Origin of the sequence: Arthrobacter globiformis (assembly GCF_030817195.1) — a bacterium.
In the GTDB taxonomy this organism is placed as follows: Bacteria; Actinomycetota; Actinomycetes; order Actinomycetales; family Micrococcaceae; genus Arthrobacter; species Arthrobacter globiformis_D.
In genome coordinates, this window is record NZ_JAUSYZ010000001.1 from 512,679 (window position 1) to 570,349 (window position 57,671).

The 57,671-nt window shown below is 66.9% G+C and carries 45 protein-coding genes, 5 pseudogenes and 2 riboswitches (2 of these 52 cut by a window edge); of the genes and pseudogenes, 22 read left to right on the forward strand and 28 right to left on the reverse strand.

Annotated elements, in window-relative coordinates:
- Together QF036_RS02400 and QF036_RS02405 are read right to left on the reverse strand one after the other, a co-directional pair.
- Positions 1-342, reverse strand: the 5' end (the start) of a protein-coding gene (locus tag QF036_RS02400; protein ID WP_307098893.1) for a LacI family DNA-binding transcriptional regulator. The gene continues 663 nt to the left of window position 1, outside the view; the window shows 342 of its 1,005 coding nt (coding positions 1-342); its start codon is at positions 340-342; its stop codon lies beyond the left edge, outside the window.
- A gap of 54 nt (positions 343-396) precedes the next feature.
- Positions 397-1,749: an MFS transporter gene (locus tag QF036_RS02405; protein ID WP_307098896.1), complete on the reverse strand. Its 1,353-nt coding sequence runs from the start codon at positions 1,747-1,749 to the stop codon at positions 397-399.
- 204 nt (positions 1,750-1,953) lie between these two features.
- Between QF036_RS02405 and hisD the strand changes: the two genes are divergently transcribed.
- Genes hisD through QF036_RS02420 form a run of 3 tightly spaced genes read left to right on the forward strand, consistent with a single transcriptional unit; the run spans position 1,954 to position 5,056 of the window.
- Positions 1,954-3,300: a histidinol dehydrogenase gene (gene hisD / locus QF036_RS02410; RefSeq protein WP_307098898.1), complete on the forward strand. Its 1,347-nt coding sequence runs from the start codon at positions 1,954-1,956 to the stop codon at positions 3,298-3,300.
- A 10-nt stretch (positions 3,301-3,310) separates the two neighbouring features.
- Entirely contained in the window at positions 3,311-4,057 is a 747-nt protein-coding gene (locus QF036_RS02415) for an SDR family NAD(P)-dependent oxidoreductase (protein ID WP_307098900.1), read from the forward strand.
- Between the two features lie 33 nt (positions 4,058-4,090).
- Positions 4,091-5,056 carry a 3-hydroxyacyl-CoA dehydrogenase family protein gene (locus QF036_RS02420; RefSeq protein ID WP_307098902.1) on the forward strand — a complete coding sequence of 322 codons (966 nt, stop codon included), beginning with the start codon at positions 4,091-4,093 and terminating at the stop codon, positions 5,054-5,056.
- Positions 5,057-5,093: 37 nt separating this feature from the next.
- Here QF036_RS02420 and QF036_RS02425 read toward each other — a convergent pair whose 3' ends face one another.
- The 6 genes from QF036_RS02425 to gcvP form a co-directional block, all read right to left on the reverse strand.
- Complete coding sequence (locus QF036_RS02425; RefSeq protein ID WP_307098904.1) at positions 5,094-5,666, reverse strand: MOSC domain-containing protein; 573 nt, start codon at positions 5,664-5,666, stop codon at positions 5,094-5,096.
- Between the two features lie 38 nt (positions 5,667-5,704).
- Positions 5,705-6,712: a lipoyl synthase gene (gene lipA / locus QF036_RS02430; RefSeq protein ID WP_307098906.1), complete on the reverse strand. Its 1,008-nt coding sequence runs from the start codon at positions 6,710-6,712 to the stop codon at positions 5,705-5,707.
- Between the two features lie 22 nt (positions 6,713-6,734).
- The gene (locus tag QF036_RS02435; RefSeq protein ID WP_307098908.1) at positions 6,735-8,132 is read right to left on the reverse strand and encodes an L-serine ammonia-lyase; all 1,398 of its coding nucleotides are present in this window, start codon (positions 8,130-8,132) and stop codon (positions 6,735-6,737) included.
- Positions 8,133-8,196: 64 nt separating this feature from the next.
- Positions 8,197-8,580: a glycine cleavage system protein GcvH gene (gcvH, locus tag QF036_RS02440; RefSeq protein ID WP_307098910.1), complete on the reverse strand. Its 384-nt coding sequence runs from the start codon at positions 8,578-8,580 to the stop codon at positions 8,197-8,199.
- A 29-nt stretch (positions 8,581-8,609) separates the two neighbouring features.
- Complete coding sequence (gcvT, locus tag QF036_RS02445) at positions 8,610-9,758, reverse strand: glycine cleavage system aminomethyltransferase GcvT (protein WP_307098912.1); 1,149 nt, start codon at positions 9,756-9,758, stop codon at positions 8,610-8,612.
- A gap of 121 nt (positions 9,759-9,879) precedes the next feature.
- A complete protein-coding gene (gene gcvP / locus QF036_RS02450; RefSeq protein WP_307098915.1) occupies positions 9,880-12,744 on the reverse strand; it encodes an aminomethyl-transferring glycine dehydrogenase in 2,865 nt (954 codons plus the stop codon).
- Between the two features lie 149 nt (positions 12,745-12,893).
- A riboswitch (glycine riboswitch) is annotated at positions 12,894-12,994 on the reverse strand.
- A gap of 261 nt (positions 12,995-13,255) precedes the next feature.
- A riboswitch (glycine riboswitch) is annotated at positions 13,256-13,353 on the forward strand.
- Positions 13,354-13,501: 148 nt separating this feature from the next.
- Here gcvP and cycA point away from each other — a divergent pair.
- From cycA to QF036_RS02490, 8 genes and pseudogenes are all read left to right on the forward strand, one after another.
- Positions 13,502-14,993, forward strand: a pseudogene (gene cycA / locus QF036_RS02455) (D-serine/D-alanine/glycine transporter).
- Positions 14,990-15,892: a formyltetrahydrofolate deformylase gene (gene purU, locus QF036_RS02460; RefSeq protein ID WP_307098916.1), complete on the forward strand. Its 903-nt coding sequence runs from the start codon at positions 14,990-14,992 to the stop codon at positions 15,890-15,892. The pseudogene cycA and the gene purU overlap by 4 nt, the downstream one beginning before the upstream one ends.
- A 31-nt stretch (positions 15,893-15,923) precedes the next feature.
- Complete coding sequence (locus tag QF036_RS02465) at positions 15,924-16,733, forward strand: methylenetetrahydrofolate reductase (protein WP_307098918.1); 810 nt, start codon at positions 15,924-15,926, stop codon at positions 16,731-16,733.
- Between the two features lie 202 nt (positions 16,734-16,935).
- Positions 16,936-18,384 (forward strand): GntP family permease, encoded by a 1,449-nt coding sequence (locus QF036_RS02470; RefSeq protein ID WP_307098919.1) that lies wholly within the window; start codon positions 16,936-16,938, stop codon positions 18,382-18,384.
- Positions 18,385-18,439: 55 nt separating this feature from the next.
- Positions 18,440-19,690 carry a CaiB/BaiF CoA transferase family protein gene (locus QF036_RS02475; protein ID WP_307098922.1) on the forward strand — a complete coding sequence of 417 codons (1,251 nt, stop codon included), beginning with the start codon at positions 18,440-18,442 and terminating at the stop codon, positions 19,688-19,690.
- Entirely contained in the window at positions 19,687-20,679 is a 993-nt protein-coding gene (locus QF036_RS02480) for a hydroxymethylglutaryl-CoA lyase (RefSeq protein WP_307098923.1), read from the forward strand. The genes QF036_RS02475 and QF036_RS02480 overlap by 4 nt, the downstream gene beginning before the upstream one ends.
- A 2-nt stretch (positions 20,680-20,681) precedes the next feature.
- Entirely contained in the window at positions 20,682-21,671 is a 990-nt protein-coding gene (locus QF036_RS02485; RefSeq protein WP_307098925.1) for a 2-hydroxyacid dehydrogenase, read from the forward strand.
- Positions 21,668-22,654, forward strand: a complete 987-nt coding sequence (locus QF036_RS02490) for a glycerate kinase (protein ID WP_307098927.1) — start codon at positions 21,668-21,670, stop codon at positions 22,652-22,654. Before QF036_RS02485 ends, QF036_RS02490 begins: the two co-directional genes overlap by 4 nt.
- 67 nt (positions 22,655-22,721) lie before the next feature.
- Here the strand turns inward: QF036_RS02490 and QF036_RS02495 are convergent, their stop codons facing one another.
- A complete protein-coding gene (locus QF036_RS02495; protein ID WP_307098929.1) occupies positions 22,722-23,513 on the reverse strand; it encodes an IclR family transcriptional regulator in 792 nt (263 codons plus the stop codon).
- Between the two features lie 61 nt (positions 23,514-23,574).
- Between QF036_RS02495 and QF036_RS25205 the strand changes: the two are divergent.
- Positions 23,575-23,694 (forward strand): annotated as a pseudogene (locus QF036_RS25205) (alpha/beta fold hydrolase); the annotation flags it as partial.
- 69 nt (positions 23,695-23,763) lie between these two features.
- Here the strand turns inward: QF036_RS25205 and QF036_RS02505 are convergent.
- The 7 genes and pseudogenes from QF036_RS02505 to QF036_RS02535 form a co-directional block, all read right to left on the reverse strand.
- Positions 23,764-25,188 carry an NtaA/DmoA family FMN-dependent monooxygenase gene (locus tag QF036_RS02505; RefSeq protein ID WP_307098932.1) on the reverse strand — a complete coding sequence of 475 codons (1,425 nt, stop codon included), beginning with the start codon at positions 25,186-25,188 and terminating at the stop codon, positions 23,764-23,766.
- A 10-nt stretch (positions 25,189-25,198) separates the two neighbouring features.
- Positions 25,199-26,350, reverse strand: coding sequence for an LLM class flavin-dependent oxidoreductase (locus tag QF036_RS02510; protein WP_307098934.1), 1,152 nt, complete (start codon positions 26,348-26,350; stop codon positions 25,199-25,201).
- Positions 26,347-27,225 (reverse strand): DUF1684 domain-containing protein, encoded by an 879-nt coding sequence (locus QF036_RS02515; protein WP_307098936.1) that lies wholly within the window; start codon positions 27,223-27,225, stop codon positions 26,347-26,349. The genes QF036_RS02510 and QF036_RS02515 overlap by 4 nt, the downstream gene beginning before the upstream one ends.
- Positions 27,203-28,369: pseudogene (locus QF036_RS02520) on the reverse strand (LLM class flavin-dependent oxidoreductase). The gene QF036_RS02515 and the pseudogene QF036_RS02520 overlap by 23 nt, the downstream one beginning before the upstream one ends.
- Positions 28,366-29,388, reverse strand: coding sequence for an ABC transporter substrate-binding protein (locus QF036_RS02525; RefSeq protein ID WP_307098937.1), 1,023 nt, complete (start codon positions 29,386-29,388; stop codon positions 28,366-28,368). Before QF036_RS02525 ends, QF036_RS02520 begins: the two are co-directional and overlap by 4 nt.
- A gap of 9 nt (positions 29,389-29,397) precedes the next feature.
- Positions 29,398-30,222, reverse strand: coding sequence for an amino acid ABC transporter ATP-binding protein (locus QF036_RS02530; RefSeq protein ID WP_307098939.1), 825 nt, complete (start codon positions 30,220-30,222; stop codon positions 29,398-29,400).
- A gap of 5 nt (positions 30,223-30,227) precedes the next feature.
- Positions 30,228-31,286, reverse strand: coding sequence for an amino acid ABC transporter permease (locus QF036_RS02535; RefSeq protein WP_307098942.1), 1,059 nt, complete (start codon positions 31,284-31,286; stop codon positions 30,228-30,230).
- Between the two features lie 246 nt (positions 31,287-31,532).
- Between QF036_RS02535 and QF036_RS25210 the strand changes: the two are divergent.
- Together QF036_RS25210 and QF036_RS02545 are read left to right on the forward strand one after the other, a co-directional pair.
- Positions 31,533-32,054 (forward strand): annotated as a pseudogene (locus QF036_RS25210) (FAD/NAD(P)-binding protein); the annotation flags it as partial.
- A gap of 1,407 nt (positions 32,055-33,461) precedes the next feature.
- Complete coding sequence (locus QF036_RS02545) at positions 33,462-33,986, forward strand: GNAT family N-acetyltransferase (protein WP_307105737.1); 525 nt, start codon at positions 33,462-33,464, stop codon at positions 33,984-33,986.
- Here QF036_RS02545 and QF036_RS02550 read toward each other — a convergent pair.
- The 4 genes from QF036_RS02550 to QF036_RS02565 all read right to left on the reverse strand — a co-directional run bounded on the left by QF036_RS02550 (position 33,935) and on the right by QF036_RS02565 (position 40,571).
- Entirely contained in the window at positions 33,935-35,224 is a 1,290-nt protein-coding gene (locus QF036_RS02550) for an ammonium transporter (protein WP_307098944.1), read from the reverse strand. The two genes, QF036_RS02545 and QF036_RS02550, sit on opposite strands and share 52 nt — an antisense overlap.
- A 124-nt stretch (positions 35,225-35,348) precedes the next feature.
- The gene (locus tag QF036_RS02555) at positions 35,349-36,536 is read right to left on the reverse strand and encodes a hypothetical protein (protein WP_307098946.1); all 1,188 of its coding nucleotides are present in this window, start codon (positions 36,534-36,536) and stop codon (positions 35,349-35,351) included.
- Positions 36,533-38,740 carry a multicopper oxidase family protein gene (locus QF036_RS02560; protein WP_307098948.1) on the reverse strand — a complete coding sequence of 736 codons (2,208 nt, stop codon included), beginning with the start codon at positions 38,738-38,740 and terminating at the stop codon, positions 36,533-36,535. The genes QF036_RS02555 and QF036_RS02560 overlap by 4 nt, the downstream gene beginning before the upstream one ends.
- A 277-nt stretch (positions 38,741-39,017) precedes the next feature.
- Positions 39,018-40,571, reverse strand: coding sequence for an FG-GAP-like repeat-containing protein (locus QF036_RS02565; protein WP_307098950.1), 1,554 nt, complete (start codon positions 40,569-40,571; stop codon positions 39,018-39,020).
- A 144-nt stretch (positions 40,572-40,715) separates the two neighbouring features.
- Between QF036_RS02565 and QF036_RS02570 the strand changes: the two genes are divergently transcribed.
- The 6 genes from QF036_RS02570 (at position 40,716) to QF036_RS02595 (ending at position 47,821) form a co-directional block, all read left to right on the forward strand.
- Complete coding sequence (locus QF036_RS02570) at positions 40,716-41,726, forward strand: LacI family DNA-binding transcriptional regulator (protein ID WP_307098952.1); 1,011 nt, start codon at positions 40,716-40,718, stop codon at positions 41,724-41,726.
- A 105-nt stretch (positions 41,727-41,831) separates the two neighbouring features.
- A complete protein-coding gene (gene araB / locus QF036_RS02575) occupies positions 41,832-43,586 on the forward strand; it encodes a ribulokinase (RefSeq protein WP_307098954.1) in 1,755 nt (584 codons plus the stop codon).
- Entirely contained in the window at positions 43,583-44,293 is a 711-nt protein-coding gene (locus QF036_RS02580; protein ID WP_307098955.1) for an L-ribulose-5-phosphate 4-epimerase, read from the forward strand. Before araB ends, QF036_RS02580 begins: the two co-directional genes overlap by 4 nt.
- Positions 44,294-44,350: 57 nt before the next feature.
- Positions 44,351-45,871: an L-arabinose isomerase gene (gene araA / locus QF036_RS02585; RefSeq protein ID WP_307098957.1), complete on the forward strand. Its 1,521-nt coding sequence runs from the start codon at positions 44,351-44,353 to the stop codon at positions 45,869-45,871.
- A complete protein-coding gene (locus QF036_RS02590; RefSeq protein ID WP_307098959.1) occupies positions 45,868-46,782 on the forward strand; it encodes an aldose 1-epimerase family protein in 915 nt (304 codons plus the stop codon). The genes araA and QF036_RS02590 overlap by 4 nt, the downstream gene beginning before the upstream one ends.
- 13 nt (positions 46,783-46,795) lie before the next feature.
- Entirely contained in the window at positions 46,796-47,821 is a 1,026-nt protein-coding gene (locus QF036_RS02595; RefSeq protein WP_307098961.1) for a LacI family DNA-binding transcriptional regulator, read from the forward strand.
- An 88-nt stretch (positions 47,822-47,909) separates the two neighbouring features.
- Here the strand turns inward: QF036_RS02595 and QF036_RS02600 are convergent, their stop codons facing one another.
- The 4 genes from QF036_RS02600 to chvE form a co-directional block, all read right to left on the reverse strand.
- Positions 47,910-48,119: a hypothetical protein gene (locus tag QF036_RS02600; protein ID WP_307098962.1), complete on the reverse strand. Its 210-nt coding sequence runs from the start codon at positions 48,117-48,119 to the stop codon at positions 47,910-47,912.
- 36 nt (positions 48,120-48,155) lie between these two features.
- Entirely contained in the window at positions 48,156-49,487 is a 1,332-nt protein-coding gene (mmsB, locus tag QF036_RS02605) for a multiple monosaccharide ABC transporter permease (RefSeq protein WP_307098964.1), read from the reverse strand.
- 6 nt (positions 49,488-49,493) lie between these two features.
- Positions 49,494-51,023 carry a multiple monosaccharide ABC transporter ATP-binding protein gene (gene mmsA, locus QF036_RS02610; protein WP_307098966.1) on the reverse strand — a complete coding sequence of 510 codons (1,530 nt, stop codon included), beginning with the start codon at positions 51,021-51,023 and terminating at the stop codon, positions 49,494-49,496.
- 86 nt (positions 51,024-51,109) lie between these two features.
- The gene (gene chvE / locus QF036_RS02615) at positions 51,110-52,234 is read right to left on the reverse strand and encodes a multiple monosaccharide ABC transporter substrate-binding protein (RefSeq protein WP_307098968.1); all 1,125 of its coding nucleotides are present in this window, start codon (positions 52,232-52,234) and stop codon (positions 51,110-51,112) included.
- Positions 52,235-52,597: 363 nt separating this feature from the next.
- On the opposite strand from chvE, the pseudogene QF036_RS02620 reads away from it, so the two are divergent.
- Together QF036_RS02620 and QF036_RS02625 are read left to right on the forward strand one after the other, a co-directional pair.
- Positions 52,598-53,192, forward strand: a pseudogene (locus QF036_RS02620) (TetR/AcrR family transcriptional regulator).
- Positions 53,189-54,124, forward strand: coding sequence for a DMT family transporter (locus QF036_RS02625; protein WP_307098970.1), 936 nt, complete (start codon positions 53,189-53,191; stop codon positions 54,122-54,124). Before QF036_RS02620 ends, QF036_RS02625 begins: the two are co-directional and overlap by 4 nt.
- 52 nt (positions 54,125-54,176) lie before the next feature.
- Here the strand turns inward: QF036_RS02625 and QF036_RS02630 are convergent, their stop codons facing one another.
- The 4 genes from QF036_RS02630 to QF036_RS02645 all read right to left on the reverse strand — a co-directional run.
- Positions 54,177-54,371, reverse strand: a complete 195-nt coding sequence (locus QF036_RS02630) for a hypothetical protein (protein WP_307098972.1) — start codon at positions 54,369-54,371, stop codon at positions 54,177-54,179.
- A 300-nt stretch (positions 54,372-54,671) separates the two neighbouring features.
- The gene (locus tag QF036_RS02635; protein ID WP_307098973.1) at positions 54,672-56,126 is read right to left on the reverse strand and encodes a family 43 glycosylhydrolase; all 1,455 of its coding nucleotides are present in this window, start codon (positions 56,124-56,126) and stop codon (positions 54,672-54,674) included.
- A 61-nt stretch (positions 56,127-56,187) separates the two neighbouring features.
- On the reverse strand, positions 56,188-57,204 hold the full coding sequence (gene yjfF / locus QF036_RS02640) for a galactofuranose ABC transporter, permease protein YjfF (protein ID WP_307098975.1): 1,017 nt from the start codon (positions 57,202-57,204) through the stop codon (positions 56,188-56,190).
- Positions 57,204-57,671: the end of an ABC transporter permease gene (locus QF036_RS02645; RefSeq protein ID WP_307098976.1), read on the reverse strand. 576 nt of this gene lie beyond the right edge of the window; 468 of the gene's 1,044 nt are visible here — the last part of the coding sequence; the start codon falls outside the window, past its right edge — the gene reads right to left on this strand; its stop codon occupies positions 57,204-57,206. The genes yjfF and QF036_RS02645 overlap by 1 nt, the downstream gene beginning before the upstream one ends.

Below are 57,671 nucleotides of genomic sequence, written 5' to 3' on the forward strand. Positions count from 1 at the left end.
GACGGCGTGTTCCCGGATGGCCTTCAGCGCGTCGTGGTGGCTGCCGCCTCCCGCGTTCCAAATGACCACCCGAAAGCCCGCCGTGTCCAGTTCCCGGCTGAGTTCATCGAGAACCTCCGGATAGAACGGATTGGTCAGGTCGGCGACCACGACGCCGATGGTGTTGGTCCGCCTGGTCTTCATGGCCTGTGCACCGGCATGCGGCACATAGCCCAGTGTCTCCATGGCCGCCTGCACCCGCGCACGGGTTGCAGGAGACAGTTTCGCGGAGGAGGACATTACCCGGGAGACCGTAGCCTGTGAGACGCCGGCCAGCTCTGCCACATCACGGCTTGTGACCATCGGTGCGTTCTCCTTGTTTCCTGGCGCGGCTCACGCCGGCGTGTTGATGCCAGCCTACCGGCCAGTTGTGGGGTCGTGCTCGGCGCTCAGGCCGCGCCGCAGGCGCACCCGGGGCGCCGTCTCGGGGGACCAGAGCGCGCCGACGATGGTGATTACCGAGGTGACGATCATGTACAGCGCAACCAGCCAGTACCGGTCAAAGTCCGGGCCGATCAGCGCCGTGGCAATCAGCGGTGCGAAGCCGCCGGCGAAGACCGCGGCCACCTGCGGGCCAACCGACGCTCCGGAGTAGCGGAGCTTGGGCTCGAAGAGTTCGGTGAAGTAGGCCGGTTCCACCGAGTAGCAGAGGTCGCGCCCGACGTTGCAGGTCAGGATGAGGACCAGCAGCACCATCAGGAAGTCGCCCGTCTGCACGGCCCAGAAGAACGGGAAGGCCATCAGGAGCATGGTTCCTGCGCCCGCGATCACGGTGTAACGGCGGCCCCAGCGGTCCGAAACCCAGCCCCAGAAGGGAATCGAGAAGATGCCCAGCCCGGCCATGATCATGGTGGCCAGCAGAATGCTGTTCTTTTCCAGCAGGATTGCCGGGCCGTAGGCCAGCAGGAACGTGGTGTAGATGTAGTAGTTGGCGTTCTCCGCGAACCGCATCATGATGACCTTGAGGATGGTCAGCGGGCGGGTCTTGATGACCTTGACCACCGGTAGCTTCTCGATCTCGCCCTTGCGCTTGATTTCCTCGAAGGCGGGGGATTCGTCCACGTTGCGGCGGATGTAGAAGGACAGCACCACCAGCAGGATGGAAACCAGGAACGGGATGCGCCAGCCCCACGCCATGAAGTCCTGCGGGGAGATCAGACCGCCCATAATGAAGAACGCCCCGTTGGCCAGCAGGGTCCCGGCCGGAACGCCGATCTGCGGCCAGGAGCCGAAGAATCCGCGGCGCTTGGCCGGGGCGTATTCGGTGGCCATGAGGGCAGCCCCGCCCCACTCGCCGCCGACGCCGATGCCCTGGATGATCCGGAGCAAGACCAGGAGGATGGGCGCCGCGATGCCGATGGTGGCAAAGTTCGGCAGGCAGCCGATGAGGAAGGTGCCGGCGCCCATCAGGCCAAGGGTCATCATGAGCATCTTCTTGCGGCCGATGCGGTCGCCGAAGTGGGCAAAGATCACTCCGCCCAAGGGGCGAGCAGCAAAGCCGATGGCATAGGTGCTGAACGAGAGCAGGATGCCGGCGAACGGGCTTACCTGCGGGAAGAACTGGGTGTTGAGGATAATGGCGGCAGCAACGCCGTAGACGTAAAAGTCATACCACTCGATACAGCTGCCAAGCACCGAGGAAACCAGGGCCTTGCGGCGCATCTTCGGATCTATAACCGGCGGTGCTGCTGTTGTCACGGGGGTGCTCATTCAGAGACTCCTTTGTCTTCGTCCGGACAGTGAGCGCAGCCACATCGGCTGCCTCGTGACCAGCAGTGTATACGTATTCAAAAAGAAGACACAAGCCCTTGCTAGCAAAAATGTATACGTATACACTCATCAATCATCCAGTCCTGCGGGTCTGGCCCGGGCGCTCCAAAGGTCGCCCATCAATGAAGATGGAAAGGTACCCTGATGACCGTTACAACAGCACTTACCACCGGCGTGGACTCCACCTTGCTGAAGGAGCCGGCCCGCAACAGCGTGGCCCGGGGGAGCACCCCGGAGGTACGCGCCACCGTGGAATCCGTCATTGCGGACATCCGGGAGCGCGGCGACGAAGCTGTCCGCGAGTACTCCGCCAAGTTCGACAAGCACGCCCCCGAATCCTTCCTGCTGAGCCAGGAACAGCTCGACGAGATCATGGCCCGGGTTCCGGAGCAGGTCATCGAGGACATCAAGTTCGTCCAGCAGCAGGTCCGCGTGATGGCCCAGAAGCAGCTTGAGTCGCTGTCCGACTTTGAGATCGAGACCCTCCCCGGCGTTTTCCTGGGGCAGAAGAACGTTCCCATCCAGGCCGCCGGAGCCTACATCCCCGGCGGGAAGTACCCGCTCCTCGCCAGCGCGCACATGACCATCGTCACCGCCAAGGTGGCCGGCGTCGAGCGCGTGGCGGCGTGCACCCCCCTCATCCAGGGCGAGGTTCCGGACGCCACTGTGGCCGCAATGCACCTGGCCGGCGCCGATGAGATCTACCTGCTGGGCGGCATCCAGGCCGTGGCCGCGCTGGCCATCGGTACCGAGACCATCAAGCCGGTGAATATGCTGGCAGGGCCGGGCAACGCCTTCGTTGCCGAGGCCAAGCGCCAGCTCTTCGGCGAGGTCGGCATCGACCTCTTCGCCGGACCGACCGAAGTCCTGATCGTGGCCGACGAGCACGCCGACCCGTTCATTGTCGCCGTCGACCTTCTCTCCCAGGCCGAGCACGGACCAGACTCCCCGGCCGTCCTGATCACCACGAGCGAGGACCTGGGCCGTAAGGTCATCGAGCACATCGACGCCATCCTCGTGGACATGCCCACCCGCGACTACGCCGGGGCAGCCTGGCGCGACTGGGGTGCCGTGCACGTGGTGGAAACCCTGGACGACGCCTACGCCCTGGCCGATGAGTATGCCTACGAGCACGTCCAGATCCTGACGCAGAACCCCCGCGAAGCACTCGAAAAGATGCACGACTACGGCGCCCTGTTCCTCGGGGAGGGTACCTGCGTCTCCTACGGCGACAAGGTGATCGGCACCAACCACGTGCTGCCCACGCGCGGCGCGGCCCGCTACACCGGCGGCCTCTGGGTCGGGAAGTACCTGCGCACCGTCACCTACCAGGAAGTGACCAACACCGAATCCAGCGCCTTTTTCGGCGAGTTGTGCGGCCGTGCCTCCAGGGTGGAGCGGTTTGAGGGCCACGCCCGGTCCGGAGACGTTCGTGCAGCGAAGTACCGCGGCACGTCGCTGCCCTGGTCGGACCACACCTTCGACAGCTAAGAGGACCTAAGTGCTGAATTTCCGCCTGGACGGCAAAAAGGCACTGGTGACCGGGGCGGGCCGCGGTCTCGGCAAGGCCATCGCTGATGGCCTTGCCGAGTGCGGCGCCACCGTCTACGGAACCAGCCGCGACACCGAAAGTGCCAAGCAGATCAGTGAGCGGTACGGAACCCCGCCCCTGGTCGTGGACGTCACCGACACCACCGGCATCGCCGGGTTCGTCGAATCCCTCCAGCAGGCCAGCGGCGGCATTGACCTGCTGGTCAACAATGCCGGCGTCAATGTGCCCAAGCCTGCCGTGGAGCTCACCGAGGAAGACTGGGACAGTGTCTTCGACACCAACCTCAAGGGCGCCTTCTTCCTGACCACGGCGGTGGCGCGGCGCTGGATGGACTCCGGATCTGCCGGCGCCATCGTCAACATCGCGTCCCAGGCGGGGATCGTGGGAATCGAGGACCGGGCGGCGTACGGCACCAGCAAGGCGGGGATGATCCACCTCACCAAGAGCCTGGCCTTGGAGTGGGCCGCCGCGGGAATCCGGGTAAACGCTATCGCTCCGACGTTCGTCAGGACTGAACTGACCGCGTCCACCCTCAGCAGACCGGACTGGGCGGAAGAACTGCTGTCCCGGATCCCGGCCGGCCGCTTCGGGGAACCTGAAGACATCGCGGGCGGGGTCGCGTTCCTGCTCAGCGACGCGGCGTCGCTCATTACCGGCCACACACTGACTGTCGACGGCGGCTACACGATCCGCTGACCCACATCTTGGCCTCTACATAGGAGCAGCAACATGGAAATCACGCAGACCATCACGGCCACGGCAGTGGTTGGTGCCGGCTACATGGGCGGCGGCATAGCGCAGGTCCTGGCCCTGCACGGGTACAAAGTGGCCCTGGGCGACGTCGACGGCGAGATCGCCGAGCGCGCCCGCGTCCGCCTCGTGGACCAAGCCCGGGACTTCGAAGCCCGGGGGCTGCTGCCTGCCGGCGCCGCTGAAACCATTGCGGCCAACCTTGCCGCTGCCGCCAGCATCGAGGATGCTGTTTCGATGGCAGACTACGTCGCCGAGGCAGTCCCGGAGGACCCGGTCATCAAGGCGGACATCCTCCGCCGCATCTCGTCTACCGCGCCGGCAGCGGCAATCATCGCGTCTAACGCCTCGGCCATTCCAATCGGGGAACTTGCAGCGTCCGTCACCGGCCCCGGGCGTTTCCTCGGTGTGCACTGGATGAATCCCGCGCCCTTCATCCCCGGTGTCGAACTCATTCCGGGACCGCAGACCTCGCCCCAGGTCATGGATCTCGCTGAAGAACTCATCCTGGCCCTCGGCAAGACACCGGCGCGGGTGGCGGACACTCCGGGATTCGTTGCCAACAGGCTGCAGTTCGCGCTGTACAAGGAAGCGGCCCGGATCGTTGAAGAAGGCGTGGCGGCCCCGTCCCAGATTGATGCGGTGGTCAGCAACACGTTCGGATTCCGGCTCGCCCTGTTCGGGCCTTTTGCCATCGGTGACATGGCCGGACTGGACGTCTACGAATCCTCCTACCGGACTCTGGAAAAGGCGTACGGCGAACGGTTTTCCCCGCCCGCGGCGCTGACTGCCGTGGTGGAGGAAGGAAACCTCGGACTGAAAACCGGCCGCGGTTTCCTGGACATCGACCCAGCCAGCAGGGAAAGCCTTGTCGCCTACCGGGACAGTGCCTACGCCCGGCTGTCACGGCTCCGGGCCGAGCTCGGCCAGGCCCCGGGACTGTAATCCGCGCCATGGCCGCAGCGGCAGAGAGTAAGGCAGCCTACGTCAGCCGGCCCGGCCGCAGCACACTCGGAACGCCTGCCAGTTCGGGCTCAAGCGGCACAGGGCTGACCAGCACCGCAGGCCCGCGGTGCAGCACGCCGTCGGAAAGCGCCTGGCAGCGCACGCCGCCGCGCCCCCGCATGGCGGCATGCGCCCCGGGGGCGAGCATGCGGTCCATCCATGCGCACGGGTGGGCGGGCCGTCCGCCTTTGAACCGCACTGCGTCCCCTTGGGATTCCAGGGTGAACTCCCGGCCGAGGAGCGGGGCCAGGTGTGCTCCCCTGACGATCACGTTGCGCCGGGTCAGCAGCGGGTCGAAGGGGCCGGCGTCCAGTTCTGCCGCCATGGCTTCGAGGGCCTCGACGGCGAACAGGGTGACCGCCGCGTCCATGTGCGCAGCCTTGCCGAAGAACCGGTCCCCGACGATGCCTTTACCGGCCACGATCTCCACCCGGTCGGCATCCGCCGTCGGCACATCAGCGGCGCCGTCCCGCGCGCGGCCGAAGTATGCGTGCGACGGCGAAAGGAGCAGATGCAGCACGTCCACGTCGTACCGGTACGTTTCGGTCATGCAATAACGCTATACCCGTGACCAGGCCGGCTCTGGTGTTACTGGTGTGCTGCGAGCAGGGAGCTGGCTTCCTGGCGGGTGGATCCGGAGGATTCGATGTGGGCGAGTTCGGCGGGGATTTCCCAGCCCTTTTTGCGCATCGCGGTCGCCCAGAGCCGGCCGGCCCGGTAGGAGGAACGGACCAGGGGGCCGGACATGACGCCGAGGAAGCCGATCTCCTCGGCCTCGGTGGCGAGGTCCACGAATTCCTGCGGCTTGACCCAGCGGTCCACCGGGAGGTGGCGTTCGGAGGGGCGCAGGTACTGGGTGATGGTGATCAGGTCGCAGCCGGCCTGGTGCAGGTCTTTCAGGGCTTCGGAGATCTCTTCGCGGGTTTCGCCCATGCCCAGGATGAGGTTGGATTTGGTGACCATGCCCAGGTTCCGGCCCTGGGTGATGACGTCCAGGGAGCGTTCGTAGCGGAACGCGGGCCGGATGCGCTTGAAGATCCTTGGCACGGTTTCGACGTTGTGCGCGAACACCTCGGGTTTGGAGTCGCAGATCGCGGCGATGTGCTCGGGTTTGCCGGAGAAGTCCGGGATCAGGAGTTCGACGCCGGTGCCGGGGTTCAGCTCGTGGATTTTGCGGACCGTTTCGGCGTAGAGCCAGACGCCTTCGTCCTCGAGGTCGTCCCGGGCGACGCCGGTGACGGTGGCGTAGCGGAGCTGCATTGCCTGGACGGAGCGGGCGACCTTGGTGGGTTCGAACCTGTCCACCGGGGAGGGTTTGCCGGTGTCGATCTGGCAGAAGTCGCAGCGGCGGGTGCATTCGGAGCCGCCGATCAGGAAGGTGGCTTCCTTGTCTTCCCAGCATTCGAAGATGTTGGGGCAGCCGGCCTCTTCGCAGACGGTGTGCAGGCCTTCCTTCTTGACCAGGTTTTTGAGCTGGACGAATTCCGGGCCCATCTGGACCTTGGCCTTGATCCAGTCCGGCTTGCGTTCCACCGGGGTGGCCGCATTGCGCTGCTCGATCCGCAGCATTTTCCGGCCCTCTGGTGCCAGTGTCATTGTTCTCTCTCCCTAGTACTAATCAGCAGGCCACAACGTTGACGGCGAGGCCGCCCATCGCGGTTTCCTTGTATTTGGAGCTCATGTCCTTGCCGGTCTCGCGCATGGTCACGATGACCTCATCCAGTGAGACCCGGTGCGAGCCGTCGCCCCACAACGCCATCTTGGCCGCATTGATGGCCTTGGCGGCGGCGATCGCGTTGCGCTCGATGCAGGGCACCTGGACCAGCCCGCCGATCGGATCGCACGTCAGGCCCAGGTTGTGTTCCATCGCGATCTCGGCGGCGTTCTCCACCTGCGCCGGCGTGCCGCCCATGACCTCGGCCAAGCCGGCTGCCGCCATCGACGACGCCGAACCCACCTCGCCCTGGCAGCCCACCTCCGCGCCGGAAATGGACGCCTGCTCCTTATAAAGCACCCCGACGGCGCCGGCGGTCAGCAGGAACTTCACCACCACGTCATCGCGGTCCTCCTGGGTTGCCTGGTCCATGCCCGGCGCGAAGTGCAGCGCGTAGTAAAGAACAGCCGGGATGATGCCCGCGGCGCCGTTCGTCGGGGCAGTCACCACACGCCCGCCCGAGGCGTTCTCCTCGTTGACCGCCAGCGCGATCAGGTTCACCCACTCCTGCCAGTACTTGGGGTCCCGGTCCTTGTCCTCCTTGAGGAGGCGTTCGTGCCAGTCGGGGGCACGACGGCGGACCTTCAGCCCGCCGGGCAGCAGCCCCTCCCGCTGGAGGCTGACCTCCACACAGCCTTCCATCACCGAGTAAATATGCAGCAGGCCTTCCCGGATCTCCTCCTCCGACCGCGAGGCACGCTCGTTGACCAGCATGACCTCGCTGATGGACAGGCCCTGGGCGCCGCAGTGCTCCAGCAGTTCCGCGGCGGTCCGGAACGGCAGCGGAAGCTCCTTCTTGGACTCATCGAGCTCCTTCAGGGCCGCATCCTCCTCGCCCTCGCGGACAATGAACCCGCCGCCCACGGAGAAGAACGTCGCCTCGTGAAGCACGTTCCCCTCGGCGTCGGACACCGCGAACGTCATGCCGTTCGTGTGCCGCGGCAGGATGGTCAGCGGCCGCAGGACCATGTCCTTCACCCCGTAGGGCAGGGCGACGGACCCGGCCAGCTGCAGGGTCCCGGTCGCGTCGATCGCAGCCAGCCGCTCCTCGACCTCATCGGGCAGGATCAGCTCGGGATGGAAGCCCTCCAGGCCCAGCAGGATCGCCGTCATGGTTCCGTGGCCGTGCCCTGTCGCCGCGAGGGATCCGTACAGGTCCACCCGCAGCGACGCCACCTGTTCCAGCACGCCGGAGGACGCCAGTTCCTCGGAGAACACCGCCGCAGCCCGCATGGGTCCAACGGTGTGCGAGGACGAAGGGCCAATCCCAATGGAAAACAGGTCAAAGACGCCAACAGCCATGGTCGGTTCCTAACTGGATAGTTGTGGTCGGTTCGGGCTGGGGAGGTGGACTTGCCAGGGGGAGTTACAGCTCGCCGCCGTTTGCTGTTGCGTATTCCTCGGCCGACATCAGCGGGCCCTCTTCGGTGACGGCCACCTTGAACAGCCAGCCGGCGCCGTAGGGGTCGCTGTTGATCAGGGCCGGGTCGGCGACGACGCCGTCGTTGATCTCGGTCACTTCACCCGTGACCGGCGCGTACAGGTCGGAGACGGACTTGGTGGATTCCACCTCGCCGCAGGTTTCGCCTGCCGTGACGGTGGAGCCGACCTCGGGCAGGTCCACGTACACGATGTCGCCCAGGGCATCGGCCGCGACGGCAGAGATCCCGATCCCCACCGGCCCGGCCCCGTCAGCAGCAACCCATTCGTGCTCGGCGGAGTACTTCAGTTCAGAAACAACTTTGCTCATGTGACTTTCCTTTGAGGTTTAAGTGCTGGTTACTTGGAGCGCTTGTAGAACGGCAGTGCCACCACTTCGAAGGGCTCTGCCTTGCCGCGCAGGTCGACGTCCAGGATCGTGCCCGCCTCGGAATGCTCGACGTCGACGTACGCCATCGCGACCGGGTAGCCGAGGGTGGGGGAGGGCTGGCCGGAGGTGACTTCGCCGACCAGCATGCCGTCCTTGAGCACCGGGTAGTGGCCGCGGGCGGCGCGGCGGCCCAGGCCTTTGAGGCCCACGAGCTTTTGGCCGATGGTGGAACCGACGCCGGCTGCCTTGATCGCGGCCAGCGCCTCCTTGCCCACGAAGTCGCTTTCCTTTGCCAGTGACACCACCGGGCCCAGTCCCGCGGCGTAGGCATTGACGTGGCGCGAGAGCTCGTTGCCGTAGAGCGGCATCCCGGCTTCCAGGCGCAGCGAGTCGCGGCAGGCCAGGCCTGCCGGGATGAGCCCATGGGCGGCGCCCGCATCCAGCAGCGCCTGCCACAATCCGGCAGCATCCTCGTTCGGGATGTAGATCTCGAAGCCGTCCTCGCCGGTGTAGCCGGTGCGCGCCAAGAGCAGGGTATGTACAGTGCCGTTGACGGTAAGCCCTACCTCGACGGCGGCGTAGTACTTCAGTTCAGTGACAAGCGTGTGCTGTTCGGTGGGAACCAGGGTCAGCAGGATCGCTTCTGCGGCGGGACCCTGGACGGCGATGAGCGAGGTCTCGGCGGAGGCGTCCGCCACGACGACGTCGAAGTTGGCGGCCCGTTCGGCCAGAGCCGCGGCTACCACCTTGGCGTTGCCGGCGTTGGGGACCACGAGGTATTTGTCGACGCCTTCCTCGGAAGATGGGCGGCGGTACGAAATCAGGTCATCGATGATGCCGCCGTCGGCGTCGCACATCAGTGAGTACTTGGCCTTGCCAACGGCGATTGCGGACAGCTTGCCGGCCAGGGCATAGTCCAGGAAGGCGCCGGCATCCGGGCCGGTCACCCAGACTTCGCCCATGTGGGAGAGGTCGAACAGGCCGGCCGCGTTGCGCACGGCGTGGTGCTCGGCGAGCTCGGAGGTGTACTTGAGGGGCATCTGCCAGCCACCGAAGTCGGTGAAGGACGCGCCGGCCTTCTTGTGCTGGTCGTAGAGCGCGGTGTAGTTCTCGGTCATGTGAAAGTCCTTTCAAGTCCGCTGATCGAGCTTGTCGAGATCCAGGGTTTCGACAGGCTCAACCAGCGGGGTTTCGACAAGCTCAACCAGCGGGGTTTCGGCAAGCTCAACCAGCGGAGAGTTAGTTTTCGAAGTCTTCGAGAGGCGGGCAGGAGCAGACCAGGTTCCGGTCGCCGGCCGCGCCGTCGATGCGGCCCACCGGCGGGAAGTACTTGTCCTGCCTGAGCGAGGGCACGGGGAACACGGCCTGCTCGCGCGGGTAGGAACGGTTCCAGGCGGAACTGACGACGGCGGCTGCCGTGTGGGGCGCGTTCCGCAGCGGGGAGTTCTCCACGGTGAAGTCACCGCTGGCGACCTGCTCAATTTCGGCGTGGATGGTGATCATCGCGTCGATGAACCGGTCGATCTCGGCCAGGTCCTCGGACTCGGTGGGTTCCACCATCAGTGTGCCCGCCACCGGGAACGCCAGGGTGGGCGCGTGGAAGCCGAAGTCGATCAGGCGCTTGGCCACGTCCTCGGCGGTGACGCCGGTCCGGGCCGTGAGTTCGCGCAGGTCCAGGATGCACTCGTGCGCCACCAGCCCGCTGTCTCCCGTGTAGAGGACCGGGAAGAACTCGTTCAGCCGGGACGCGACATAGTTCGCCGCGAGCAGCGCGGACTTGGTGGCCTCGGTCAGGCCGCTGCCGCCCATCAGCTTCACATACGCCCAGGAGATGGGCAGCACGCCCGCCGAACCGAACCGCGACGCTGAAATGGCGACGCCTGTTGATCCGATAGGGCCGGCCTCATGCGCGGCCTTGTTCGCATCGCCCGGCATGAACGGGGCCAGGTGCGCCTTCGCGGCCACCGGGCCGACGCCCGGTCCGCCGCCGCCGTGCGGGATGCAGAAGGTCTTGTGCATGTTCAGGTGGGACACGTCGCCGCCGAACTTGCCGGGCTGCGCGAGCCCGACGAGCGCGTTGAGGTTGGCCCCGTCCACGTAGACCTGGCCGCCGGCGGCGTGGATGGCGTCGCAGACCTCGCGGACGTCGGCATCGTACACGCCGTGCGTGGACGGGTACGTGATCATGATCGCCGAGAGAACATCCCTGTGCGCGTCAATCTTCGCGTACAGGTCGGCGTGGTCGATCGTGCCGTCGGCAGCCGTGGCCACAACTACAACTTTCATGCCGGCCAGCACGGCCGAGGCGGCGTTGGTGCCGTGCGCCGAGGCCGGGATCAGGCAGACGTTGCGCTGGTCGTCGCCGCGGGACAGGTGGTAGCCGCGGATGGCCAGCAGCCCGGCGAGCTCGCCCTGCGAACCGGCGTTCGGCTGGATGGACACCTGGTCGTAGCCGGTGATCTCGGCGAGGTCCGCTTCCAGGCCATCAATCAGTTCCCGCCAGCCTGCGGTCTGGGAATCCGGTGCGAACGGGTGGATCGAGGCGAACTCCGGCCAGGAGATGGCTTCCATCTCGGCGGTGGCGTTCAGCTTCATGGTGCAGGAGCCCAGCGGGATCATGGTGCGGTCCAGCGCCAGGTCGCGGTCGGAGAGCTTGCGGATGTAGCGCAGCAGCTGGGTTTCGGAGCGGTGCGTGTTGAACACCGGGTGCTGCAGGTAATCGGAGGCGCGCAGCACGGCTTCGGGGAGTTCAAAGCCCGCTGCGTCCCCTACCGGACCGGCGCCGAAGGCGACGGCTACAGCGGAAAGTGTTGCCGCCGTCGTCGTCTCATCAATGGAGACGCCCACGGTGTCCGCGTCGATGAGGCGCAGGTTGATGGCGCGGGCCTCTGCCGCTGTGATGACCTTGGTGGCCTTGCCGGGCACGCGCACGGTGAGGGTGTCGAAGAAGGAATCGCTGACGAGTTCGCGGCCTGCCGTCCTGAGCGCGGTGGCGAGGACACGGGCGTTGTTGTGGACGGTCTCGGCGATTGCCTTCAGGCCGTCGGGGCCGTGGTACACGGCGTAAAAGGACGACACGATAGCCAGCAGCGCCTGGGCGGTGCAGATGTTGGAGGTCGCCTTCTCGCGGCGGATGTGCTGCTCGCGGGTCTGCAGCGCCAGGCGGTAGGCGGGGGCGCCGGCGTTGTCCTTGGAGACGCCAACGATGCGGCCCGGGAGCGTGCGCTCCATGCCGGTGCGCACTGCCATGTAGGCAGCGTGCGGGCCGCCGAAGAACAGCGGCACCCCGAAGCGCTGGGCGGTTCCGACGGCGATGTCCGCGCCCTGCTCGCCCGGAGGCGTGATCAGGGTCAGGGCGAGCAGGTCAGCGGCCACCGTGACCAGCGCGCCGCGCTCCTTGGCGGCGGCGATGACGCCGGACTGGTCCCACACCCGGCCCGAAACGCCGGGCTGCTGGAGGACGATGCCGTTGATGTCGCCGTCGGGAAGTCCCTGGGACAGGTCCGCAATTTCAATCTCGAAGCCGAGTGCCTCGGCCCGGCCCTGCACGATGGCGATGGTCTGGGGAAGGCAGTCGGCGTCCAGGACCGTCTTGCCGTCCTTGGCCCCTGCCGACTTGTTGGCCCGGCGCATCAGCAGCACGGCCTCCGCGACGGCGGTCGCTTCATCCAGGAGGGAAGCGTTGGCGACCGGCAGCGCAGTCAGGTCCTGGACCATGGTCTGGAAGTTCAACAGGGCCTCGAGGCGGCCCTGCGAGATCTCCGGCTGGTACGGCGTGTACGCGGTGTACCAGGCGGGGGCTTCGAGGACGTTGCGGCGGATCACCGGGGGCGTCACGGTGTCGTAGTAGCCCTGGCCGATCATCTGGACGGCGGTCTTGTTCTTGGCGGCCAGGCGGCGGAGCTCGGCCAAGACTTCAACTTCGCTCAGCGCAGCGGTGAGCAGCAGGGGGTTCTCTTGGCGGATGGACGACGGGACGGCGGTATCAACGAGGCCATCGACCGAGTCATAGCCGATGTTCTTGAGCATGGTGTCGATATCGGCCTGGCGGCGGGCGCCGATATGCCGGTCGGCAAAGGTTGATGGAAGCGATTGAATCGTCATGAGGAACTCCAGGTTTGGCCTGCCACGTGTGGCACGGCATGGTTTGGGTTCCTCCCCGCTCTGTATTGGACCTGAGAGATTCCGCGGACATGGTTCTCCGCTTGCACCGTCGGTGAGCCAAACGAGGTTTGGCTGCTTTCCAGAGTTGCCTAGCCGCGGCGGTACGGGGGCCTGAGAGATTCCTGGGGAGGATTTGCTCCTACGGCGCCTGCCCGGTGAATGACTGGGAGGACTCTCCCGCCACGGTTCGAAAGGCTATGAAGATGTGGGTGATTCGGATCACAAGATACCGGACAATCCGGTCCAGGCCAAATCGGAGCCATGCATGGGTGTCCCCACGTTTCCTTCTGCGGCCCGGCAAGGCAGCTGAATCGGCCGCCGTTTGACATTTCTTCGTGACCGAGACCACACTGAACCGGTGGCCAGCGGGGCTGCGCTGACCGGCACGTGCCGGCAAGACGGCCGCTGCCGGTGCGCATAAATTTTTTCTCGACATAATTGAAAATGCTTACGATCTGCGGCGGGAGAGTCCTGCCGGTACGTTCAGCAGGCGCCGTAGGAGCAAACCCTCCCCAGGAAACTCTCAGGCCCACGTACCGCCGCGGCGAGGCAACTCTGGAAAGCAGGCAGGCGCGTCCTGTCTCACCGACGGTGCAAGCGGAGAACCATGTCCGCGGAATCTCTCAGGTCCCATACAGAGCGGGGAGGAACCGAATCAGTGTGGCCATTCAAGGCCACTTGAACGATGGAGTTCCTAATGACGATTCATCCTCCTGCCTCCACGGCCGGTGAGGCTCCCCGCCTGGAGCGGCAGCTGAGCAACCGGCACATCCAGCTCATCGCCATCGGCGGTGCCATCGGCACGGGCCTGTTCATGGGCTCCGGCAAAACCATTTCCGCAGCCGGGCCGTCCGTGATCTTCGTTTACATGATCATCGGCTTCATGCTCTTTTTCGTCATGCGGGCCATGGGCGAGCTGCTGCTGAGCAACCTGAACTACAAGTCTTTCAGCGATTTCGCCGCTGACCTGCTGGGCCCGTGGGCGGGGTTCTTCACCGGATGGACCTACTGGTTCTGCTGGGTGATTACCGGAATCGCGGACGTCATCGCCATCGCCGGCTACTCGAAGGAACTCTGGCCGGGACTGCCCCTCTGGATCCCCGGCCTGGCCACCGTCGCCATCCTGCTGCTACTGAACCTCACCACAGTCAAGGCATTCGGCGAGACTGAATTCTGGTTCGCATTGATCAAGATCATCGCCATCGCCGCGTTGATCGTGGTGGGCATGTTCATGATCTTCACCGGCTTCCAGTCCGACGCCGGGCCCGCCACCTTTACGAACCTGTGGAGCCATGGCGGCTTCTTCCCCAACGAATTCATGGGTTTTGTGGCCGGTTTCCAGATCGCCGTGTTCGCCTTTGTGGGCATTGAACTGGTCGGTACCACGGCGGCAGAGGCCAAGAACCCGGAGAAGAACCTTCCCAAAGCCATCAACTCCATCCCGGTGCGCGTGCTGCTCTTCTACGTGGGCGCCCTTATCATCCTGATGTCCGTCACGCCGTGGACCCAGTTCGCCGCCGGCCACAAGCCCGTTCATTGCGATGTTCTCGCTGGCCGGACTCGGGGCCGCCGCCACGGTGGTCAACCTCGTGGTGCTGACCTCGGCCATGTCCTCCGCCAACTCCGGGATCTACTCCACCTCGCGCATGGTCTACGGCCTGGCGCAGGAAGGCGACGCGCCGGCCGTCTTCGGCAGCCTGTCCCGCCGCAAGGTACCCAATAACGCCCTGTTCCTGTCCTGTGTGCTGCTGCTCTCCGGAGTGGTGCTCATGTACGCCGGCCAGGACATCGGCAAGGCGTTCGACATGGTCACCACCGTTTCGGCTGTCTGCTTCGTCTTCGTCTGGTCGATCATCCTCGCCAGCTACATCGCCTTCCGGCGCCGTCGCCCGCACCTGCACACCGCCTCCAAGTTCAAGATGCCCGGCGGCATTCCCATGGTGTGGGTGGTCTTCGCCTTCTTCGCCTTCGTGCTGTGGACACTGACCACCCAGCCCGACACCCTGACCGCGCTGCTGGTCACACCCGTCTGGTTCGTCCTGCTCGGTGCGGCCTGGCTGATTCTGCGCCGCCGGCCCGCGCACCTGGCCCGCTACGCAGCCTTCCAGGATGAACTGCAGGCTGAGGAGAGCGCCGCCCGCGACCATGCGGGCCGGCGTCTCGAGGAGAAGGAAAGCGTCAAGGGATGATCAGGATAGAGGAAAAACCCTCATTTGCCGGCCAGGCCCCCGGAACCGGTGGGGAGTTTGTGCTGACCTTCCATTGCCCGGATTCCCTTGGAATCGTCCAGTCGGTCGCGGACTTCCTGCTCAAGCAGGAGTGCTACATCGTTGACCTTAAGCAGTTCGGTGACCGGAACGCGGGGCACTTCTTCATGAGGGTCCACTTCGCCTCGACGGGTGACGCCGCCGCCGTCGAACAGCTCCGGGACCGCTTTGCGCCGCTGGCAGGACAATGGAGCATGGACTGGCGCCTCGAACGCCATGACCGCAAGCAGCGGATCCTGGTGATGGTGTCCAAGTATGATCACTGCCTCAACGACCTGCTGGTCCGCGCCCGCAGCGGCGAACTTCCGGTCGAGATATTGGCGGTTGTGTCCAACCACCCGGACCTCGAAGGGCTCGCGGCCTGGCACGGGATCCCGTTCCACCACATCCCCGTGACGCCGGAGCGCAAGGCGGAAGCGGAGGCCGGGCTCCTGGAACTGGTGGACGTGTATGAGGTTGAGCTGGTGGTCCTGGCCCGCTACATGCAGGTCCTCAGCGACTCCGCCACCGCCCGGCTCACCGGCAAGGCCATCAACATCCACCATTCCTTCCTGCCCAGCTTCAAGGGCGCAAAGCCGTACCACCAGGCGCATGAGCGCGGAGTGAAGACGGTCGGAGCCACGGCGCATTACGTGAATTCAGAGCTTGATGAGGGACCGATCATTGCCCAGCAGGTGATTGAGGTCGACCACACGTACACGCCCGCGGATCTGGTGTCCGTGGGCAAGGATGCGGAGTGCAAGGCCCTGACGAATGCCGTGCGCTGGCACGCCGAAGGAAGAATCATCCTGTCAGGGAACCGGACGGTCATCCTTCGCTGACAAGCCCATCCAACCAGACCTGGAGTTGCTCATGACGAACCAATTGCCTTTGCGCCTGGAGATCATTCCCACGGACGGCATCATTCCCAAAGTCCGGGCCCAAGTTCCCGCCGGATCAACGCTGACCGTGACGTGCCTGCCGCACCATGGGGTTGGGGCCACTGTCCGGGCCTCGGTTGAGCTTGCCCAGCTTGGCTACGAGGTGATTCCCCATCTGGCCGCGCGAAGCATCGAAAGCCGGGCCCAGCTGGCGGGCATGCTCCGCGACTGCGAGGCTGCGGGGATCGCGGAGGTTTTCGCGATCGGGGGCGACGCTCCGGAGGCCGCCGGACCCTATGGCACCAGCAGCCGGCTCATGGAGGGCATTGCCGACCTGACCGGCGGGACCATGGCCATCGGCGTCGCCGGCTACCCGGAAGGCCACCCGAAGCACAACGAGCTGACGATGCTCGACGCGCTGCTGGAGAAACAGCATCTGGCCTCGAACGTGGTGACGCAGATGTGCTTTTCGGCACCCAGGATCGGCTGGTACGCCGAACTGCTGCGCCGCGAAGGTGTCGACCTTCCCATCTGGGCGGGCGTGGCCGGGGCCGTCCCGCGGGCCAAGCTGGTTTCGCTGGCCACCAAGATCGGGGTAGGTCCCTCGCTGAAGTTCCTGAGCCGCAAGGGGCCCCTCGCCCGCAGGCTCCTGAACGCCGGCAGCTATTCATCCCGGTCCCTGGTTTCCGAACTGGCCGCCATGGAACCTGCACTTGCGGGCATCCACCTCTACACGTTCAACAACGTCCAAACCCAGCCCGCCATGAGCGGGAGCTTCCGAGAAGGCACGAAGGCTTCCTGAACCGGGAATACTGACCCTACGCACGAACGCAGAAGGCGTCCGGCCACACGGCCGGGCGCCTTCTGCATTTTAAAGTTTTCCGAAACATCTTGCATCGTGAGCTGAAACCCATAATATGGGAACAGCGAATGTGTCGCTCCTCACGACCGACCCCTGCTCCCAAGCCTTCAGTGCGGAAGGCCCAACGATCGGATTCCCCAACATGCAAGACATCGCTGTCCTGATCAACACAGCCGTCGCGGTTCTCGCCGCCGTGCTGCTGATTGTCCGTTTCAGAGTCAACCCGGTCATCGCCCTGGTGGTCAGCTCTGTGTACCTTGGCCTCGCCGTCGGCCTCGGCGTCGAAAAGACCGTCAAAACCATCACCGCCGGATTCGGCGACATCATGGTGGACGTCGGCCTGCTCATCGCCTTCGGCGTCCTCATGGGCTCCATCCTTAACCAAAGCGGAGCCATCCGGCGCCTCGTGGAGCATCTGCTGAACACGTTTGGGCCCAAGCGCCTGCCCTACACCATGGGCCTGGCCATCGGAACGGTGCTTCAGTCCATCTTCCTGGACGTCCTGCTCGTCATCTCCGCCCCGCTCGCCCGCAAGCTGGCACCCAAAATCGGCAAACTCGGCACGGCACGCATGGCCACCGCCATGGCCATCGCCCTCGAATGCGGCATCGTCTTCACGGTTCCCGGCGTCGCGTCCCTTGCCCTGGCAGGCCTCCTGAACGTGCCGCTCGGCAAAATGCTGCTGTTCGGCCTGCTGCTTGTCATCCCCACCATCATCATCGCCATCGCCATCATGACATTCCTCTTCCGCCGCGGCTTCTGGAACGAAGCCAAGGATGAGGACCACACCTTCGTCGCCGAAGAGGACCGGGAGGGTGAAGAGGAAGGGTACGACGGCGGTGCTGGCCGCCCCGTTGCCGCCGGCACCGGCGCCAGCGGGCCGGGAACCAACGGAACCGCTGCCCAGGCCAGCGGCAGCGTTGCCGTGGCCGAACGCGAACCCAAGCAGTTCCCGCTGATCGTCCTGTTTGCGCCCCTGCTGACCTCACTGCTCCTCATCGGCGCGGGAGCCATCCTGCAGATCCTGAAGATCGACCTGCCCTGGCTGCAGCTCCTGGGCGAACCGGTCATCGCCCTGCTGATCGGCCTGATCGGCACCTGCCTCGTCACCCGCTCCGCCATCGGGCAGAAGCGCGTCGAGGAGGCCATCGCCGTCGGCTTCAAGGAGAGCGGCCAGATCCTGATCCTTACCGGTGTGGGCGGCTCACTCGCCGCGACCGTCGCCGCAGCAGGCCTCGGCCACATCCTCGGCGGCTTCTTCTCCGCGAGCACCGTCGCCCCGCTCCTGGTGGTCTGGGCCATCGCGGCCGTGCTGCACATCGCCGTCGGCTCCGTCACGCTGTCCGCCATCACCGCAGCAGGCCTGCTGGCCCCTATCGCACCCGTTATCGGCCTGGACCCCGTGCTGCTGGCGCTGTCGGCCGGCGCCGGATCACTGTTCATGGTTCACGTCACCAGCAACACCTTCTGGCTCCTGCAGTCGCTCCTGGGCCAGAGCGTGCGGGGTGCACTGAAATCGGTGACCGTCGGGGTTTCGGTGGCCTCCGTCGTCGCCATCCTGCTGATCCTGCCCATGAGCCTGCTGTTCTAATCGAACCTGAGACCCTGTGCGTTCCCGGCGTACGCCAACGAAAGAAGAAGACACCATGACACCACCACGCATCGCGCCCCTGGAAGGCATCCGGGTCCTGGAACTCGGAAACTACATCGCCGCGCCGACGGCTGGGAGGCTCCTCGCAGACTTCGGCGCCGAGGTCATCAAAGTGGAGCGGCCGGGAACCGGTGACGAGCTGCGCAACTGGCGCCTGCACAAGGGCGACACCTCCATGCTGTACCGGACCATCAACCGCAACAAGAAGTCCGTGGTGCTGGATCTGCGGACCGAGGCCGGAAAACAGGCGGTCCTGAAGCTCGCCGCCAGGTCGGACATCCTCCTGGAAAACTTCCGTCCCGGCACGCTGGAGAAGTGGGGCCTGGGCCCGGAGGTGCTCAATGAGGCCAACCCGGACCTCATCATCACGCGGATCTCCGCCTTCGGGCAGACAGGCCCGCTGTCCGCGCGTCCGGGGTTTGCCGCCGTCGCCGAAGCGTACGGGGGGTTCCGGAACCTCGTCGGCGACCCGGACCGCGCACCGGTCCGGGTGGGCGTTTCGATCGGGGACTCGATCGCCGGACTCTATGCCGCCTTCGGCTCCATGATGAGCCTGTACCAAAGGGAAGCACGACGGCGGGACACGGCCGGCGCTGTGCCGCTCACCGAGCGGATCATCGACGTGGCGCTCAACGAGGCCATGTTCTCCATGATGGAATCCCTGATCCCCGACTACCAGGCGTACGGTGTTGACCGGCAGCGTGTGGGCGGCCGGATGGAGGGGATTGCGCCTTCAAATGCCTATATCTGCCGGGACGGCGCCAGCATCGTGGTCGCCGGCAACGGGGACTCCATCTACCAGCGCTACATGCAGACCATCGGCCGCCCCGACCTGGCCGAAGACCCGGCGCTGCAGAGCAACGCCGGCCGGTGGTCCCGGCGCGAGGAACTGGACCAGGCCATCGGCGCCTGGACCGCGGAACTGGATGCCGCCGACGCCCTGGCAGCCCTGGACGCGGCCGGTGTCCCGGCCGGCCCCATCTACACAGCAGCGGACATCAGCACCGACAGCCAGTACGCCGCCCGCAACATGGTCCAGAAATTCGACGTCTCCACCGGCGAGGAGATCCTGCCCGGCGTCGGATTCCCGGGCATTGTTCCGGTGATCGGCGGCGAATCGCTCCCCATCCGGAACCTCGGCCCGGACCTGGGCGAAAACACCGCAGAAATCCTCGCCGGGCTCCTCGGCATGGACCCGGCAGAGATCAGTGCGGCAACCGGCCGCGAGGAGGCACTCCAGGCATGAACCAGCACGTAAACACCCTCGCTTCGACCCTGGGTGGCGCCATCCTGCGCGATGTCACGCTGCGGGACGGGCTGCAGCTCACCGGGAAAGTCCTGTCCACCGAACGAAAGCTGGAGACGGTCCGGGAACTGCTGCGCCTCGGCGTCCCGGCCATCGAGCTGGGTTCCATGGCCCGTCCGGACCTGGTCCCCACCATGGCCAACACCCTGGAGGTGGTCCAAGCCCTCACGCCCGAAGAGCTGGAGAGGTGCTGGATCTGGGTGGCCACCCCCGGCCATGTCGCCAAAGCTGCCGCCGCCGGTGCCCGCAACTTCCAGTACTGCCTCTCGGCGTCGGACTCGCACAACAAGGCGAACATCGGCCGCACCACTGACGAGAGCCTCGCCGCGCTGCCCCAGGCCGTGGAGTACGCACGGGCGGTCAACGGGCAGATCCAGCTGTGCATCGCGACGTCCTTCACCTGCCCGTTCGAGGGGACCGTGCCCGAGGAACGGGTCCTGGGGATTGCCAACGACCCCCGTGCGGAGGGAACCACGGACATCGTCCTCTGCGACACGCTGGGCCAGGCCATCCCTGCCCAGGTATCAGGTCTCATCCAGCGCGTCCGGGCGGAATCCCCGGCACGCCGGATCGTCTACCACGGCCACGACACCTGGGGCCTGGGCGTGGCCAACACCCTCGCCGCGATCCAGGCAGGTGCCGTCATGGTGGACGGCGCGCTCGGCGGACTTGGCGGCTGCCCCTTCGCCCCGGGCGCCAGCGGCAACACCTCCAGCGAGGACATCCTGTTCGCCACCCGGCCCGGCTGGGTGACTCCGGGAACTTTCGCGGAGCTCGTTGTCCTGTCCGAGAAGCTGCTCGCCGAACTGGGCGAACCCAACCGCTCCAAGGCGGCGCAGGGCGCCAGGTCCAAAGCCCCGGCGTTCGGCTGGGTCATCCCGTCGGACAGTCCCGCTTCCGTGACATCCTGCACGACGGGAGGTGAGTAGGCGTGGGCAGCAGCTTCCTGGTCACCACCGCCATCCCGGACCCCGGGCTGCAGCTGCTTTCCGACGCCGGCACGGTCACCGTGCTGCCGTCGCCTCCCGACTATGAGACGCTGGCAGCGCTGTGCGCCTCGGGCGAGTACGACGTCGTCCTCACCCAGCTGCGCGACGTCGTCGACGCCCCATTGCTGGGCAGCGCGCGGCTGAAGGGTGTGTCCAACTTCGCGGTTGGCTACAACAATATCGACGTGGACGCCGCCACCCGCCACGGCATTCTGGTGGGCAACACCCCCGGCGTGCTGACGGACGCGACGGCGGACATCGCCATGCTGCTCATCCTCGGCACCGCCCGCCGCGTGGTGGAAGCGGACCGGCTGGTCCGCGACGGAAAATTCCACGGCTGGGAACCCGAGCTGCTGCTGGGCCGGGACGTGTCCGGCGCGGTGCTGGGCCTGGCCGGGTTCGGACGGATCGCCCGCGCCACCGCCCGCCGCGCCCTGGGCTTCGGGATGGAAATCCTCTTCGCACCGCGGCCTCCCGGGAACCGGCCGGTCAGCGACGAGGAGCTGGGCGAATTCGCGGGGAAGGTGCGGCAGGTTTCCTGGGACGAGCTGGTGGAACGCAGCGACTTCCTGTCCCTGCACGTCCCGCTCAATGAGCAGACCCGGCACCTGGTGGACCGGGCGGTGCTGGAGCGGATGAAGCCCGATGCCATCCTGATCAACACCGCCCGCGGGCCGGTGGTGGACGAGGCCGCCCTGGTCGAGGCGCTCCGGGGCCGGGTCATCGCCGGTGCCGGGCTGGACGTGTTCGAGGACGAGCCGCGGCTCGCACCCGGACTCGCCGAGCTGCCCAACACCGTGCTGCTGCCGCACGTGGGCAGTGCTACCGTCCCGGTCCGCAGCGAGATGGCCCGCCTCAGCGCGCTGAACGCCGTCGCGATCGCCGAGGGACGCACCCCGCCGCACGCCGTCAACACCCTCACGGGCGCATGACCGTCCTGGTTGCCCCGGACAGCTTCAAGGGGACGTACCCGGCAGCGGAAGTGGCCGCGGCCATCGCCGCCGGCATCCGTGACGCAGGCGGGACGGCGACGGAACTGCCCGTCGCCGACGGCGGTGAGGGAACGTTCGACGCGCTGTGCAGCAGCCTGCAAGCATCGGCTGTTTCCGTCGTCGCGCAGAACCCCTGGGGTGAGCCGCTCGCGGCGACCATCGGGCTGGCAGCGGACGGAACCGCCGTCGTCGAACTTGCACAGGCCAGCGGCCTGACGGTGCCGAGCAGCGGACCGCGGGACGCGGTGTCGGCCAGCACCTACGGGACGGGCATGATGGTTTCCGCCGCGGTGGACGCCGGCGCCACGCACATCATGGTGGCGGCGGGCGGCTCCACCACCACCGACGGAGGAGCCGGTGCCGTCCAGGCCATCGACGACGGCGGCGGCCTCCGGGGTGCCCGGCTCACTGTGCTCTCCGATGTCACGTCGACCTTCCTGGAGGCGCCGCGGATTTTCGGGCCGCAGAAGGGCGCCGGCCCTGCTGAGATCGGACTGCTGGAACAGCGGCTCAGGCAACTCGCGGAGTCGTATCCCCGCAACCCCGTGGGCGTGCCGCGCACCGGGGCGGCGGGCGGCCTGTCCGGCGGATTGTGGGCGCACTTCGGCGCCGAGCTGGTGTCAGGGGCCGACGCCGTCCTGGATGCCGCGCAGTTCGACCGGCACTTGGGTGCCGCGGACGCCGTCGTGGTGGGTGAAGGGCGGCTCGATTCGCAGACCGGGGAAGGCAAGATCATCTCGGCCATCCTGGAACGGGTCCGCAGATCGGGGCGGACCATCCCCGTGGTGGCTGTGGTGGGGTCCGTCGCGGCGGACCTCGGCGCGTACGCCCGGAACTTCAGCGAAATACTCGTGGCCTCCGACGCCGCGGCGATGTACGCGGCGGGCAAGTCGGTGGCCGGGTACTCGGCGGCGCGGCTGTAGCGCTGCGGTTTGCCTGGGTCCCGGGGGTTCCCCGGTGCGGTTTTCCGCGGGGTTTCCCGGCGGGGCCCTACGCCTCGCCCGGAAACCGGCCGCCGATCAGTCTGGTCATGTGCTCGGCGGTCGCAAGCAGCGGCTCCACCCAGGCCTCACAGATCTCCAGGGGCATGCGCAGGGTCGGTCCGCTGATGGTCACCGCGCCCACCAGTCCGGCCGCGGAGTCGAAAACCGGTGCGGAAAGCCCGGAAGCCCCGTGTTCGCGCTCACCCACCGTAATGGCAAAGCCGTCCGTCCGGGTCTGCTTCACCACGCTCTCCAGGTCTTCGGAACTGGTAATCGTGGACTCGGTGATCGGCACCAGCGGATCCTTGAGGACGGCGTCCATGAGCTCAGGATCCCACGCCAGCAGGACCCGTCCCGCGGAGCCTGCGTAGAGCGGGAGCACCTTGCCAAGATGCATCTCCCGGCGCAGTGCGTGGCGGGTCTCAGCCATGGCGACGCACACCCGGTAATGCTGCTCGGCCTTGAAGAAGCATGCCGTCTCGCCCGTGGTGTCCCGCAGGGTCTTTAACAGGGGGCTGAGAACGTCGATGACTTCCATGCCCCGCGTGGCCGGAGCCGCCCAGTATGCCATCCGCATGCCGATGCGGTAGGCATCCTCCTCCCGGTCCAGGAAGCCCTGGGAAGTGAGGTTGGTGACCAGCCGCTGGACGGTGGAAGTGGGCATCCCGGTGTACTCCCGGATGTCGCTCAGCGAGAGCACCGGACGGGAGAGCGAGAAGGCATCCAGGATCGACGTGATCTTCCCCAGGACGAGCAGGGGGTTGCTGCTGGATTTCGCTGAAGCATCGGCTGCCGACATAGGACTCACGCTAGACGGTGGCTTCACCACGGTCCAATTTCGCTGGCCAATCCCACAGCCCTACGGCACGCAGGCTTTTGCGGCGGACGCGGTTGCGGTTCTCGACGCGGCCGGCGTCGGCAAGGCGCACGTCTACGGGCACTCGATGGGTGGCCGGGTCGCCCAGTGGATGGCCGTGGACTTCTCGTCCATTGCTCCGTAGGTGCCCTTTTGGAGCGTGAAAAGGGCACCTACGGAGCAACCGACCGGGTTAGAGGAGCTGCTCCCCGACGGTCAGCTGGAGCCGGACCGTGTCGGCGTCCTGCCGGACCGGGGTCGCCAGGCCGAGGTTCTCCCGCAGCGTGGCTCCGGCGTACTCCGTCGGGTAGACGCCTCGCTCCTGGAGGGCCGGGACGAGGTGGTTGACGATGTCGTCCAGGCCGGTGGGGATCAGCCACGGCGAGATGTTGAAGCCGTCCACAGCGCCGGTGCGGGCATACTCCGCCAGGCGGTCCGCCACTTCCGTGTAGGAACCCGTGAAGCTGGAGTCCCCGCGGCTGGTCCGGGCGGAGACGAACTGCCGGATGCTGAGGCCCTTGTCCTTTGCTTCGGCGCGCCACTGGTCCGCCAGCTGCTTGGCCTTGGCGCCGTGGAAACCGCTGCCGCGGGTCTCGGAGGTTTCCTCCACCACGGGGTCGATGTCCGGCAGCGGCCCGTCGGGATCGAAGCCCTGAAGTTCGCGGCCCCAGAACTGTTCGAGGTACGCGATGGCTTGCTCGGGGCCGATCTGCAGGCTCCGCACCCAGTCCTTCTTCTCGAGTGCTTCCTGCGGGGTCGCGGCGAGGATGAACTCGCTCGCGGGCATGATCTTGACGTCGTTCGCGCCGCGGCCGGCCCTGACCGTGCGCTCGACGATGTCGCGGCGGAAGTCGAGGGCGTCGCCGAGCCGCGGATGGGCGGAGAAGATGACGTCGGCCTGCCGGGCAGCGAAGTCGCGTCCCTCCGGCGAGTCCCCTGCCTGGAACAGCACCGGCCGGTACTGGGCGCTGCGTGGCAGCCGGGGCACGTAGTCCACTGTGTAGTGCTTGCCCTGGTGGTGCACGGGCCGGGCCGAACCGGGGGCGGCCCAGGCGGGGGCGGCGGGCGTTTCGGCGATGGCGCCGTCCTCCCATGAGTCCCAGATCCGCTTGGCCGTGGTGACGAACGCTTCGGCGTGGACGTACCGGTCGGCGTGGTCCAGGTAGCCGCCGCGGCGGAAGTTCGCGCCGGTCCATGCGTTGTCCGTGGTGACCACGTTCCAGGCAGCACGGCCGCCGGAGAGCAGGTCCAGGCTTGACAGCCGGTGTGCCAGATCGGCGGGGTCGTTGTACGTGGTGTTCTGCGTGGCCACCAGGCCGATGCGGGTGGTCACGGAAGCCAGGGCGGCCAGCATGGTCTGCGCGTCCGGCCGACCAACGACGTCCAGCGCGTGCGGGCGGCCGAGGTGCTCGCGGAGCCGCAGCCCCTCACCGAGGAAGAACGCGGCGAACAGGCCCCGCTCCGCGGTCTGGGCGATGCGGCGGAAGGATTCGAAGTCCGTCTGAGATCCGGATTCCGGCGACTTCCAGACCGTACCCGAGTTCACGCCCTGGAAGAAGATGCCGAGCTGCAGCTTACCGGAGGGCACGAAGCCGTTGCCGATGTGGGTGTCTGTCATGGGTCTCTCCCTAGTTATCAGTCACGGAGGGCGCGGATACGGCGGCATACCGGCTGGCAGGCCGCGGCAGGCCCAGCAGGTCCCGGAAGGTGGAACCGGGCTGCCGCGGTGCCAGCACGCCCTGGCGCCGGAGGGCAGGAAGCACCAGCTGGGCCAGCTCCTCCAGGTCCACGTCCAGGACCGCGGGGTGGAGGCGCACTCCGTCGGCAGTCTCCAAAACGGAGGCCAGCAGTCCAGTGAGCTCCGCTGCGGTGCCAACAAAACGGGCGCGGCTGCTCCGCCAGGGAGTGTGTGCATCCAGCTCGGCGAGACGCCCGGCCGCGCTTTGCCCGCGGGCGTCGAGGACGACGTCGAGCTCGGCGATGATGGCCGCCGCGGGAGCGGCGGCGCGGGCCTCGGCAATCTCGCCGGCCAACAGCTCGGGCGTGGGCGCAGAGACGAGCACGGCGTCCGCCGCCCCGGCGGACAGCTGGTCCGCGCTCAGCAGGCCGGCCGGTGCGAGGACCGGCAGCTGGCCCTGCAGCGGACGGGGGATGATGGACGGCCCTTTGACGGAGTAGCCGGCCACACTTTCAAAATCGACGTAGTGCAGCTTGTCGGCATCGATGTACCGGCCGGTGGCGACGTCGCGGATCACGGCGTCGTCCTCCCAGGAGTCCCAGAGCCGGTGGCCGACCTCGATCGAATCGGCGGCCTCCCGGCCCAGCCCGTCAGCAGGGACAAAGGAACGTCCGACGGCGGCAGCGTCAGCCGCCTGGTCCGAGGCAGCCACCAGCCAGCCGGCGCGGCCGCCGGACACGTAGTCCAGGCTGGCCAGCTGCGTCGAGATGTGGAACGGCTCCGTGTAGACCGTGTCCACCTCCGGGACCAGCACGATGGAACCCGTGACCGGCCCGGCAAAGGCCGCGCGCTGGAGGGCGTTCAGCCGGCCGGGGATATCGCGGCCGCCGGGCTCCGAAGACGCGGGCGTCAGTGATCCGTCCGCGAACGTGGCCACGTGAAACCCGGCCGATTCGGCGGCCAGCACCGTGGCGCGGACCCGGGTTCCGTCCAGCAGCTCCGCGGGGGCGTGCCGGGCCTTGCGCCAGGCCGCGGGGTGCCCGCCGTCGCCGTCCAGTTCAAGCGCGAGGAAACCAGTCGAGGGGTGGGCTGCAGTGCTCACTGTCCGGCCTGCCTTTCGTGGGGGATCTGTTCGCCGGCTTCGATGGCCACCGGCAGGCGGTTTTCGGCCGGCGGCAGCGGGCAGGTGGCGAGGTCGGTGTAGGCGCACGGCAGGTTCACGGCGCGGTTGAAGTCCAGGGTCACGCGGCCGTCCGCATCCGGTGCGCCCACCGTGAGCGAGCGGTTCGCCGCGTAGGTGGTCTTGCCGGACGTCGCGTCCGTGAACAGCACGGACAGGGTGCCCGGCGCGTGGCCGTTGAATGCCGTGAGGGTGAGGTCCCGGCCGTCCAGCTCGAACCGGATCTCTCCGGGTGCCTCGTACACGTGCACTATGCCCTCGACCGCGGCACCCACGGTAGTGGGCCGGGGCGACTCGAAGGCCACGTAAACGCCGTCGACGACGAAGCGCGGGTCCGGCGCGTAGGCCGGCGTGCCGCGGTAGTCGTTGAGCAGGGCGTTCTCCGGGTGCCGCGGCCGCACGATGTATTCCCCGCCGCGCTTGGCGAGTTCGACGACGGCGGGACCCGCCGTGAGGTTGGTGCCCTCACGTTCGGCGATGGGATCGAATACGACGGCGGTGCTTTCGTCCTTAACTGCACTGTCGTTCAGCTCCCTGCCGTCCCGCAGCAGGCTTTCGCCGGCCTCCAGAACCACGGTGACGGCGTCGTCCTGCACGCTCCAAATGCCCGGAACCCCCTCGAGCCGGGAGGGTTCCGCATCCAGCCAGTGCAGGTGGGTGACGGCGAGGAAGCCGTGGGGATCGGCGCGGCGGCGCTCATGCGCGGCGTGCCACTGCTCCCATGCGGCGGCGAAGGCGGCCGCATCCTGTTGATCGAGCCTGTCGAGATCCGGTTCAGTGTGCGTAGACGTAGGCAATTTCGCTCCTGTGGTTGTCGTGGTCGGTGGTGACGGCGGAGGCGGCGTCCGGTTGGGTGGCCCCCGCAAAACCGGGACGGTTGCCAAAGGGATCCGCGGACTCCCAGAGGGTGGTGGGGGCTGACGCGCGCACTGCCGGGACGACCTCGAGCGCGAACCGCTCCAGGATGTCCAGCTGCTGCTCGAAGGGCAGGGTGGTGGGCAGCGAGATGGACTGCAGGCTGTGCCCGTACAGCTCGTGGTAGCTGAGGATCTTGTCGATCACCTGTTCCGGGCTTCCAACGAGTGCCGGGCCCTCCGCCACCGCGTGGTTGATGTCCCGGAACGGCGAGTTGTTTCCGGGAACGTTGCGCCCCGCCGTGAGTCCCTCGTACACCGGACCGTATAGGCGCTTGGCCTCCTGCGTCGTGTCGGCAATAAAGACGCCGCCGGCCCCGCTGCCCGAGCCGAGGTAGCGGTGCCGCGGATCGTGGCCGTGCCGTTCGTACTCCGCCACGTAGTGGTCGATGAGCACCTTATAGTTTCCCGCGGCTGGATGGCGTTCGCGGTGAACAGCGGATCGCCCCAGCGCGCGGCCAGCGCCGCCGACGTCAGCGTTGTAGCAGACCCGTGCCAAATCCGCGGGGAACCGGCGTAAGGACGGGGTGTGGTGGTGGTTTTATCGGACAGCACCGGACGGAAGCGGCCGGACCACGTGACGTTCTCCTCGCGCCAGAGCCGGCGCAGCAGGACGTACTTCTCCTCCAGCAGGTCCCACTGGTCCGCCAGGTCCAGGCCGAAGAGCGGGTACTGCAGCACCTCGTTGCCCTTGCCGATGACCAGTTCCAGCCGTCCGCGGCTGAGCTGGTCGATCGTGGCGTAGTCCTCGGCCACACGCACCGGATCCAGGACGGACAGGACGGTGACCCCGCTCTGCAGCCGGATCCGGGAGGTGACGGCGGCGATGGCGGCAAGCACCGTGGTGGGGGAGGACGAGATGAACTCCCCGGCGTGCCGCTCACCCACGGAGAAGCTGTCATAGCCGAGCTCCTCGGCGCGCCGTGCGGTCTGCACCACCTGGTTAAGCCGCTCGGCAGTGGAGACGATCTCCCCGGTGACCGGGTTTCTTCAGGTGCGGAATGATGTCCAGGACCTGGAACTTCATTTCGCCGCACCCGTCTGCGTGCTCGCGAAGTTGGCCTCGGTCACCGTCTTGGATTCCGGCAGGGCCTCCTCGGACAGTCCCCAGCGGTCCAGCACCCTGGCGTACGAGCCGTCCTTGATGGCCGAGTTCAGTGCCTCGGTGATCACCGGTGCCAGGCCGTTGCCCTTGAGCGTGGTGGCGGCGACCAGGGTCTCCGACGGCCAGCCGGCGTTGACCTTGCCAACGATCTTAAGGTCGTCGCGGGTGTTTTCCCGGTAGACGGTCGAGGGGTAGGGTGCGATGTTCAGGTCGGTCCGGCCGGAGGACAGCGCCAGGATGGTGTCGGCGTCGGAGGAGTAGTACTGCAGGCTGGCGGGCTCCTTGCCCTTGGCCTCGAGCTCCTTGTTCCAGGCCAGCAGGATCTTCTCCTGGTTGGTGCCGGAGCCCACGGAGACCTTCAGTCCGGAGATGTCGTCGGCGCCCCGGATGTTGTAGGACAAGGACTTCTTCGCCTCGAAGCCCATGTACGCGGCCCGGTAGCTGGCGAAGTCGAACAGCTTCACCCGGTCCTTGTTGATGCCCACGTTGGAGAACACGGCCTCGAAGTCGCCGGACTGGGTTTTCAGCGGCCAGTTCTCCCAGGAGGTGACCTGGACGTCGAGCTCCAGGCCCAGCTTGTCCGCCACCAGCTGGGCGATGTCCAGTTCGGAGCCGATGGGCGTCTTGTCGTCCGTGGCGTGGAAGGACAGCGGGATGGAGCCCGCGGTGGTGGCCACCGTGAGCTTGCCGTCCTTGCCGATCAGCGCCGGCACCTTCGCGGCCAGCGCGGCGTCCTTGTCGGCGCGGATCCGCTGCTGGTCCGGTGAGGTGTTGTAGACGACGCCGTTGCGTGCCGCCGTCGTGGCCGCACCTGATGAGGCGCCGGTTGAACCACCGGAGGCGGAGGCGCCGGGATCGGAGCAGGCGGACAAGGCCGCGGTGCCCAGCAGCGTACCGACAAGAACGACGACGGGCAGTTGCCGGGTGGAGAAGAGTGCCATGGGTGTTCCTTAGATGTTGAAGGCGGGCTCGATCACCTTGGAGAAGAAACTCCTGGTGCGTTCTTCCTGGGGATTGGTGAAAATGTCCTGGGGTTTGCCCTGTTCGACGATCTGGCCCTGGTCCATGAACACCACGGTGTCCGCCACGTCGCGGGCAAAGCCCATCTCGTGCGTGACGATGATCAGGGTGGTGCCGGATTTGGCCAGCTCGCGGATCACGTCCAGCACCTCGTTGACCAGTTCGGGGTCAAGGGCGGAGGTGGGCTCGTCGAAGAGCAGGATCTTCGGATCCAGGGCCAGGGCCCGGGCAATGGCGACGCGCTGCTGCTGGCCGCCGGAGAGCTGTCGGGGGTAAGCATCGGCACGGTCCCGCAGCCCCACCCGGTCCAGGAGTTCCAGGCCGCGCTCGCGGGCCTCGGACTGGGACCGTCGGGGTTTTCCGGGGCGCGGCGCGACGACGGGCGCTTCGGCCACGTTCTCCAGCGCCGTGAGGTGCGGGAACAGGTTGAAGTTCTGGAACACCATGCCGATTTCGGTGCGCTGCTTCAGGATGTCCCTCTCGGGCAGCTCGTGCAGCTTGTTCCCTTTGACCCGGTAGCCCACCAGCTCGCCGTCGATGGCGATAAACCCGGCATCGACCTTTTCCAGGTGGTTGATGGTCCGCAGCAGGGTGGACTTCCCGGAACCCGAAGGGCCGACGATGACGGCCACGCCGCCGGGCTCCACTGTCAGGGAAATGCCCTTCAGGACTTCGGTGGGGCCAAAGGACTTCCGGACCTTGGTGATTTCCACCAGCCCGCGCGTGGCGGCGGGGGCCTCAAGTGTTGTGCTCATCGGAATCATTTCCTTCCGGCGGTGTTGACCGGGGTGTGGGTGGCGAAGAACTTCCGGGCCTTCTGCAGCGGTGTGAGGGGCAGGGTGCGCACCGCGCCCTTGGAGTAGTGGCGTTCGATGTAGTACTGGAACACGCTGAGCACGGAGGTGATCACCACGTACCAGAGCGTGGCCACGAGCAGCAGGGGCAGGACCTGCTGGGTGCGGTTGTAGATGACCTGGACGGTGTAGAAGAGCTCCGAGTAGGCCAGGACGTAGACGATCGAGGTGCCCTTGACCAGTCCGATGATTTCGTTGAAGGCCGTGGGCAGGATGGCGCGCATGGCCTGGGGCAGCACGATCCGGGTGGACCTGCGCCAGGCGGGAATGCCCAGGGCGGCCGCCGCCTCGAGCTGGCCCTGGTCCACGGACAGGATGCCGCCGCGGATGATCTCGGCAGAGTAGGCGGCTTGGTTCAGCGTCAGGCCGAGCACGGCGGCCGCGAACTGGCTGATCAGGGTGGTGGTCTGCGCCTCGAAGAACCGGATGTCCGTGAACGGGATGCCCAGGCTGATCTTCTCGTAGAGGTAGCCCAGGTTGTACCAGAGGAGCATCTGGACCAGCAGTGGCGTGGACCGGAAGATCCATGAGAACGTCCAGGACACGGAAACCAGCAGCGGCGAGGCGGACAGCCGCATGAGGGCGAGGATGAAGCCCAGAATGAAGCCGAGCGCCCCGGAGATGGCCGTGAGCTTGAGGGTCTCCACCAGGCCGTTCACCACGGACTTGGCGGTGAACCACTGGGCGACCACGCCCCATTCCCAGCGCGGGTTCGTTGCCAGGGACCACACCACGGCAGCCACCCCGAGTGCCACCAGCACGGTGCCCACCCAGCGCCAGGGACGGCGGGCAGGGACCAGCCGGTAGTCGGCGTAGTCGACGGCGGCACGCAGCTCGGCGGGGCGGGCCGGCTCCGCCGGAGACGGTGTCCCGGCGGTGGCCGGCGCGTCATGGGGGGATAGCGCCTCAGATGGGACCGGTGCCTCAGGTGTGGACTGGGACGTCCTGGTTGCTGCTGAACTCATGCGCCATCTCGCTTCTTCCGGTCAGTCATTCGGGGTAGTTGGCTGCAAATCTAGGTGCGCCCCGAACGTCCGGCAAAGCGCTCCGTTGCAATCGTTCACGCGGCTTAGCGGGGCGTCATGAGACGAATTCTTGCGCTGATTTACCCGCCGTTACGCGGGGTGAACGGCCGTGACAGGGCCCTCGACGGGTGGTTTGTCCAGACCCTAGATTGAGGGCTCCGAGCCCTTTCTCACCAGGAGTTTCCGATGCCAGCGCAGCACCCATCCGTGGTCTTTATCGGCGGTGGCCCGCGGACGGCCGGCATCCTCGAACGGCTCGCGGCCAACAGGCCCGGGTTCACGGACGGCCCGATGCAGATCCACATTGTGGAGCCGTATGAACCCGGTTCCGGCAGGATCTGGCGCTTCGACCAGGAGCCCGGCATCATGATGAATTCCACCGCGGCGGATGTCACGATGTTCACCGACTCCTCGGTGCTGTGCGACGGGCCGCCCATCGACGGGCCAGGACTGGCCGCGTGGGCTGCCGGAGTCCGGGACGGTTCCATCACCGACGTGCCCGCCATGCCGCCGCACCTGCAGGAACAGCTGTGCTCGCTGACGGGCAGCTCCTTTGCCACGCGGCAGCTGCAAAGCAAGTACCTCGAGTGGTTCTTCCGCCGCGCGGTCCGCGCCCTGGGCAGCGACGTCCGCGTCACCGTCCACCGCGACACCGCGGTCAGCGTCGAACCGCGTGACGGTGGCAATTACGACGACGGCGGGTACAGCGTGCGGCTGGCCGGCGGAGGCACGCTGCACGCCGACGTCGTGGTTACCGCCCTGGGGCACACCGACGCGGAGCCGGACCCCCGCTCCGCGGCCTGGACCGATTTTGCGGCCCGGAACGGCGGGTTCCACGCGGCACCCAGCTACACCACCGACGTCGATTATTCCCCCATCACCCCTGGCCAGGACGTCATCGTCTCCGGCATGGGACTGGCCTTCGTGGACCTGCTGGTGCTGCTCACCGAAGGCCGGGGCGGGCGCTTTGAAGAGACGTCCGACGGCGGGCTGCGCTACCTTCCGTCCGGGGCCGAACCCAGGCTCTGGGCCGGGTCGCGCCGCGGTGTGCCGTTCCACTCCAAGATCTCCGTGGCACTGCGCGGCGAGCCGGCGGGGGCACCCCGCTTCTTCACGGCAGACGCCGTCGGCGCGCTTCTGGCGGAGCACGCTGAACTGGATTTCCGCGCCCACCTCTGGCCCCTGATCGCGAAAGACGCCGGCTACGGCTACTACCGGGAGCTGTTCACCGGCAGCCCGGAACGCGTTGCGCTGGGCTGGGACGAGTTTGCCGTGCGGTTTGCCGCCCTGGACTGGTACACCAGCGCGCGGCACGAGCTCGTCGCCGCGGCAGTGCCGGACTCCGGGCTGCACCTGGACCTCGAACGGCTGGACCGGCCGTTCGGCGGGCAGATCTTTGCCGGTCACGGTGACGTACAAGAAGCGGTGGCAGCCTACATCGAGCATGACCTCGAGCTGCGGACGGGACCGGACCACCCTGAAACGCTGGCACTGTTCATGGCACTGCTGAAGGTGTACATGGAACTGGGCAGGATTGTCCCGCCCGAACGGCTGAACGCGCGCTCGCAGGAGGAGGTGCACGGCTGGTGGCACGGGTTCTTCAGCTTCGTGGATTCCGGCCCGCCGCCCCGCCGGCTGCGTGAGATGCTGGCCGTCCACCGCGCCGGGCTGCTGCACTTCCTGGGACCGGGACTTTCGGTTGCCGCCGACGACGCCACCGGCGAGTTCGTGGCGACGTCGGCGCAGACACCGGTGAGCGTGCGCGCGAAGGCCTTCATCGAGGCGCGGCTGCCCGGTCCCGCCGTGGCACGCTCCGCCAACCCGCTGCTCCGCTCGCTGCACGGCACGGGCCTGGGCGCGGAGCAGCACCTGCTCACGTCCGACGGCGCCCACTCCACCGGCCGCCTCCTCGTCACCTCGGGCCACCGGATCGTGGGCCGCAGCGGTGATACCCGGAGCCGCCTGTTCGGCATCGGCCCCGGGACCTCCGGCTGGGGAGCGGGCGCATTTGCCCGGCCCGGCACCAACGCGGCGCCGTTCCGGGAGAACGACGCCCTGGCCCGAAGGATCCTTGCTGCCGTGTCCGTTCCAGCCCTCACCGTCCTCGAACTGCCCATGCACGATCCCCGGGTCCGCCCGCTCCTGGACGAGCTCGCCGTCGAGTATGAGACCCGCTACGGCGACCTGTTCGGCCGGGGCGCGGCGGCGGAGGAACTGAACAGGTACCCGGCCGAGGAATTCGAGGCGCCGGGCGGCGCCCTGCTGATCATCCAGGAGAACGGCGAGTCCGTGGCCGGCGGGGCTTACCGCCGCTACGACGCGGAAACCGCCGAGTTCAAGCGGATCTGGACGCACTCGGCGCACCGGCGGCGGGGCCTGGCCCGGCGGGTGCTGGCGGAACTGGAGCGGCTTGCCGCGAAGCGCGGGTACCGCAGCGTCTACCTCACCACGGGCCCGCGCCAGCCGGAGGCCAAGCACCTGTACCTGAACACCGGGTACACGGCGCAGTTCGACCTCACCGCCGACCCCGAAACCATAGGTCCGCTGGCGTTCACGAAGGACCTGGCTGTCCTTGCAGGGGGCCAGGCTCAGGACCGGGGCGCGGAGCCCAGGTTCACGGGGTCTTCGTCGGTCAGGTAGGCGAACTCGGAGTGGGCGGCGATGTCGATGCCGCGCAGTTCGTCCTCTTCGTGGATGCGCAGGCCCATGGCCATGTCCACCACCTTGGCGATCACCCAGGTCAGCCCGAAGGAGTAGACCAGCACGGCAACGGTCGCGAGTGACTGGATGCCGAGCTGTGTCAGGCCGCCGCCGTACAGCAGGCCGCTGACGCCGTTGGGCGCGCTGTCGGTGGCGAAGATGCCAATCAGGAGCGTGCCGATGATGCCGCCCACGAGGTGCACGCCCACCACGTCGAGTGAGTCGTCGAAGCCGAGGCGAAACTTCCATTCGATCGCCAGCGAGCAGACAGCACCGGCGATGGCGCCGATGGCCACGGCGCCCAGCGGGCTGACCGCACCGCAGGCGGGGGTGATGGCCACGAGCGCGGAAACCAGCCCCGAGGCTGCGCCCATGCTGGTGGTGGCGCCGTGCCGGATCCGTTCAACGAGAGCCCAGGCGAGCAGGCCTGCGGCGGCCGCCACGGCAGTGTTGAGGAACACCACCGACGCCGAGTGGCCGGCGGTCAGCGCGGAGCCGGCGTTGAAGCCGAACCAGCCGACCCACAGCAGGCCGGCGCCCACCAGCACCAGGGGACGGCTGTGGGGCTTGGAATGCTCCATCTTGGGCCAGCCGGAGCTGCGGCCCAGAACCAGTGCCAGGGCGAGGGCGGCGGCACCGGCGTTCATGTGCACTGCTGTTCCGCCGGCGAAGTCGATGGCCTTGATGCCGTTGGCGATCCAGCCGCCGGTCACCGAGCCGTCCGCTGAGTTGAACGCGAAGACCCAGTGCGCGATGGGGAAGTAGACCAGTGTGGCCCATATTCCGGCGAACACCATCCAGGCGCCAAACTTCATCCGCCCGGCAGCCGCACCGGCAACCAGCGCGGTGGTGACGCAGGCGAAGAACAGCTGGAAGGCCGTGAACAGCGCCGCGGGCAGGGAGGCGTCGGGGTTGTCTGTCAGCATCGGCTCGAGGCCTGCATACTGCGTGATGTCCCCGATCAGGCCCAGGCCGTTCACGGAGTTGCCAAAGGCCATCGAGTATCCAAAGAGTGCCCACAGCACGGCCACGAGGCTGGCCCCGCCGAAGCACATCATCATCATGTTCAGGATGCGGCGCGACCCCACCATGCCTCCGTAGAAGAGGGCCAGGGCGGGAATCATCATGCATACCAGCGCAGAACTTGCGAGGATCCAGGCAACATCTCCAGCGTTCACGTCGAACTCCACTCAAGAAATTGGTGTGTGGCATTTTGCTGAGACCGGACGAATGCCGTTGTCCCCACAACATAGAGCGCCGGAAACCGCAGTAGGTTTCGGGCATGTAAATTGCTTGTTACCGCTAATGCGTGGCGCCGTGGGTGATGTCCCCTGAGCGTGGCAGCTCGCCCAACCAGCCGGGTACCGCTCCGCCCACGCCCAGGGAGCCAACGGCGATTGCCCCCACCACGGCCAGTGCGCGGAGGTGGGCCGATGCCGCGGTCCGCCCCGCCGGCCGGACGGTACCCCCGCGCCCGGCGCGGAGCAGGACGACGGCGATCACCAGGGTGCCCAGCTCGAGGAGACCCGCGGCTACATCGGCCAGGCCCACAGGCTCGGGCACGTTGGAGTTGGGGCCGAACGGCAGCCCGGACGTGCGGGACCAGACCCACAATGCCAGCGGCACCACTGCGGCGGCCGCGGCGGCAACAAGGACGCTAAGCCCCGCCCGTCCCAGCAACAGGACGCCGCAGGCTATCTCCGCCATCGCCAGGGCAAGGAAGAAGGCGCTGGCGACAACCCAGTGGTTGAGGTGGTCGGGTATGACTGCGAGGTGGATGGCAGCGCAGCCGAACAGTGCCACCGCCGCCAGCATCTGCCTGAGGCCAGTGGCGCTGAGGTCCGTGGCGCCCGTCCGGGCGCGGCCGGCCCGCATGCGGCGCGGGGTGCGCTCCGGCGTCGCCTTCTGCTGCCGGCTCACGTCCAGACGCCCGCCCCGGATGGCCACCGTCCACCCGGTCACCACGATGTTGGTGGCCAGGAGCAGGCCGGCGCCATAGCCAAAAGCGGCAAGCTGCAGTCCCAGCGACGCCTGGTCGAGCTGCCGTACGGACTGGACGGAGGACGCATGGTGCAGGGTGCCCATGAGGTCGTGCTGCAGGGCATAGTCCCAGGCTTCACTGACGGCCAGCGTAGCAGTCCCGGCCAGGGTGCCGGCCGCTGCAATCAGCAGGGCCGTCGTGAAGAATGCCTTCCTGCCCGCCAGCACCGGCCCGAACCACCGCAGCGCCAAGGTCACGGCCGCAATCACAGCTAGGACAAACACCGGGAGCAGCACGGTTGACTCCCGAAGCCAGCTCGCAAACGGCTCCTGGGTGCGCTCGATGGCACCCACGGCGCCCCTGAGGGACACCATCCAGAAGCCGTCGGCGTAGGCCATCATCGCCGCCAGCGGGATGACCGTGAGCCACGGGACCGCGGGGCGGGCCGGCGCCTGGGCGCCGGTCCCGCTGCTGCTCCAGCTGGCGGTGCCCGCAGGTACCGCCGTCATGGCGTGATTTCCCAGCCGAACATCATGGCGTGGTCCTCGTGCGCAAGGTTGTGGCAGTGCGCCACATACGGTCCCACGAAGTCCCGGAACCCGCGGTAGATGATCACCGACTCGCCGGGATCCAGGGCCACCAGATCCTCACGTGACACATCGTCCGGATGGCCCTTGTCACCGCCGCGCGTCACGTCCCTGCCGTTGCGCATGACCGTCCGGTGTTCCTCCATGTGCAGGTGGAAGGGATGCACCCAGCCGCCGCCGCCGTTGCGGATTTCCCAAAGGTTGTAGCTGCCCTTCTTCTGCTGCGCGAGCGGTGAACGACCTGCGCGGTTCTTGAGGCTGGTGGCTACCGTATTTGGGATGAAGGGCTTGCCGTTGATGAGCCATTCGGTTTCGCCGCCGCCGGAGCCACGCTCCACCTCGAAGATCAGCCGGTTGTCCAGCATGGTCTGCCAGTTGCTGGGCAACGGCGGAAGATCTCGCATCTTCACGGGGATCTGGCTGTCGTCGGGAGCGTCGTCGCCGATCACAAACTTCAGGACCGGGACTTTGTAGGCGGGGTCGGGGGAGAACCGGGACGAGTTGGTCCACATCCGGCCGTTGGGCATCTTCATCACGTTGGTCAGGTAGATGACGTCGCCCTTGGTGGTCGGGGTGCCGTCCTGGTACCGGCTGAAGTCGACAACCACCTCGCGGCGCTTGGCCGGCCACAGCTCAAAGGAATCGCGCTTGATCGGGAACGGCAGCAGCCCGCCGTCGGAGGCGATCTGGGTGAACTGCATGCACTGCTGGGCGTCCGGGATGCGGTACTGGCCCTCCAGTTCGTCGCCCTTGTAGCCCAGGGACACGGCTGTCTTGGGACCTTTTGTCGAACTCATCAGCTTGAACTCGTAGATCCGGGCAATGGAGGCGTCCAGGAAGCGGAAGCGGTATTTGCGCCGCTTCACCTCCAACACCGGGTTGGCGGTGCCGTTTACGGTGAAGATGTCGCCCACGAACCCGTGGTTGGGGAAGTGCTTGTAGAAGGTCTTGCCCCACCACTCGGGGTGCTTGGCGGGGTTTTTGGCGTCCGGGAACTCCTTCTGTATGTCGTGGATGTCCTGGTGCGTCGTGACACCGTCGTCGAGGCGGCAGTCGTAGAAGGCCAGCGGGATATCGTAGTCGACGTCGAAGGACCCGTCCGGGTTGTCCTTGCGGACACCCGGGAGCCGGAGGCCCTGGCGCTCATCGCCCATGTCCATGCCGTTCTTCGGGTCGTAGATCGGGTAGAGGCCCACCATGCCCTTGTAGACGTTCGAGCCGGTGTGGTCCATCCGGTGGTCGTGGAACCAGAAGAAGCTTTGCTTCTCCCGGTCATCGCCGCCGGCGGGCCAGTTCAGGTACAGGTTGTCGCAGGAGCTCTGGGGCAGGTAGCCCTCGTACTTGGGCCCGCTCACCATGGTGTAGTGCGGGTTGCCGTCGCTCTCCGGTGCCGTGTGTCCGTTGTGGAGGTGGGTCAGGAAGGACCAGTCCGGCGAGCCGAAGTCCTGGCGGTCCAAGTTCAGCGGGTTCTCGTCCAGGTGGTTCTCGAACCGCACCAGCGCCGGCTTGCCGTACTCCGCATTGATCATGGGGCCCGGGAAGGTCCCGTTGAAACCGTAGATGGTGCTGAGCGGCAGCGTCCGCTTGGTGCCGGCCGGGTACGTCTTGCGCTTCTCGTCGAAGGAAATCGTCGGCCGGCCGTTCGCGTCGATGGGCAGCACCTGGGAGGTGGTGAAGGCGTGCTGCCGCAGCAGAATGTCGATCTTGTAGACCAGGGGGTCCGGATAGCCCAGTTTGGAGGGCCAGATCTGGTGCTGCTCATTCTTAAAGGAACTCTGCTGGCCCTGCCCGGGGCCGGGCGGATCGTTCCACTCGGTGTAGCCCTTGGTGAAGCCGTCGCCCACGGCCGGCGTCGGGGCCAGGGCCTTGGGAATGGGCAGTTGGTCCTTGAACGGCGTCAGGATCAGCGGGCTGGTGGGGAATGCCTCGATGTAGAACAGCAGGTCACCGAGGGCCGTAGACGAAGCGGCGAACGCGCCGTCGGGCGAAAGGAGTCCTTTCTGCGCGAGCAGTGGTCCTGCCCAGCCCTGGGCAGCGACGAGGGCGGCACCGGCGCCTCCGGCCGCACTGAGCCGCAAGAGATTGCGGCGGGACACTTCGTTCGTCGTTGCGGTTTCTTCTGACATTGGTATGCGCCTCCTTCGGGGCAAGAAGAATGGCCTGCTGGCCCCGGTATTCGAGCTTTCTCAGGGTCTGCCCCCGGCGGTTTCTGCACCGGGAAATCCTGGCCTTGCGGAAGCTGGCTGCGCTTGTCGTTGCCCCGCGCAACTACAGTGCGGGCCGGGGCTTGGGAAAACATTGGACGGGTGCGGTGCATACCCCTCAATGAGATGGGTATAAGGGGGGTGGCCGTCACAGGGCGGAGGCCAGGCTAAGAAGCCGCGCTGGCTGGAACCGTGCTGGCTAGAACAGCGGCGCGAGCCCGTTCCAGCCCGCGCTGATACGCAGGCGGGAGGCGAACTGCCCCGTGCCCAGTCCGGGATACAGCCAGAGGACGCCGGCTGCATCGCGCGCCAGCAGGTCCGGATTGCGGTCGCCATTGAAGTCACCGGGGCTTACGACGGCGGTCATGGCGTTCCAGCCGGCGCCCACCCGGACGCGGGGGAGCCAGCCGCCGGTGCCGCTGCCGCGGTAGAGCCACAGGACGCCGGTGGCTGTTTCCCGCGCGAGGATGTCGGCGGCGCCGTCGCCGTTCATGTCGCCCGGACCCACCAGGGCATTGAAGCTGTTCCAGCCGGAGCCCACCCGGATCCGCGGCAGGAACGCGCCGGTGCCGTTGCCGCGGTACAGCCAGAGGAAGCCGGTGGCAGTCTCGCGGGCGAGGATGTCCACACGCTGGTCGCCGTTGAAGTCGCCCGGGCCGATGATGGCGCTGAAGCTGTTCCAGCCGGTGCCGAGCCGGATCCGGGGCAGGAACCCGCCGGTGCCGTTGCCGCGGTACATCCACAGGTATCCGGTGGCGGCTTCCCTGGCAAAGACGTCCTGCGGGCCGTCGCCGTTGAAATCTCCTGGTGTTTCAAGGGCGCTGAACCCGTTCCAGCCGGTGCCGATGCGCACGCCGGGCAGCCGGCCCCCGCGGCCGTTCCCCGGGTACAGCCGCAGCTCGGCCGTCGCCGTCACCCGGGCCAGGATGTCCGTGTTCCAGTCACCGTTGAAGTCGGCAGTCGACCGGGACAGGGTAGACGCCGGAACAGGCAGGGGAGTGAAGGCGTAGGGGTCGCAGGTCAGATCGTAATCCCGGACGTCGTCGTACCACTGGGAAAGGTACACGCGGCCGCCGGAGAAGCTGGGGGAACGGCAGAGATTGAGGGCTTCGCCGGGGAAATCCAGCCGGCCGGCGGTGGCCCACACCGGAACGCCGGACAGCCGCCAGGAACCGGTGATGCTGGCCCAGCCCGAAGCAAACGAGTACAGGCCGTAGGAATAGCCGGAATCCCGCAGCCCGCGCATGAGGCCCTCGACGATGTACCGGTTTTCGCGCTGCTGCGCGGCGCTCGCGGTGGGCCACGGCTGGGCGGGGCGGGGCTCGACGTCGATCCACACCACGCGTGGCGCAAACCGGACCCGCGCCAGGCTGGCAATCGCAAATCGTGCTTCCGCATAGCCGACGTTGGAGAGCTGTCCCGCCCGGGTGGCGGCAGACCACGGTCCCTGGGACCGGTAGGTGGTGAGCTGGGCGGCCGTGGGGAAGGCAGCCATGGTGTAGGCCTGCGTCGGCTTGCGGTTGGCGGACGCCCAGGCGACCTGGCTGGCCAGGCACGGGTTCTCGGTGAAGGGCAACCCCTTCGTCAGGCCGATGACCACAAACTGGGACGACGCCGGCGGAAGCGGCAGGCCAAAGCCGCCCACCGCCGTCGGGCATTGGGGCCAGGAGATGTCGTGGCCGTTGAGCGACACGGCGCGTGCGGGAGTGGCGCCGGGCAGGTATCCAAGGAGGAGGGCGAACAGGAGCAACACGCCCGCCAGCATGTGCCGTGCGGAAGATCCGGCCCCAGAATGATGAACTTTTCCGTCCATCGCCAGTGCTCCTTTTGTTCCCATCAGTTTACGTCCGGCCGCGTCCATTCGTCCTGAAGGCTGTGGTTCACGCACAATTACCCCATGGCAAAAAGCAATGCCCGGCTGCCCCGGCTTGAGGACGTGGCGGAGCGCGCGGGAGTCTCGCACCAGACCGTGTCCCGGGTGATCAACAACCATCCCAACGTCAGCAAGGCCACGCGCGAGCGCGTCGAGGCCGCCATTGCCGAGCTGGGCTACCGGCGCAACACCGCGGCGCGGAGCCTGGTTACGCGGAAGTCGCAGACCATCGGCGTGCTTGGCAGCGAGCTGTCCCAGTACGGTCCCGCCAACACGCTGCTGGGGGTGGAGCAGGCCGCGCGCGACGCCGGCTATTTCGTGAGCATTGCTGCGCTGAGGTCGGTGAGCCGGGAGGCGATTTTCGATGCCATCCGGCACTTCCTGGACCAGTCCGTGGACGGCATCGTGGTGATCGTGCCGCATTCCGAGACGCTTCTTGCCCTGGCCGAGCTGAAGCCCGGCGTGCCGGTGGTTGCCGTGGGCTCCCTCGGCGGTGAGGGGGTGAGCGGCGCCATGGTGGACCAGAAGCGGGGGGCTGAGCTCGCCGTCGGGCATTTGATTGAGCAGGGCCACCGCCGGATTGGCCATGTTGCCGGTCCGCAGGACTGGATTGATGCGGCGGAACGCGCCGCGGGCTGGAGCGCGGCACTGCGCTCGGCCGGGCTGGATGACAGCCTCGTGGTCGAGGGGGACTGGAGCGCGGGCAGCGGCTACGAGATCGGCCGGAAGCTGGCCGCCGAACGGACTGCCACCGCGCTGTTCGTGGGCAACGACCAAATGTCCCTGGGCCTGCTCCGCGCCTTCAACGAGGCCGGCGTGCGGGTCCCCGAGGATGTTTCGGTCGTGGGTTTCGACGACCAGCCGGAGTCGGGCTACTTCACCCCGCCGCTCACCACCGTGCGCCAGGACTTCGAGGAGCTGGGCAGGCGCTGCATGGACCTGATGCTGAGCGCCATTGCAAACGGCGACACGGTAAGCACCACTGTGGTGGAACCCGAGCTGGTCGTCCGCCGGAGCACGTCCGCCCCGGCCTGAGGGCAAGATCCCTGAATCGGTGATCCTTGGCACTTGACGCAGTAAGTTGTTAGCGCTCACAATGGTTTCAGCCCGATAAGCAGCGGGCCTTTATCTGGAGGATTCATGGACGTCACAGCAGACGGCAGCGAAAACTATGTCATCGGGGTGGACTACGGCACCCTGTCCGGCCGGGCCGTGGTTGTGCGGGTCCGGGACGGCAAGGAACTCGGCAGTGGCGTGTTCGACTACCCCCATGCGGTAGTCACGGAAGCGCTTCCGGCGGATGTGGCAGGCGTGGCAGATGGAACAGCCGCCCGGCTTCCCGGTGAATGGGCGCTGCAGGTGCCCAACGATTACCGGGACGTGCTCCGGCACGCTGTTCCCGCCGCGATCGCGGACGCCGGGATCGACCCGGCCGCCGTCGTCGGAATTGCCACGGACTTCACCGCCTGCACGATGGTGCCTGTCAAAGCGGACGGCACCCCGCTGAACGAACTGCCGGGCTACGCGAACCGTCCGCACGCCTACGTGAAGCTGTGGCGCCACCATGCCGCCCAGGGCCAGGCGGACCGGATCAACGCGCTCGCCGCCGAGCTGGGCGAATCCTGGCTGCCGCGGTACGGCGGACTGATCTCCTCCGAGTGGGAATTCGCCAAGGGGCTGCAGCTGCTGGAGGAGGACCCCGAAGCCTACGCCGAAATGGACCACTGGGTGGAGGCCGCCGACTGGATCGTCTGGCAGCTCTGCGGCAACTATGTCCGCAACGCCTGCACTGCCGGCTATAAGGGCATCTACCAGGACGGCCACTACCCGTCCGATGACTTCCTCGCCGCCCTGAACCCGCAGTTCAAGGACTTCGTCAGCGCCAAGCTGGACCACACCATCGGCCGCCTGGGCGACGCCGCCGGCTACCTGACCGCCGAGGCCGCCGCCTGGACCGGACTCCCGGAGGGCATCGCCGTTGCCGTCGGCAACGTGGACGCCCACGTCACCGCCCCGGCTGCCAAGGCCGTGGAGCCGGGCCAGCTCGTCGCCATCATGGGCACCTCCACCTGCCACGTGATGAACGGTGCTGAACTGCATGAGGTGCCGGGCATGTGCGGCGTGGTGGACGGCGGCATTGTCGACGGGCTCTGGGGCTACGAGGCCGGCCAGAGCGGCGTGGGTGACATCTTCGGCTGGTTCACCAAGTACGGGGTTCCCCCGGAATACCACCAGGCCGCGGCTGCGGCAGGGCAGGGCATCCACGAATACCTGACGGACCTGGCCTCCGGGCAGGCGATCGGCCAGCACGGCCTGATCGCCCTGGACTGGCACTCGGGCAACCGCTCCGTGCTGGTGGACCACGAGCTCTCCGGCGTGGTGGTCGGCCAGACCCTGGCCACCCGGCCGGAGGACATCTACCGGGCCCTGCTGGAGGCCACGGCCTTCGGTACCCGCACCATCGTGGAGGCTTTCCGGGATTCCGGCGTGCCGGTGAAGGAATTCATCGTGGCCGGCGGCCTGCTGAAAAACCGGCTCCTGATGCAGATCTACTCGGACGTGACCGGCCTGCAGCTCTCCACCATCGGTTCCACACAGGGCCCGGCCCTGGGTTCAGCCATCCACGCGGCCGTTGCCGCCGGCAAATACCCCGATGTCCGTGCCGCGTCCGAAGCGATGGGCGCCGCACCCGGTGCCGTCTACACCCCCATCTCGGAAAACGTCGCAGCGTACGACGAACTGTTCCGCGAGTACCGGACCCTGCACGACTACTTCGGCCGTGGAACCAACGACGTCATGCACCGGCTCAAGGCCATCCAGCGCAGCGCCGTTCAGCCGGCTAACGCCCAGTCCCTGCTTACCGAGTCCTTCAACGCTGAGGAGGTTCCGGCATGAGCGCCCTGCTGGAAACCATTGTCCGTATCCGCCGCGAGGTCTGCGACCTGCACGCCGAGCTGACCCGGTACGGCCTGGTGGTCTGGACCGCCGGCAACGTGTCCGGCCGGATCCCCGGATATGACCTCATGGTCATCAAGCCCTCAGGCGTCTCCTACGACGACCTGACCCCCGAACTGATGGTGGTCACCGACCTTTACGGCGTCCCGGTCAGCGGTACCTCCAACGGCGGGGACGGCACGATAGTTGAGTGGGGCAACCCGGCCCTCACGCCGTCGTCGGACACCGCCGCGCACGCCTACGTGTACCGGAACATGCCCGAGGTGGGCGGGGTGGTCCACACCCACTCCACCTACGCCACGGCCTGGGCGGCGCGGGGCGAGGAGATCCCGTGTGTGCTGACCATGATGGGCGATGAATTCGGCGGGCCCATCCCGGTGGGTCCGTTCGCCCTGATCGGCGACGATTCGATCGGCCAGGGCATCGTGGAGACGCTCAAGAACTCCAACTCCCCGGCGGTGCTGATGCAGAACCACGGCCCGTTCACCATCGGCAAGGACGCCCGCGCGGCGGTCAAGGCCGCCGTGATGTGCGAGGAGGTGGCCCGCACGGTCCACGTCTCCCGCCAGCTCGGCGAACCGCTGCCCATCGACCAGGGGCAGATCGAGTCGCTCTACGACCGCTACCAGAACGTATACGGACGCTAGGTCCGCCCCCGCCGCCGCGGCGGCCCCGCACACCCAAGACTTTCAAAGGAGACACCAATGTCCAGCGCCAACAACACCTCGCTCGAGCACTACGAGGTCTGGTTCCTCACGGGCAGCCAGCACCTGTACGGCGAGGACGTGCTGAAGCAGGTGGCGGCCCAGTCGCAGGAGATCGCCGCCGCCCTGAACGACTCCTCGGAGGTTCCGGTCAAGCTCGTCTGGAAGCCCGTGCTGACGGACTCGGACGCGATCCGCCGCACCGCGCTGGAAGCCAACTCGGACGATTCGGTGATCGGCGTGACGGCGTGGATGCACACCTTCTCCCCGGCCAAAATGTGGATCCAGGGCCTGGACCTGCTCCGCAAGCCCCTGCTGCACCTGCACACCCAGGCCAACGTGGAACTGCCCTGGGCGGACATCGACTTTGACTTCATGAACCTGAACCAGGCCGCGCACGGCGACCGCGAGTTCGGCTACATCCAGTCCCGTCTGGGCGTGCCGCGCAAGACCGTCGTGGGCCACGTGTCCAACCCGGAAGTGGCCCGCCAGGTGGGCGTTTGGCAGCGCGCCTCCGCCGGCTGGGCCGCCGTCCGGAACCTGAAGCTGACCCGGTTCGGGGACAACATGCGCAATGTCGCCGTCACCGAAGGCGACAAGACCGAGGCGGAGCTGCGCTTCGGTGTCTCGGTCAACACCTGGTCCGTCAACGAACTCGCCGACGCCGTCCACGGCGCCGCAGAGTCCGACGTCGACGCCCTGGTGGCCGAGTACGAGCGGCTTTACGACGTGGCGCCGGAGTTGCGCTCAGGTGGAGCCCGCTACGAGTCCCTCCGCTACAGCGCCCGCATCGAACTCGGGCTGCGCAGCTTCCTCGAAGCCAATGGCTCCGCCGCCTTCACCACCTCCTTCGAGGACCTCGGCGAGCTGCGGCAGCTGCCCGGCATGGCCGTCCAGCGGCTCATGGCCGACGGCTACGGTTTCGGCGCCGAGGGTGACTGGAAGACGGCCATCCTGGTCCGCGCGGCCAAGGTCATGGGTGCCGGACTGCCCGGCGGCGCCTCCCTCATGGAGGACTACACCTACCACCTGGTGCCCGGCCAGGAGAGGATCCTCGGCGCGCACATGCTGGAGGTCTGCCCCTCGCTGACCGCCACCAAGCCGCGCGTCGAAATCCACCCGCTGGGCATCGGCGGCAAGGAGGACCCGGTCCGCATGGTCTTCGACACCGACGCCGGCCCCGGCGTCGTGGTCGCATTGTCCGACATGCGTGACCGCTTCCGCCTCGTCGCGAACGCCGTCGACGTCGTCGACCTCGACGAGCCGCTGCCCAACCTGCCGGTCGCACGCGCCCTCTGGGAACCGAAGCCCGACTTCGCCACCTCCGCGGCCGCCTGGCTCACCGCCGGGGCGGCGCACCACACGGTTCTTTCCACCCAGGTGGGCGTGGACGTGTTCGAGGACTTCGCCGAAATCGCCCAGACCGAGCTGCTCACCATCGACGAAGGCACCACCCTCAAGCAGTTCAAGAAGGAACTGGCCTGGAACGCCGCCTACTACAGGCTGGCCGGCAGGCTGTGACCGAATACGGGGCTGGGGTCGAATTCAACATCCGGGCGGGGGAGTACACCGCCGTAATCACGGCACGGGCAGGTGCCCTGCGGGAGCTGCGCCACCGGGGACGGGACCTCATCGTTCCGTTCCCGGCGGGCGGGCCGATCCCCGACTACCGCGGCATCGTCGCGGCGCCCTGGCCCAACCGGATCGCCGACGGCCGCTACACGTTCGACGGCGCCGAGCATGAGGTGCCGGTCAACGAGCCGGAACGCGGCTGTGCCCTGCACGGGCTGGTGTTCCCCCTGGACTGGGACCTGGAGTCGCAGAACGGGTCCTCAGTGACGCTTTCCTGCACCGCCGGTCCGACGCCGGGCTACCCGCATACTGTGCGGATCGTCGTCGAGTACCGGCTGTCCGGGGAGGGCCTGTCCAGCCAGGTCACGGCGGTGAACGTTGGCGGCACCGCGGCGCCCTACGGGGTCTGCCCGCACCCCTACCTGGTCGCCGGTCCGTCGCCCCTCGATGAGTGGACCCTCGAAATCCCCGCGGGGGAGTTCCTCGAGGTCACCCCGGACAGGCTGTTGCCGAAGGAAACGCGCAGCGTGGAAGGCCACGAGTTTGATTTCCGCGTGCCGCGCGCCATCGGCGCCACGGAGATCGACCACGCCTTTACGGACATAGCGTTCGACGGCGGCGGGCAGGCCCGCGTGCTGGTCCGGGATCCGGGCGGAACCGGCGTCGGAATGTCCTGGGACCGCACGTGCCAGTGGCTCCAGATCCACACCGCCGACAAGCAGCCCCCGGCCCCCAACCGGCTGGGCCTCGCCGTGGAACCCATGACCTGCCCGCCCGATGCCTTCAACAGCGGCGTGGACCTGATCCGGCTCGAGCCGGGCGCCACCCACGAGGCATCCTGGAGCATCTTCGCCAGATGACCAATTCGACGCAGTGAGCTCAAGCACCACGCCACGTCCTCCCGTCATGGAGGACGTGGCGCGTCTCGCAGGCGTGTCCCACCAGACCGTCTCGCGCGTGCTGAACACGCACCCGAACGTCAGCGCCAGGACCCGCAAGCGCGTGGAACGCGCGATCGCCGAGCTGGGATACCGCCGTAACACCGCAGCCCGCAGCCTGGTCACCCGGCGTTCGCAGGCCATCGGAGTCCTGGGTGCCGGCACGGCACACTACGGCCCGGCCAACACGCTGCTGGGCGTCCAGCAGGCAGCCCGGAACGAGGGCTATGCCGTCAGCATGGCCAGCCTCAGCGAGGTGACGCCCTCCGGAATCCACGACGCCCTCGAACACTTCCTGCTGCAGTCAGTCGACGGGATCGTGGTGATCGTTCCGCACGAGACGATGCTGAAATCGCTGCACACCATCGCACTGTCCGTCCCGCTGGTTGCCGTGGGGTTCGGGGCGGATGAACACCTGACGGTCGCCGCCGTGAACCAGCGCGTTGGTGCGGCCCTCGCCGTGCAGCACCTGGTGAACCTCGGCCACACGTCAATCGCCCACGTTTCGGGCCCGCAGGACTGGATAGACGCCGCGGCCCGGACCGAGGGCTGGCGGCGCTCCCTTGAACAGGCCGGGCTGCCGGAGGGCGTGCTGATCCAGGGTGACTGGAGCGCCGAAAGCGGCTATCGCGCGGGACTCGAACTGGCGGCTGCCGGCAACGCCACGGCCCTGTTCGCAGCGAACGACCAGATGGCCCTGGGGGCATTGCGCGCGTTCAACGAGTCCGGCCTGCGCGTGCCGGAGGACATCAGCGTGGTGGGCTTCGACGACCAGCCGGAGGCTGGCTATTTCGTCCCGCCGCTGACCACGGTGAACCAGGGTTTCAAGGAGCTCGGTGCGCGGTGCATCCGGATGCTCCTGTCCGACATGGCCAACGGACCTTCGGGGGCGGCCTCGGTCCTCAACCCCAAGCTCGTGGTGCGGGGCTCAACGGCCGCTCCTGCAGAGCCAGCCCAATAAAGCACCACTGCTCTCTTCACCAGCAAAGCCCCCCGCGGTTATCAACCGCGAGGGGCTTTGCTGTGTTGCTCGGTTGGCGCGAAGCGCGTCAGTGAATCACTTCGCGCGTCACGCCGAACGGGACCTGGTCGGAAAGCGCGGCCGTGTAGTTTCCCGGCCTGTGGCGCGTGACCAGGATGCCGTGCGTGCCCGTGAGCATCGCCAGTTCCTGCAGGTCCTTCACGGCGGCCTCGAGGTGCTCGTCCAGGTCGTGCCGGCTCGTGACGTGGATGTCGATGGAATCAAGGAGTGCGGTCATGGCGTGTCCTTTCTGCTGGCTATGGGCGCCCGTGGCCTATGCGTTGCCTGACTCGCGGCTGCCGGCCGCCACGGGCGCGGCCGGTTCGGCCGTTGCCTTGGTTGATGCCGGTGCCTGGGTTTGCGCCGGGGCCTTGGTTTCAGTGGCCGGCGGTGTGGTCCTGAGCTTGAAGCGCTTGGCGATGGAGGTTCCGCCGCCGGCACGGTTCTTGTTGAAGATGTCGAAGCCGACGGCGAGCAGGAGTACCAGCCCCTTGATGAGCTGCTGGTAGTCGGTGCCGAGGCCGAGGATCGACATGCCGTTGTTGAGGACGCCCATGATCAGGCCGCCGATCATGGCTCCGGCCACGGTTCCGATGCCGCCCTGGACCGCTGCTCCGCCGATGAAGGCGGCGGCGATGGAGTCCAGTTCGAAGCCGGTGCCGCCGGCGGGCTGGGCGGAGTTCAGCCGGGCCGTGAAGATGAGGCCGGCCAGTGCGGCGAGGACGCCCATGTTCACGAAGAGCCGGAAGGTCACGGCCTTGGTCTTGATGCCGGAGAGTTCGGCGGCGTGCAGGTTCCCGCCGATGGCGTAGGTGTGCCGGCCGAAGATGCTGTTGTTCATCAGCGCGGAGTAGGCGATGACCAGGGCCGCGAGGACGAGCAGCACGATCGGGGTGCCGCGGTAGCTGGCCAGGAGGAACGTGATGATGAGCATCAGCAGGGCGATGAACGCGGTCTTCGTGGCGAACCAGGCCATGGGCTCGTTTTCCAGGTTGAACCTGCGGCGGACGCGGCGTTCCTTGATCGACTGGAACAGCAGGGCCGCGGTGCCGCCGACGCCGAGGATCACGGTGAGCCATTCGAGCACGGAGGTGCCGCCCGAGATGTCCGGCAGGAAGCCGCCGCCGAGGGCACGGAGCTCGTCCGGGAATGGGGTGATCTGCTGGTTCTTGAGGGTGATCAGGGTCAGGCCGCGGAAGATGAGCATGCCGGCCAGGGTGACGATGAAGGCCGGGATGCCGACGTAGGCGATCCAGTACCCCTGCCACGCGCCGACCAGAGCCCCGACGAGGAGGCAGGCCGGGATCGCTGCCCACCAGGCCCAGCCCCAGTGCACAATCATGACGCCGGCGACGGCGCCGATGAAGCCGGCGATGGAACCGACGGAAAGGTCGATGTGGCCGGCGATGATGACCATGACCATGCCGATGGCCAGAATGAGGATGTAGCTGTTCTGGACGACAAGGTTGGTGACGTTCTGCGGCTCGAGCAGGATCCCGTCGGTGAGGACCTGGAACAGCAGGACGATCAGGATCAGGGCGACGAAGATGCCGACCTGGCGGAGGCGGCTTGCCAGGAAGCCGAGGGATTCTCGTAGGGCGGACATGGCTCGTTATTCCTTCTCTTGGGTCATGTAGTGCATAAGGGTTTCCTGGGAGGCCTCGGCGATCGGGACTTCACCCGTGACGTGTCCGGCGGACAGGGTGTAGATCCGGTCGCAGATGCCCAGGAGCTCGGGGAGCTCGGAGGAGATCACAATGACGGCCTTACCCTGGGTGGCGAGCTCAGCGATGATCGTGTAGATCTCGTACTTGGCGCCGACGTCGATGCCCCGGGTGGGCTCGTCCAGGATCAGCACGTCGGGGTCGGAGAACATCCATTTGCTGAGGACCACCTTTTGCTGGTTGCCGCCGGAGAGCTTCCCGGTGATGGCGGCGACGGACGGGGCCTTGATGTTCATGCTCTTCCGGTAGCTGTTGGCCACCGTGGTTTCCTTGTTCTTGTCCACCCAGCCGCGCTTGGCGAGCTTGGGCAGGGCGGCCATGGAGATGTTCCGCTTGATGTCCTCGATCAGGTTCAGCCCGTAGTGCTTGCGGTCCTCGGTGGCGTAGGCGATGCCGTGGCGGATGGCCTCGGGGACGGTGGAGGTGTTGATTTCCTTGCCGTACTTGAACACCTTTCCGGAGACGGCGCGGCCGTAGGTGCGGCCAAAGACACTCATGGCCAGTTCGGTGCGGCCGGCTCCCATGAGGCCGGCGAGCCCCACCACTTCGCCCTTGCGGACGTTGAGGCTGGCGTTGTGGACCACGGTGCGGCTGTGGTCCTGCGGGTGCTGGACCGTCCAGTCCTCGATGCGCAGGACTTCTTCGCCGATCTGCGGTTCCCGCTCGGGGTAGAGGCTGTCCAGGTCACGGCCCACCATGCCGCGGATGATGCGTTCCTGGGTGATCTGGCCCTGGTCCAGGCGCAGGGTTTCAATGGACTTGCCGTCGCGGATGATGGTGACGGCGTCCGCGACCTTGCGGATTTCGTTGAGTTTGTGGCTGATGATGATGCTGGTGACGCCCTGGCCTTTCAGGTGCAGGATCAGGTCCAGCAGGTGGTTCGAGTCCTCGTCGTTCAGGGCCGCGGTGGGCTCGTCCAGGATCAGCAGCTTCACCTCCTTGGACAGCGCCTTGGCGATTTCGACGAGCTGCTGCTTGCCCACGCTGATGTGCTGGATGGGGGTGGCCGGGTTTTCATCCAGGCCAACCCGGGCCAGCAGCTTGGCCGCCTCCAGGTTGGTTTTGCGCCAGTCGACCCAGCCGCGGGTAGCCATTTCGTTGCCCAGGAAGATGTTTTCCGCGATGGACAGGTACGGGCTCAGTGCCAGCTCCTGGTGGATGATCACGATGCCGCGCTTCTCGCTGTCGCTGATGGACGCGAAGTCGCACGGTTCGTTCTCGAAGAGGATGTCCCCCTCGAAGGTGTTGTGGGCGTAGACGCCGGAGAGCACCTTCATCAGGGTGGACTTGCCTGCCCCGTTTTCGCCGCAGATCGCGTGGACCTCGCCGCGGTTCACATCCAGGGTGACATCCTGGAGGGCTTTGACGCCGGGGAAGGTCTTGGTGATCCCGCGCATCTGAAGAATGGGTACGTTCATTGGTTATTTCCCGCTGATCTGTTCGATGAGCTGATCTGTTCGAGGGGGAGGGGGCGCCTGCGGCTGCAGGCGCCCCCGCAATACTGCTACTTGATGTCGGCGTCGGTGTAGTAACCGGAGTCGATGAGTTCCTGCTTGTAATTGTCCTTGGTGACGATCACGGACTTCAGCAGGAAGGCCGGGACAACCTTGACCTTGTTGTTGTAGGTCTCGGTGTCATTGGTCTCGGGCTGCTGGCCCTTCAGGACCGCGTCCACCATCTTCACGGCCTGCTCGCCGAGCTTGCGGGTGTCCTTGAAGATCGTGGAGTACTGCTCGCCGGCAACGATGGACTTCACCGAGCCCTTTTCCGCGTCCTGGCCGGTCACGACCGGCAGGGCGCCCTTGGAGTAGCCGCCGGTGCTGGTCAGGGCCGAGATGATGCCGATGGAGAGGCCGTCATAGGGCGACAGCACGCCGTCGAGCTTCTTGCCTGAACCGTAAGCGGCGGTGAGGATGTCTTCCATCCGCTTCTGGGCGGTTGCCGCCTGCCAGCGCAGGATGGCAGCCTGCTCAAACTTGGTCTGGCCGCTGGGCACCTTGAGGGTGCCGGCATCCAGGTACGGCTTCAGGGTGTCCATGGCGCCGGTCCAGAAGAAGTTGGCGTTGTTGTCGTCGGGGCTGCCCGCGAAGAGTTCCACGTTGAAGGGGCCCTTGCCCTCGACCTTCTTGCCGGAGGCGTCCACCAGGCCAAGCCCGGTCAGCAGCGAGGTGGCCTGCTGGACGCCCACTTCATAGTTGTCGAAGGTGGTGTAGTAGTCCACATTTGGGGTGCCGTTGATCAGCCGGTCGTAGGCGATGACCTTGACGTTCTGTTCCTTGGCCTTGGCCAGGACATCCGTCAGCGTAGTGCCGTCGATGGCGGCGATGATCAGGGACTTGGCGCCCTTGGTCAGCATGTTCTCGATCTGCGAGACCTGGGTGGGAATGTCGTCGTTGGCGTACTGCAGGTCCGTCTTGTAGCCGAGCTTGGTCAGGGATGCGGAGACGTTCTTGCCGTCCGCGATCCAGCGTTCCGACGTCTGCGTCGGCATGGAGATTCCCACCAGGGCACCGGCAGCGTCGGCGCTGCTGGAGTTGGTGGCGGCGCCGGGACGGCTGCCGCAGCCGGTGGCCCCCACCGTAACAGCCAGGACGACGGCGACGGCGCCCAGGAGTTTCTTGATTCTCACGTTATTCTCCTTCCGTGGCCTGGTCGGGCCACGAATCGGTGCTTGAGCGGAAAGCGTATGTACTTTCCGCCAGGGCCGGCCACTTGTGTCCGGCGTACCGAGGCCGTTCCGCAGGACCGGCACCGGAGGCTGTCATCACCGGAGCGGAGACTCCGGCTGCCCCAACATCTCTGTTAGCGCTAACAATCATGGACTATGTTATCCCCGCCGAGGCTGTGAAGCAAGACACAGATTGATGACAATGACGGCGGCGCCTGGCGCTGCTTCAGGGTGCGCCACCCGGGGGTTGCGGAGGTTTGCTGTCCGTGGGTTAGTAGGTAGACTGGTCTACCTACTAACTGTCTTTTGTAGGAGGTTTTAGTCGTGGCTGCACCTGAAGGCCGAGCAGCAAGGCGGCCTGCCCGCGCATCGCTCCTTGAGGCGGCGGCGCGGCTCTTCTATGCCGACGGCGTTGCGGCCACGGGCATCGACTCCATCACGGCGGCGGCCGGCGTGGCCAAGAAAAGCCTCTACAACAACTTCGCGTCCAAGGCGGACCTGGTGGCGGCCTACCTCGCCGACCGGCATGAGGAATGGCTCGCCCTGTACCGGAAGGCGGGTTGCGTCGGCGGCCAGTGCCCAAGACCGTGTCCTGGCTGTGTTCGACGCCTACATCGACCACGCGAACTTTGCCTACGAACACGGTTTCAGGGGGTGCGGCCTGCTCAATGCTGCCGCGGAACTTCCTGCGGGCGCTCCCGGACGGCAGGCCGTACGGCAGCACAAGGAAGAAGTTGAGGGCCTCCTGCTCAAGCACCTGGCGGAGCTGCTGCCACGGCAGGATGAGGCGGCGGGCAGGGTTGCCCGGCACCTGGCGTTCCTGCTTGAGGGTTCAATGGCGAGGGCTGGCCTTGAGGGTGGAGACCGTTGCCTGCACGAGGCCCGGCTGATGGCGGCCCGGATCTTGGAGGAGCTGTGAAAGCGGTGCTTGGCCGATTCAACGGGCCCCTCCTGGGTGCGCTTTTTGTTCTGGCCGCGTCGGCGCTTTGGGGTACGACCGGAACCGTCGCCACGTTCGCGCCGTCGGTGAGTCCGCTGGCTATCGGTGCCGTGGCGATGGGCGTGGGCGGATTGCTGCAGGCGCTGTACGCGGTGCAGCCGATTGCAAGCCAGTGGGGCAGCCTCCGCGGCCGGTGGCTGCTTGTTTCCCTGGGTGCTGGCGCGGTGGCCGTGTACCCCCTTGCCTTCTACAGCTCCATGCACCTGGCTGGCGTGGCGCTCGGAACGGTGGTCTCGATCGGCTCGGCCCCTCTGGCTTCGGCCATCATCGAGCGGCTGGCGGAGCGCAAAGTCCTGACCCGCCGCTGGATGCTCGGCGCGCTGATCGGGGTGGCGGGCGCCGGACTGCTGTGCTTTGCCGGTGGCGGTGCGGAACGCCCGGGTGCCCTTGCTGAACACTGGGCCGCGCCGACGGGAATCGTTCTGGGGCTCCTGGCAGGCGTCACCTATGCCTTGTACTCGTGGGCGGCCCACCGCCTGATCAGCGGCGGAGTGTCATCCCGCGCCGCCATGGGTGCGGTGTTCGGGCTGGGCGGAGTGCTCCTGATGCCAGTGCTCGCCGTGACCGGCGGGCCGCTCCTTGAGTCCTGGGGCAATTTCACCGTGGGTGCCTATATGGCGCTTGTCCCGATGTTCGCCGGCTACGTCCTGTTCGGTTGGGGACTGGCGCGCGTCCGCGCGAGCACCGCAACGGGCCTTTCCCTTATGGAGACCGTTGTCGCCGCCGTGTTGGCGGTTGTGGTGGTGGGGGAGCGGTTGCCTGCGCTGGGATGGCTCGGCGTCGTCATGGTGCTGGCGAGCCTGTTTGTCCTGACTCCCCGCCAGCCCGCCCGGCCGCAGCCGGGGGGTTAGCGTGAAAGGAACGGCAATGACGCGGACGCTCCGCAGCTACCCTTTGGGAATTTCAGGCTGCCCGCTGACGGTCAAAGTTCGCTATTTCGAACCCGCGCGTGGCGCTAAAGACGCCGACACTCTCCGGCGAGCAAACGAAGAACTGTGGCTGCTCTACCGGCGCGAACGGAACGATGAGCCACCGGCCGCCGTAGAACTCGACATAGGAGTCCGGGGGGCACCGTGCGTAAGCTTCTTCCCGCGTCATGATCTTTCCTTTCGATGAGTAGCTGCAGCAGCTGTTGCTGATGATTTCTGCCTGAAATCCATGATTCCGAAACGAACGGGCAGGGGTAACGCCGTTTTTTGACGGTTCTGACTACCCTTTCGGGTGGGGCCCTGTTGAACCCGGTCAATGGCAGAAGCGCCGAGGGCTTTCCAACGCCTTAAAAAGCAGCAGGGCCGGCGGTGAAACCGCCGGCCCTGCCATATGCACAACCACCACATCACCAGTGATTCGCAGTCACCCACGCGCCCGGCGCGCGGGAGTCTCAGGATTCAGAGAGGACTAGGAGCGCAGGTAGAACGTGGCCGCCGGGCGCTCGTCCTTGCCCACCTTTGCCAGCGCCAGGGCACCCTGCCGGAGGACAAGGTAGGCGCCCGGGACGTCGACCGACTCGAAGGAGGCGCCGGCGGCATCTGACAGGCCGCCCCGCCGAAGGAAGGCCGACGACGACCCCTCCGTCGTCGCGATGCTCACCGATGTTCCCTGCACCCGGAGATAGCGGCCCTTGGTCAGCACGGGCTCGATGACCACGGAGTTCTTCTTGGCGTAGCCGGGCGCGATGCGGAACTGGGATGACCCAAGTGCAGGGGAGGAAGCGGCCGTGACGGTGGCGCCGTCGTGCGCCAGGAATGTGCCCGGGCCCGAGGCGGGCTCCAGGCGGACGGGCAGTTCGCCGTCGCCCACCGGTACGCCGAAGTTCGGTGTGCCGTCTGCGTTCCAGTACAGCCGCTGCACCCGGGCGTGCCGGTTGGGGTCGTACAGCGGGTCGCCGACGATAGTGCGGTAGGACCGGGCGTGGTAAACCAGCACGTCGTTTCCGGCCTCGTCCACAGTGAACGAGTTGTGGCCGGGACCGTACTGCTTGGAGCCCTCGGTGGTGACAAAGACGGGGACGGGAGTCTTCGTCCATGAGGCTGCAGAGAGCAGGTCGGCGCTGGCATCCGCCGTCAGCAGGCCCATGCAGTAGTTGGCGTCCGTGGCACTCGCGGAGAAGGTGACAAAGATGCGGCCGTTCCGCTTGATGACCGCGGCGCCTTCGTTGACCTTGTAGCCCCTGGTCTCCCAGTCCAGCGTCGGAACAGCGATGCGCACGGGGGTGCTGGAGAGCGTTGACGGCGACGACATGGACGCGATGTACAGGCTGGAGTTCACGCCGGTGTCGCTTTGGGCCCACAGCAGGTAGCGCGTGCCCTGATGCTCGAACGTGGTGGCATCCAGGGAGAAGGTGTCGGCATGCGTGTACACGCGGACCGGCGGTCCCCACACGGCGGTGGTCGGATCGGCGTCGCTAGTGGAAATCACATAGATCCGCACCCGGAAGACGTCGCTGCTGTCCCCGCCGGCGAAGTAGATGTGCCACTGGCCGTCGAAGTGGTGCAGTTCCGGAGCCCAGATGTGGCCGCCCATGGTTCCGGAGGCGGGCCGCGTCCAGACCACAGTTTCCGAAGCGCTGCCGAGCCCCGCGATGGTGGGGGAGGAGCGGACGATGATGCGGTTGTACTCAGGCACGGAACCGGTGAAGTAGTACTTGCCGTCCGTGTGCTTCATGAGCCACGGGTCCGCCCGCTGCGGAACCACCGGGTTGATCACCTGGGCCGGATCAGCGGCGGCGGCAGCGGCGGGCGCCGCCACCAGTGCCCCGCCGCCGGCACCCGCGACGGCGAAGGCTGCTGCGGCCGCGGTTCCGGTGCCCAGGAAGGACCGGCGGGAGAACTGGCGGTTGACGGAATCATTCATGCTGAAAAAGTCCTTTCGACGTGCGGGAGGGAGGAACGGGCAAAGCGGGACAGGTAAAGAGTCAGCCGGCTTTCCGGGCGAAGAGCCGCTGCAGCAGGATGAAGACGAGGAGCAGGCCGCCGATGACGATCTTGGTCCACCAGGAGCTGAGGGTGCCGTCGTAGGCGATGAAGGTCTGGACGATGCCCAGCACCAGCACGCCGACGACGGATCCGAGCACGTAGCCGGTGCCGCCGGTCAGCAGGGTGCCGCCGATGACCACTGCAGCGATGGCGTCGAGCTCCATGCCCTGGGCAGCCAGGCTGTAGCCGGAGAGGCTGTAGAAGGAGAACAGGATGCCGGCAACGGCCGAGCAGAGGCCGCTGAGGGCGTAGACAAGGATCTTGGTGCTCTTCACCGGCAGGCCCATCAGCATGGCCGAGTGTTCGTTGCCGCCGATGGCGTAGACGGTCCGCCCGAAGCGGGTGTGGTGCAGGACGAAGAAGGCGATGGCCACGATTCCGAGGGCCAGGAGGACGCCGGGTGAGACGAAGAGGTCGCCGGGCAGCGGGATCTGTGCCTGCGCCATGCCGGTGAAGAATCCTTCGGTGACCGGGATGGAGTCGAGGCTGATGACGTAGCAGAGGCCGCGGGCAAGGAACATTCCGGCCAGCGTCACGATGAACGGCTGGATGTCGAAGTACTGGATGATCAGCCCCATCAGGAGCCCGAGGCCGCCGCCGATGAGCAGCACGAGGACGATGACGGCTCCTGCGTTCCAGCCCTGCTGCAGGAGCGTGGCGCTCACCATCATGGACAGTGCGACGACGGCCCCGACGGAAAGGTCGATGCCGCCGGTCAGGATCACGAAGGTCATGCCGACGGCCAGCACGATGAGGAAGGTGTTGTCGATGAAGAGGTTCAGGAAGACCTGGCCGGAGAGGAAGCTGGGGTACATCCCCGCCCCCACGGCGAACATGGCGAGGAACAGGCCCACCGTGGCCAGTGTCGGCGCGTAGCGGGCACCTCCGCGCAGGCGGCTGCTCGCCGGCGACGGCTTCTTGAGGGTCAGGGGCGTGAGCGTGGACAGCGGGGACATTAGATGGCGACCTTTTCCTTTGCGGCTTCCTTTGCGGCGGGCTTGGGTGCTGCCTTGAGCCTGTTGAGCAGGTTCCGCGCCTTGGGCGCCTGCAGGAGGCAAACGGTGATGACCACGAGCGCCTTGAACACCAGGGTCACCTCCGGCGGGATCCCGAGCGTGTAGACGGTGGTGGTCAGTGTCTGGATGATGAAGGCCCCGACGACGGTTCCCACCAGGGTGTAGCGCCCGCCTGCCAGTGAGGTGCCGCCGATGACGACGGCCAGGATGGCGTCCATTTCAATGTAGAGCCCGGCATTGTTGGCGTCGGCCGCCGTCACGTTGGAGCTGATCATCAGGCCGGCAATCGCGGCGCAGATGGCGCTGAAGACGTAGACGATCCAGATGATGTTCCGTGCGCGGAGTCCGGCCAGGCGGCTGGCGACGGGGTTGATGCCGACGGCCTCGATCAGGGTTCCCAGTGCGGT

What these genes read in the sequence shown, in the direction of transcription:
- yjfF (WP_307098975.1), bottom strand. Translation starts at nt 57,204, where the DNA reads ATGTCCCCGCTGTCCACGCTCACGCCCCTGACCCTCAAGAAGCCGTCG.
- QF036_RS02600 (WP_307098962.1), bottom strand. Translation starts at nt 48,119, where the DNA reads ATGACCGCACTCCTTGATTCCATCGACATCCACGTCACGAGCCGGCAC.
- QF036_RS02470 (WP_307098919.1), top strand. Translation starts at nt 16,936, where the DNA reads ATGCAAGACATCGCTGTCCTGATCAACACAGCCGTCGCGGTTCTCGCC.
- QF036_RS02535 (WP_307098942.1), bottom strand. Translation starts at nt 31,286, where the DNA reads ATGAGTTCAGCAGCAACCAGGACGTCCCAGTCCACACCTGAGGCACCG.
- QF036_RS02405 (WP_307098896.1), bottom strand. Translation starts at nt 1,749, where the DNA reads ATGAGCACCCCCGTGACAACAGCAGCACCGCCGGTTATAGATCCGAAG.
- QF036_RS02495 (WP_307098929.1), bottom strand. Translation starts at nt 23,513, where the DNA reads ATGTCGGCAGCCGATGCTTCAGCGAAATCCAGCAGCAACCCCCTGCTC.
- QF036_RS02525 (WP_307098937.1), bottom strand. Translation starts at nt 29,388, where the DNA reads ATGGCACTCTTCTCCACCCGGCAACTGCCCGTCGTCGTTCTTGTCGGT.
- QF036_RS02555 (WP_307098946.1), bottom strand. Translation starts at nt 36,536, where the DNA reads ATGACGGCGGTACCTGCGGGCACCGCCAGCTGGAGCAGCAGCGGGACC.
- QF036_RS02425 (WP_307098904.1), bottom strand. Translation starts at nt 5,666, where the DNA reads ATGACCGAAACGTACCGGTACGACGTGGACGTGCTGCATCTGCTCCTT.
- purU (WP_307098916.1), top strand. Translation starts at nt 14,990, where the DNA reads ATGATCAGGATAGAGGAAAAACCCTCATTTGCCGGCCAGGCCCCCGGA.
- QF036_RS02635 (WP_307098973.1), bottom strand. Translation starts at nt 56,126, where the DNA reads ATGAATGATTCCGTCAACCGCCAGTTCTCCCGCCGGTCCTTCCTGGGC.
- QF036_RS02475 (WP_307098922.1), top strand. Translation starts at nt 18,440, where the DNA reads ATGACACCACCACGCATCGCGCCCCTGGAAGGCATCCGGGTCCTGGAA.
- QF036_RS02465 (WP_307098918.1), top strand. Translation starts at nt 15,924, where the DNA reads ATGACGAACCAATTGCCTTTGCGCCTGGAGATCATTCCCACGGACGGC.
- lipA (WP_307098906.1), bottom strand. Translation starts at nt 6,712, where the DNA reads ATGACACTGGCACCAGAGGGCCGGAAAATGCTGCGGATCGAGCAGCGC.
- QF036_RS02630 (WP_307098972.1), bottom strand. Translation starts at nt 54,371, where the DNA reads ATGACGCGGGAAGAAGCTTACGCACGGTGCCCCCCGGACTCCTATGTC.
- QF036_RS02580 (WP_307098955.1), top strand. Translation starts at nt 43,583, where the DNA reads ATGAGCGCCCTGCTGGAAACCATTGTCCGTATCCGCCGCGAGGTCTGC.
- araB (WP_307098954.1), top strand. Translation starts at nt 41,832, where the DNA reads ATGGACGTCACAGCAGACGGCAGCGAAAACTATGTCATCGGGGTGGAC.
- QF036_RS02505 (WP_307098932.1), bottom strand. Translation starts at nt 25,188, where the DNA reads ATGACAGACACCCACATCGGCAACGGCTTCGTGCCCTCCGGTAAGCTG.
- mmsB (WP_307098964.1), bottom strand. Translation starts at nt 49,487, where the DNA reads ATGTCCGCCCTACGAGAATCCCTCGGCTTCCTGGCAAGCCGCCTCCGC.
- gcvP (WP_307098915.1), bottom strand. Translation starts at nt 12,744, where the DNA reads ATGACGATTCAATCGCTTCCATCAACCTTTGCCGACCGGCATATCGGC.
- QF036_RS02570 (WP_307098952.1), top strand. Translation starts at nt 40,716, where the DNA reads ATGGCAAAAAGCAATGCCCGGCTGCCCCGGCTTGAGGACGTGGCGGAG.
- QF036_RS02490 (WP_307098927.1), top strand. Translation starts at nt 21,668, where the DNA reads ATGACCGTCCTGGTTGCCCCGGACAGCTTCAAGGGGACGTACCCGGCA.
- QF036_RS02435 (WP_307098908.1), bottom strand. Translation starts at nt 8,132, where the DNA reads ATGGCTGTTGGCGTCTTTGACCTGTTTTCCATTGGGATTGGCCCTTCG.
- mmsA (WP_307098966.1), bottom strand. Translation starts at nt 51,023, where the DNA reads ATGAACGTACCCATTCTTCAGATGCGCGGGATCACCAAGACCTTCCCC.
- hisD (WP_307098898.1), top strand. Translation starts at nt 1,954, where the DNA reads ATGACCGTTACAACAGCACTTACCACCGGCGTGGACTCCACCTTGCTG.
- QF036_RS02560 (WP_307098948.1), bottom strand. Translation starts at nt 38,740, where the DNA reads ATGTCAGAAGAAACCGCAACGACGAACGAAGTGTCCCGCCGCAATCTC.
- QF036_RS02545 (WP_307105737.1), top strand. Translation starts at nt 33,462, where the DNA reads ATGCACGATCCCCGGGTCCGCCCGCTCCTGGACGAGCTCGCCGTCGAG.
- gcvH (WP_307098910.1), bottom strand. Translation starts at nt 8,580, where the DNA reads ATGAGCAAAGTTGTTTCTGAACTGAAGTACTCCGCCGAGCACGAATGG.
- araA (WP_307098957.1), top strand. Translation starts at nt 44,351, where the DNA reads ATGTCCAGCGCCAACAACACCTCGCTCGAGCACTACGAGGTCTGGTTC.
- QF036_RS02420 (WP_307098902.1), top strand. Translation starts at nt 4,091, where the DNA reads ATGGAAATCACGCAGACCATCACGGCCACGGCAGTGGTTGGTGCCGGC.
- QF036_RS02530 (WP_307098939.1), bottom strand. Translation starts at nt 30,222, where the DNA reads ATGAGCACAACACTTGAGGCCCCCGCCGCCACGCGCGGGCTGGTGGAA.
- QF036_RS02480 (WP_307098923.1), top strand. Translation starts at nt 19,687, where the DNA reads ATGAACCAGCACGTAAACACCCTCGCTTCGACCCTGGGTGGCGCCATC.
- gcvT (WP_307098912.1), bottom strand. Translation starts at nt 9,758, where the DNA reads ATGACCGAGAACTACACCGCGCTCTACGACCAGCACAAGAAGGCCGGC.